Origin of the sequence: Neoaquamicrobium sediminum, from assembly GCF_013240295.1 — a bacterium.
In the GTDB taxonomy this organism is placed as follows: Bacteria; Pseudomonadota; Alphaproteobacteria; order Rhizobiales; family Rhizobiaceae; genus Aerobium; species Aerobium sediminum.
In genome coordinates, this window is sequence record NZ_JABETK010000001.1 from 1,490,574 (window position 1) to 1,544,699 (window position 54,126).

Annotated in this window: 57 protein-coding genes, 1 tRNA gene and 7 pseudogenes (2 of these 65 running past the window's edge); 36 read left to right on the forward strand and 29 right to left on the reverse strand. The window is 63.6% G+C overall.

The genetic code is table 11. The annotated features are described in order from the left end of the window. Both HK436_RS07165 and HK436_RS07170 read right to left on the reverse strand, forming a co-directional pair. Positions 1 to 77 carry the start of a class II glutamine amidotransferase gene (locus tag HK436_RS07165; RefSeq protein ID WP_173188418.1) on the reverse strand. The gene continues 724 nt to the left of window position 1, outside the view, so the window shows 77 of its 801 coding nt (coding positions 1–77); it begins with the start codon at positions 75 to 77; the stop codon falls past the left edge of the window. After that, on the reverse strand, positions 49 to 297 hold the full coding sequence (locus HK436_RS07170) for a DUF6356 family protein (protein WP_173188420.1): 249 nt from the start codon (positions 295 to 297) through the stop codon (positions 49 to 51). Before HK436_RS07170 ends, HK436_RS07165 begins: the two co-directional genes overlap by 29 nt. Before the next feature lie 105 nt (positions 298 to 402). Between HK436_RS07170 and HK436_RS07175 the strand changes: the two genes are divergently transcribed. The 6 genes from HK436_RS07175 (at position 403) to HK436_RS07200 (ending at position 4,765) form a co-directional block, all read left to right on the forward strand. Beyond that, positions 403 to 873 (forward strand): Lrp/AsnC family transcriptional regulator, encoded by a 471-nt coding sequence (locus HK436_RS07175; protein ID WP_173188422.1) that lies wholly within the window; start codon positions 403 to 405, stop codon positions 871 to 873. A gap of 71 nt (positions 874 to 944) precedes the next feature. Continuing rightward, positions 945 to 1,424 carry a dUTP diphosphatase gene (gene dut / locus HK436_RS07180; RefSeq protein ID WP_173190007.1) on the forward strand — a complete coding sequence of 160 codons (480 nt, stop codon included), beginning with the start codon at positions 945 to 947 and terminating at the stop codon, positions 1,422 to 1,424. Beyond that, positions 1,421 to 2,092, forward strand: coding sequence for an HAD family hydrolase (locus tag HK436_RS07185; protein ID WP_173188424.1), 672 nt, complete (start codon positions 1,421 to 1,423; stop codon positions 2,090 to 2,092). Before dut ends, HK436_RS07185 begins: the two co-directional genes overlap by 4 nt. A 93-nt stretch (positions 2,093 to 2,185) precedes the next feature. Continuing rightward, positions 2,186 to 2,749 (forward strand): type 1 glutamine amidotransferase domain-containing protein, encoded by a 564-nt coding sequence (locus HK436_RS07190; protein ID WP_173188426.1) that lies wholly within the window; start codon positions 2,186 to 2,188, stop codon positions 2,747 to 2,749. Positions 2,750 to 2,954: 205 nt separating this feature from the next. Beyond that, on the forward strand, positions 2,955 to 3,761 hold the full coding sequence (locus HK436_RS07195; protein ID WP_173188428.1) for an isocitrate lyase/PEP mutase family protein: 807 nt from the start codon (positions 2,955 to 2,957) through the stop codon (positions 3,759 to 3,761). Next, a complete protein-coding gene (locus tag HK436_RS07200; RefSeq protein ID WP_173188430.1) occupies positions 3,761 to 4,765 on the forward strand; it encodes a proline racemase family protein in 1,005 nt (334 codons plus the stop codon). Before HK436_RS07195 ends, HK436_RS07200 begins: the two co-directional genes overlap by 1 nt. Here the strand turns inward: HK436_RS07200 and HK436_RS07205 are convergent. The 4 genes and pseudogenes from HK436_RS07205 to HK436_RS07220 all read right to left on the reverse strand — a co-directional run bounded on the left by HK436_RS07205 (position 4,739) and on the right by HK436_RS07220 (position 8,267). Further along, the gene (locus HK436_RS07205) at positions 4,739 to 5,593 is read right to left on the reverse strand and encodes a metal ABC transporter permease (protein WP_173188432.1); all 855 of its coding nucleotides are present in this window, start codon (positions 5,591 to 5,593) and stop codon (positions 4,739 to 4,741) included. The two genes, HK436_RS07200 and HK436_RS07205, sit on opposite strands and share 27 nt — an antisense overlap. Next, positions 5,590 to 6,450, reverse strand: a complete 861-nt coding sequence (locus HK436_RS07210; protein ID WP_173188434.1) for a metal ABC transporter permease — start codon at positions 6,448 to 6,450, stop codon at positions 5,590 to 5,592. The genes HK436_RS07205 and HK436_RS07210 overlap by 4 nt, the downstream gene beginning before the upstream one ends. Then, a pseudogene (locus HK436_RS07215) lies at positions 6,447 to 7,353 on the reverse strand (manganese/iron ABC transporter ATP-binding protein). The gene HK436_RS07210 and the pseudogene HK436_RS07215 overlap by 4 nt, the downstream one beginning before the upstream one ends. Positions 7,354 to 7,379: 26 nt before the next feature. Beyond that, a complete protein-coding gene (locus tag HK436_RS07220) occupies positions 7,380 to 8,267 on the reverse strand; it encodes a metal ABC transporter substrate-binding protein (RefSeq protein ID WP_173188436.1) in 888 nt (295 codons plus the stop codon). Positions 8,268 to 8,485: 218 nt separating this feature from the next. On the opposite strand from HK436_RS07220, the gene HK436_RS07225 reads away from it, so the two are divergent. Beyond that, positions 8,486 to 8,917 carry a Fur family transcriptional regulator gene (locus HK436_RS07225; protein ID WP_173188438.1) on the forward strand — a complete coding sequence of 144 codons (432 nt, stop codon included), beginning with the start codon at positions 8,486 to 8,488 and terminating at the stop codon, positions 8,915 to 8,917. Here HK436_RS07225 and HK436_RS07230 read toward each other — a convergent pair. Continuing rightward, positions 8,914 to 9,936: a substrate-binding domain-containing protein gene (locus tag HK436_RS07230; RefSeq protein WP_173188440.1), complete on the reverse strand. Its 1,023-nt coding sequence runs from the start codon at positions 9,934 to 9,936 to the stop codon at positions 8,914 to 8,916. The genes HK436_RS07225 and HK436_RS07230 overlap by 4 nt on opposite strands. A gap of 364 nt (positions 9,937 to 10,300) precedes the next feature. Between HK436_RS07230 and HK436_RS07235 the strand changes: the two genes are divergently transcribed. From HK436_RS07235 to HK436_RS07255, 5 genes and pseudogenes are all read left to right on the forward strand, one after another. Next, positions 10,301 to 11,656 (forward strand): ABC transporter substrate-binding protein, encoded by a 1,356-nt coding sequence (locus HK436_RS07235; protein ID WP_173188442.1) that lies wholly within the window; start codon positions 10,301 to 10,303, stop codon positions 11,654 to 11,656. Between the two features lie 145 nt (positions 11,657 to 11,801). Next, a pseudogene (locus tag HK436_RS07240) lies at positions 11,802 to 12,814 on the forward strand (carbohydrate ABC transporter permease). A 1-nt stretch (position 12,815) separates the two neighbouring features. After that, a pseudogene (locus HK436_RS07245) lies at positions 12,816 to 13,965 on the forward strand (carbohydrate ABC transporter permease). A 15-nt stretch (positions 13,966 to 13,980) separates the two neighbouring features. After that, a pseudogene (bglA, locus tag HK436_RS07250) lies at positions 13,981 to 15,647 on the forward strand (beta-galactosidase BglA). A 26-nt stretch (positions 15,648 to 15,673) separates the two neighbouring features. Next, positions 15,674 to 16,788 (forward strand): annotated as a pseudogene (locus tag HK436_RS07255) (ABC transporter ATP-binding protein). Between the two features lie 66 nt (positions 16,789 to 16,854). Here HK436_RS07255 and amaB read toward each other — a convergent pair. Both amaB and HK436_RS07265 read right to left on the reverse strand, forming a co-directional pair. Continuing rightward, positions 16,855 to 18,363 carry an L-piperidine-6-carboxylate dehydrogenase gene (gene amaB, locus HK436_RS07260; protein WP_173188444.1) on the reverse strand — a complete coding sequence of 503 codons (1,509 nt, stop codon included), beginning with the start codon at positions 18,361 to 18,363 and terminating at the stop codon, positions 16,855 to 16,857. Positions 18,364 to 18,447: 84 nt separating this feature from the next. Then, on the reverse strand, positions 18,448 to 19,626 hold the full coding sequence (locus tag HK436_RS07265) for an acyl-CoA dehydrogenase (protein WP_173190009.1): 1,179 nt from the start codon (positions 19,624 to 19,626) through the stop codon (positions 18,448 to 18,450). Between the two features lie 177 nt (positions 19,627 to 19,803). Between HK436_RS07265 and HK436_RS07270 the strand changes: the two genes are divergently transcribed. After that, entirely contained in the window at positions 19,804 to 20,718 is a 915-nt protein-coding gene (locus tag HK436_RS07270; protein WP_173188446.1) for a LysR family transcriptional regulator, read from the forward strand. Positions 20,719 to 20,734: 16 nt separating this feature from the next. Here HK436_RS07270 and HK436_RS07275 read toward each other — a convergent pair whose 3' ends face one another. After that, positions 20,735 to 21,220 carry a hypothetical protein gene (locus HK436_RS07275; RefSeq protein ID WP_173188448.1) on the reverse strand — a complete coding sequence of 162 codons (486 nt, stop codon included), beginning with the start codon at positions 21,218 to 21,220 and terminating at the stop codon, positions 20,735 to 20,737. 111 nt (positions 21,221 to 21,331) lie between these two features. Further along, positions 21,332 to 23,062: a gamma-glutamyltransferase gene (ggt, locus tag HK436_RS07280; protein ID WP_173188450.1), complete on the reverse strand. Its 1,731-nt coding sequence runs from the start codon at positions 23,060 to 23,062 to the stop codon at positions 21,332 to 21,334. A 169-nt stretch (positions 23,063 to 23,231) separates the two neighbouring features. On the opposite strand from ggt, the gene HK436_RS07285 reads away from it, so the two are divergent. Beyond that, a complete protein-coding gene (locus HK436_RS07285; protein ID WP_173188452.1) occupies positions 23,232 to 23,483 on the forward strand; it encodes a GlsB/YeaQ/YmgE family stress response membrane protein in 252 nt (83 codons plus the stop codon). Between the two features lie 428 nt (positions 23,484 to 23,911). Here HK436_RS07285 and HK436_RS07290 read toward each other — a convergent pair whose 3' ends face one another. Next, positions 23,912 to 24,469: a TetR/AcrR family transcriptional regulator gene (locus HK436_RS07290; RefSeq protein ID WP_173188454.1), complete on the reverse strand. Its 558-nt coding sequence runs from the start codon at positions 24,467 to 24,469 to the stop codon at positions 23,912 to 23,914. A 91-nt stretch (positions 24,470 to 24,560) separates the two neighbouring features. Here HK436_RS07290 and HK436_RS07295 point away from each other — a divergent pair, with 91 nt between their 5' ends. Then, positions 24,561 to 25,706, forward strand: coding sequence for an FAD-dependent monooxygenase (locus HK436_RS07295; RefSeq protein ID WP_173188456.1), 1,146 nt, complete (start codon positions 24,561 to 24,563; stop codon positions 25,704 to 25,706). Positions 25,707 to 25,725: 19 nt separating this feature from the next. Here the strand turns inward: HK436_RS07295 and HK436_RS32300 are convergent, their stop codons facing one another. From HK436_RS32300 to HK436_RS07310, 4 genes are all read right to left on the reverse strand, one after another. Further along, positions 25,726 to 25,854: a hypothetical protein gene (locus HK436_RS32300; RefSeq protein ID WP_280515582.1), complete on the reverse strand. Its 129-nt coding sequence runs from the start codon at positions 25,852 to 25,854 to the stop codon at positions 25,726 to 25,728. Positions 25,855 to 25,859: 5 nt separating this feature from the next. Beyond that, entirely contained in the window at positions 25,860 to 26,576 is a 717-nt protein-coding gene (locus HK436_RS07300; RefSeq protein WP_244648594.1) for a shikimate dehydrogenase family protein, read from the reverse strand. A 111-nt stretch (positions 26,577 to 26,687) separates the two neighbouring features. Next, complete coding sequence (locus HK436_RS07305; protein ID WP_173188459.1) at positions 26,688 to 27,377, reverse strand: GntR family transcriptional regulator; 690 nt, start codon at positions 27,375 to 27,377, stop codon at positions 26,688 to 26,690. 47 nt (positions 27,378 to 27,424) lie between these two features. Continuing rightward, a complete protein-coding gene (locus HK436_RS07310; RefSeq protein ID WP_173188461.1) occupies positions 27,425 to 28,099 on the reverse strand; it encodes a GntR family transcriptional regulator in 675 nt (224 codons plus the stop codon). 209 nt (positions 28,100 to 28,308) lie between these two features. On the opposite strand from HK436_RS07310, the gene HK436_RS07315 reads away from it, so the two are divergent. From HK436_RS07315 to sigJ, 9 genes and pseudogenes are all read left to right on the forward strand, one after another. After that, the gene (locus tag HK436_RS07315) at positions 28,309 to 29,295 is read left to right on the forward strand and encodes a sialic acid TRAP transporter substrate-binding protein SiaP (RefSeq protein ID WP_173188463.1); all 987 of its coding nucleotides are present in this window, start codon (positions 28,309 to 28,311) and stop codon (positions 29,293 to 29,295) included. 96 nt (positions 29,296 to 29,391) lie between these two features. Next, entirely contained in the window at positions 29,392 to 29,901 is a 510-nt protein-coding gene (locus HK436_RS07320; RefSeq protein ID WP_173188465.1) for a TRAP transporter small permease, read from the forward strand. After that, a complete protein-coding gene (locus HK436_RS07325; protein WP_173188467.1) occupies positions 29,898 to 31,199 on the forward strand; it encodes a TRAP transporter large permease in 1,302 nt (433 codons plus the stop codon). Before HK436_RS07320 ends, HK436_RS07325 begins: the two co-directional genes overlap by 4 nt. A gap of 6 nt (positions 31,200 to 31,205) precedes the next feature. After that, positions 31,206 to 31,640 carry a type II 3-dehydroquinate dehydratase gene (locus tag HK436_RS07330; protein ID WP_173188469.1) on the forward strand — a complete coding sequence of 145 codons (435 nt, stop codon included), beginning with the start codon at positions 31,206 to 31,208 and terminating at the stop codon, positions 31,638 to 31,640. Positions 31,641 to 31,813: 173 nt separating this feature from the next. Continuing rightward, a complete protein-coding gene (locus tag HK436_RS07335) occupies positions 31,814 to 32,725 on the forward strand; it encodes a sulfurtransferase (RefSeq protein WP_173188471.1) in 912 nt (303 codons plus the stop codon). A gap of 100 nt (positions 32,726 to 32,825) precedes the next feature. Beyond that, positions 32,826 to 34,040, forward strand: a complete 1,215-nt coding sequence (locus HK436_RS07340; RefSeq protein WP_173188473.1) for a YeeE/YedE family protein — start codon at positions 32,826 to 32,828, stop codon at positions 34,038 to 34,040. 345 nt (positions 34,041 to 34,385) lie between these two features. Then, positions 34,386 to 34,972 (forward strand): annotated as a pseudogene (locus HK436_RS07345) (DUF6969 family protein). A gap of 157 nt (positions 34,973 to 35,129) precedes the next feature. Next, complete coding sequence (locus HK436_RS07350) at positions 35,130 to 36,023, forward strand: DMT family transporter (protein WP_173188475.1); 894 nt, start codon at positions 35,130 to 35,132, stop codon at positions 36,021 to 36,023. A 120-nt stretch (positions 36,024 to 36,143) separates the two neighbouring features. Continuing rightward, on the forward strand, positions 36,144 to 37,058 hold the full coding sequence (gene sigJ, locus HK436_RS07355; RefSeq protein WP_173188477.1) for an RNA polymerase sigma factor SigJ: 915 nt from the start codon (positions 36,144 to 36,146) through the stop codon (positions 37,056 to 37,058). Between the two features lie 16 nt (positions 37,059 to 37,074). Here sigJ and HK436_RS32895 read toward each other — a convergent pair whose 3' ends face one another. The 3 genes and pseudogenes from HK436_RS32895 to HK436_RS07365 all read right to left on the reverse strand — a co-directional run bounded on the left by HK436_RS32895 (position 37,075) and on the right by HK436_RS07365 (position 38,751). Beyond that, on the reverse strand, positions 37,075 to 37,869 hold the full coding sequence (locus tag HK436_RS32895) for an RNA polymerase sigma factor (RefSeq protein WP_312860516.1): 795 nt from the start codon (positions 37,867 to 37,869) through the stop codon (positions 37,075 to 37,077). A gap of 278 nt (positions 37,870 to 38,147) precedes the next feature. After that, positions 38,148 to 38,327: pseudogene (locus HK436_RS32900) on the reverse strand (RNA polymerase subunit sigma-70); the annotation flags it as partial. Beyond that, entirely contained in the window at positions 38,320 to 38,751 is a 432-nt protein-coding gene (locus HK436_RS07365; RefSeq protein WP_312860517.1) for a YciI family protein, read from the reverse strand. The pseudogene HK436_RS32900 and the gene HK436_RS07365, both read right to left, overlap by 8 nt. A 134-nt stretch (positions 38,752 to 38,885) precedes the next feature. Here HK436_RS07365 and HK436_RS07370 point away from each other — a divergent pair, with 134 nt between their 5' ends. Beyond that, a complete protein-coding gene (locus HK436_RS07370) occupies positions 38,886 to 39,200 on the forward strand; it encodes a putative quinol monooxygenase (RefSeq protein WP_173188479.1) in 315 nt (104 codons plus the stop codon). Between the two features lie 207 nt (positions 39,201 to 39,407). After that, the gene (locus HK436_RS07375; RefSeq protein ID WP_173188481.1) at positions 39,408 to 39,803 is read left to right on the forward strand and encodes a (R)-mandelonitrile lyase; all 396 of its coding nucleotides are present in this window, start codon (positions 39,408 to 39,410) and stop codon (positions 39,801 to 39,803) included. On the opposite strand, the gene HK436_RS07380 is transcribed toward HK436_RS07375, so the two are convergent. After that, entirely contained in the window at positions 39,791 to 41,137 is a 1,347-nt protein-coding gene (locus HK436_RS07380) for an NAD(P)/FAD-dependent oxidoreductase (RefSeq protein ID WP_173188483.1), read from the reverse strand. The two genes, HK436_RS07375 and HK436_RS07380, sit on opposite strands and share 13 nt — an antisense overlap. Positions 41,138 to 41,297: 160 nt before the next feature. On the opposite strand from HK436_RS07380, the gene HK436_RS07385 reads away from it, so the two are divergent. The 5 genes from HK436_RS07385 to HK436_RS07405 are packed head-to-tail and all read left to right on the forward strand — an operon-like array spanning position 41,298 to position 45,019. Beyond that, complete coding sequence (locus tag HK436_RS07385) at positions 41,298 to 41,936, forward strand: sigma-70 family RNA polymerase sigma factor (RefSeq protein WP_173188485.1); 639 nt, start codon at positions 41,298 to 41,300, stop codon at positions 41,934 to 41,936. Next, positions 41,933 to 42,583, forward strand: coding sequence for a ChrR family anti-sigma-E factor (locus tag HK436_RS07390; RefSeq protein ID WP_173188487.1), 651 nt, complete (start codon positions 41,933 to 41,935; stop codon positions 42,581 to 42,583). Before HK436_RS07385 ends, HK436_RS07390 begins: the two co-directional genes overlap by 4 nt. A 2-nt stretch (positions 42,584 to 42,585) precedes the next feature. Further along, positions 42,586 to 43,401 carry a DUF1295 domain-containing protein gene (locus HK436_RS07395; protein WP_312860518.1) on the forward strand — a complete coding sequence of 272 codons (816 nt, stop codon included), beginning with the start codon at positions 42,586 to 42,588 and terminating at the stop codon, positions 43,399 to 43,401. Continuing rightward, positions 43,398 to 44,432, forward strand: a complete 1,035-nt coding sequence (locus tag HK436_RS07400) for an SAM-dependent methyltransferase (RefSeq protein WP_173188489.1) — start codon at positions 43,398 to 43,400, stop codon at positions 44,430 to 44,432. The genes HK436_RS07395 and HK436_RS07400 overlap by 4 nt, the downstream gene beginning before the upstream one ends. Positions 44,433 to 44,434: 2 nt before the next feature. Beyond that, a complete protein-coding gene (locus tag HK436_RS07405; RefSeq protein ID WP_173188490.1) occupies positions 44,435 to 45,019 on the forward strand; it encodes a hypothetical protein in 585 nt (194 codons plus the stop codon). Here the strand turns inward: HK436_RS07405 and HK436_RS07410 are convergent. Further along, positions 44,984 to 45,385, reverse strand: a complete 402-nt coding sequence (locus HK436_RS07410; RefSeq protein ID WP_173188491.1) for a DUF2177 family protein — start codon at positions 45,383 to 45,385, stop codon at positions 44,984 to 44,986. The genes HK436_RS07405 and HK436_RS07410 overlap by 36 nt on opposite strands. 118 nt (positions 45,386 to 45,503) lie before the next feature. On the opposite strand from HK436_RS07410, the gene HK436_RS07415 reads away from it, so the two are divergent. Further along, positions 45,504 to 45,884: a DUF2147 domain-containing protein gene (locus HK436_RS07415; RefSeq protein ID WP_244648596.1), complete on the forward strand. Its 381-nt coding sequence runs from the start codon at positions 45,504 to 45,506 to the stop codon at positions 45,882 to 45,884. A gap of 2 nt (positions 45,885 to 45,886) precedes the next feature. Then, the gene (locus HK436_RS07420) at positions 45,887 to 46,801 is read left to right on the forward strand and encodes a DUF1365 domain-containing protein (RefSeq protein WP_173188492.1); all 915 of its coding nucleotides are present in this window, start codon (positions 45,887 to 45,889) and stop codon (positions 46,799 to 46,801) included. On the opposite strand, the gene rpiB is transcribed toward HK436_RS07420, so the two are convergent. From rpiB to HK436_RS07455, 8 genes are all read right to left on the reverse strand, one after another. Continuing rightward, positions 46,720 to 47,166 carry a ribose 5-phosphate isomerase B gene (gene rpiB / locus HK436_RS07425; protein WP_173188493.1) on the reverse strand — a complete coding sequence of 149 codons (447 nt, stop codon included), beginning with the start codon at positions 47,164 to 47,166 and terminating at the stop codon, positions 46,720 to 46,722. The genes HK436_RS07420 and rpiB overlap by 82 nt on opposite strands. A 20-nt stretch (positions 47,167 to 47,186) precedes the next feature. Then, on the reverse strand, positions 47,187 to 48,467 hold the full coding sequence (locus HK436_RS07430) for a TRAP transporter large permease (protein ID WP_173188494.1): 1,281 nt from the start codon (positions 48,465 to 48,467) through the stop codon (positions 47,187 to 47,189). Between the two features lie 2 nt (positions 48,468 to 48,469). After that, the gene (locus HK436_RS07435) at positions 48,470 to 48,937 is read right to left on the reverse strand and encodes a TRAP transporter small permease (protein ID WP_173188495.1); all 468 of its coding nucleotides are present in this window, start codon (positions 48,935 to 48,937) and stop codon (positions 48,470 to 48,472) included. A gap of 86 nt (positions 48,938 to 49,023) precedes the next feature. Next, a complete protein-coding gene (locus HK436_RS32305) occupies positions 49,024 to 49,371 on the reverse strand; it encodes a type 2 periplasmic-binding domain-containing protein (protein ID WP_280515583.1) in 348 nt (115 codons plus the stop codon). Then, positions 49,346 to 50,014, reverse strand: a complete 669-nt coding sequence (locus HK436_RS32310) for a TRAP transporter substrate-binding protein (RefSeq protein WP_280515584.1) — start codon at positions 50,012 to 50,014, stop codon at positions 49,346 to 49,348. Before HK436_RS32310 ends, HK436_RS32305 begins: the two co-directional genes overlap by 26 nt. Positions 50,015 to 50,048: 34 nt before the next feature. Beyond that, positions 50,049 to 50,789 (reverse strand): FadR/GntR family transcriptional regulator, encoded by a 741-nt coding sequence (locus HK436_RS07445; protein WP_173188496.1) that lies wholly within the window; start codon positions 50,787 to 50,789, stop codon positions 50,049 to 50,051. Positions 50,790 to 51,070: 281 nt separating this feature from the next. Further along, positions 51,071 to 51,146 (reverse strand) — tRNA-Ala (locus tag HK436_RS07450). Between the two features lie 130 nt (positions 51,147 to 51,276). After that, positions 51,277 to 51,660 carry a TIGR02300 family protein gene (locus HK436_RS07455; RefSeq protein ID WP_173188497.1) on the reverse strand — a complete coding sequence of 128 codons (384 nt, stop codon included), beginning with the start codon at positions 51,658 to 51,660 and terminating at the stop codon, positions 51,277 to 51,279. Between the two features lie 298 nt (positions 51,661 to 51,958). On the opposite strand from HK436_RS07455, the gene aroA reads away from it, so the two are divergent. From aroA to HK436_RS07470, 3 genes are all read left to right on the forward strand, one after another. Beyond that, on the forward strand, positions 51,959 to 53,299 hold the full coding sequence (aroA, locus tag HK436_RS07460; RefSeq protein ID WP_173188499.1) for a 3-phosphoshikimate 1-carboxyvinyltransferase: 1,341 nt from the start codon (positions 51,959 to 51,961) through the stop codon (positions 53,297 to 53,299). Between the two features lie 96 nt (positions 53,300 to 53,395). Continuing rightward, complete coding sequence (locus HK436_RS07465; RefSeq protein ID WP_173188501.1) at positions 53,396 to 54,031, forward strand: 2-hydroxychromene-2-carboxylate isomerase; 636 nt, start codon at positions 53,396 to 53,398, stop codon at positions 54,029 to 54,031. A 41-nt stretch (positions 54,032 to 54,072) separates the two neighbouring features. Further along, positions 54,073 to 54,126 carry the 5' end (the start) of an SDR family oxidoreductase gene (locus tag HK436_RS07470; RefSeq protein ID WP_173188503.1) on the forward strand. 654 nt of this gene lie beyond the right edge of the window, so the window shows 54 of its 708 coding nt (coding positions 1–54); the start codon lies at positions 54,073 to 54,075; its stop codon lies beyond the right edge, outside the window.

Here is a 54,126-nt window from a genome sequence, read left to right on the forward strand (position 1 = left end):
ATCAGCGAATGGCAGGGTGCCGCTACAACGTCTTCCAGGAAGACGGGATCACCGAGATAGGCCGCCCACCGGCACATTGCTGTTGCTTCCCCTGTTGTGTGTACGCTCGTAGAGTTCGCGCACGATCCTCGACGCCGTAGTCTCGAACAGAAACGGCAAGAAAGCGTGAACGAGGGCCGCGCCGGCCGCCATGAACAGCCGCGAGGCAAACCACGCGGCAAAGGCCATATGGCCGAAATAGGTCTCGCCGACCGTTTCGGGATGGGCGGTGAAGATGCGGGCGACGCGGCTGGCCATGGACTGTTCCCCTGTAGTTCGAGCCGGTTCATGATACCGCCCACGGCCAAGGGGAAATCCCAATCTGTCCTTGTCTTGTCTTCCATCATGGGACATTGTCCCGAGATGAAGCATGATATCGATACGATTGACCGGCGCCTGCTCGCCGAACTGCAACGCGATGCGACGCTGACCGTCGACCAGCTCTCGGAGCGGCTGAACCTGTCTCGAAACGCCTGTTGGCGGCGCGTCAAGATATTGGAGGAGAAAGGCGTCATCACCGGGCGCGTGGCGCTGGTTGATGCGGACAAGCTTGGGCTGGGGCTGTCCGTCTTCGTGATCCTGCGCACCTCGCATCACGATCCGGACTGGCTGAAGCGGTTTCGCGACGCGGTCACTTCTTTCCCGGAGATCACTGGCGTCTATCGCATGTCGGGCGATCTCGATTACGTGCTGCGCGCCCGCGTGGCCGACGTGAAGGCCTATGACCGGCTCTATCAGCGCCTGATCGCCAAAGTGCCTTTGGATGATGTCTCCGCGTCATTCGTTATGGAGGAGATCAAGGACACCACGATCGTGCCTGTCGAGGTGCGGTAGCGCCGAAAAGCGCTGGAAAGGGTACTGCGTCGATTGACCAGAGCGGCATGCCCCGCCATAGCATGCGCGTCATGAAGCCCGCTCCCGACACCCGCTCCGCACCAGTCCTCGGCATCGTCCGCATGCCGCATTCGCAGGGGCTGGCGCTGCCAGCCTATGAAAGCGACGGCGCGGCCGGCATGGACTTGCGCGCCGCGGTGCCGGAAGACCGTCCGATGATATTGCTGCCGGGCCGGCGGGCGCTGGTGCCGACAGGGCTGATCTTCGAGATTCCTGCCGGCTACGAAGGACAGGTGCGGCCCCGCTCCGGCCTCGCGTTCAAGCATGGCATCACCTGCCTCAACACGCCGGGAACCATCGACAGCGACTATCGCGGCGAGGTTCAGGTGCTGCTCGTCAATCTTGGTCACGAGGACTTCGCGATCGAGCGCGGCATGCGCATCGCGCAGCTTGTCCTCGCGCCCGTCAGCCACGCGGTGATTGAGGAGCGCGATCTGGCCGAGGAGACGGCAAGGGGTGCTGGCGGTTTCGGCTCGACGGGTACTAAATGAGCGCAGTTACGCACACGCCGCCGGGCCTCGTCATCTTCGATTGCGACGGCGTTCTGGTGAACACAGAGGAGCGGGCCAACCGGGTGCTCGCCGAATGGTTCTGCGCGGCGGGACATGACGTCACCTACGAATACTGCCGGCGCGTCTATTCAGGTCGCAGCATGAAGAGCGTGCAGGAAGAGATCGAAGCCGGCGACTATCGGCTGGGCTTCGATCTCACCGAACGGTGGTATGGCTCGCTTGACGAGATTTTCGGCGCCGGCGTCGACGCCATCCCCCATATCGAGCACGTGGTAGATACGCTTCGCGCACGCAACGTACCCTGGTGCGTAGCCTCGTCCGCCAGGCTCGAGAAGATGCATCTGACGCTCGGCTCCACGGGTCTGCTTCCCCATTTCGGGCACGCGCTTTACAGCTCGACCATGGTGGAGCGCGGCAAGCCGTTTCCCGATCTCTTTCTCCATGCTGCACGTGAGATGGGCTTCGAGCCTGCAAGCTGCGTGGTGATCGAAGACAGCGTGCCGGGCACCCAGGCGGGTGTCGCGGCGGGCATGCGTGTCTTCTCCTATCATGCCGACCCGATGTCGGATCGCGAGGCGCTTGCTGCAGCCGGCGGCTTACCATTCGACGACATGCGCGAACTGCCGCGCCTGCTCGGTCTCGCCTGACCGTTTCGGCAACGCGCAAGTGGCCAAAAAATCTTGAACGATTGATAGCGTCGCGCGTTCTTCAAGCGGAGCGGGGGATAACTGGAGGCGAGAATGCCAACTATCCCTGAATCACGCATCATGATCCTTGCAACCAACGGTTTCGAGCAGTCGGAACTTGAGGTGCCGCTGGAAAAACTGCGGAACGCCGGCGCAACGGTCGATGTCGTTTCTATCGAGAACGGCGAGATTACCGGCTGGGAAAAGAAAGACTGGGGTTCGGCCGTCAAGGTCGACCGGACCCTGAGCGACGCTCGGGTTGAAGACTATGACGCGCTGGTGCTGCCGGGCGGACAGATCAACCCTGACGTGCTGCGCACCGAAAAGGCGGCAGTAGGGTTCATTCGCGATTTTCATGCGACCGGAAAGCCTGTCGCGGCGATCTGCCATGCACCGTGGCTGCTGATTGAAGCCGGTCTGGTGAACGGGCTGAGAGCCACATCCTACCACTCGATCCGGACCGACATGGAAAATGCCGGCGCGCGCTGGGAAGATTCCCAGACGGTGCGTGACGGCAATGTGATAACCGCCCGCAAGCCTGACGATCTGGAAGCGTTTACGGCGGCCATCGTGGAAGCAGTGGAAACCGGTTCCGGGCAGCGCGCGGCGGCAGAATGACGAGGTTCGGCCGCTGAGTAGCGGATCAGTCTCGCGGCCGGGCAAGGCGGCGCTGGCGCCCTTACGGGCTGCCGCGCCGCTTTCTTTTCGTTCCCCAAGCGCAAACGCCCATGTCAGGATGGTGCCGCTGGCCCAATTGCGAGCCTTTGCTGACGCGTCGTCGGCGACCTAACGTGGCCCTCGCGGCAAGCCAGCGGAGGATCTCGTGAGCAAGGCGGAAGAATTCAGACGGCTGCACGACGGCCCGGGCGCCTTCGTCATCCCAAACCCATGGGATATAGGCACAGCCAAGCTGCTGGCCGATATGGGCTTCAAGGCGCTCGCCACCACGAGCGCGGGCTACGCGTTCTCGCGCGGCCTGCCCGATGGCGGCGTCGACTTCGAAACGATGCTCGCACATTGTCGCGAACTGGTGGAAGCCGTCGACTTGCCGGTCTCTGCAGACCTCGAGAAAGGCAAGGGCGACAGCCCGGAAGATGCCGCGGAAACGATCAGGCGCGCTGCGTCCACGGGACTGGCCGGATGTTCGATCGAGGATTCCACCGGCGACCCGGACAGGCCGATCTTCGAATTCTCGCATGCCGTGGAACGCGTCGCGGCGGCCGTTGAAGCGGCCCGCGCGCTTGGGCACGAGTTCGTCTTCACCGCGCGTGCGGAGAATTTTCTCTGGGGCCGCCCCGATCTCGACGACACGATCCGCCGGCTGCAGGCATTCGAGAAGGCCGGCGCCGATGTGCTCTACGCTCCCGGCCTCTCAGACATCGCCGGCGTGAAAACCGTCTGCACAAGCGTCGGCAAGCCGGTTAACGTTCTGGCGGTGCCGGGTTTTTCCGTCGCCAGCCTGTCGGAAGCAGGTGCCCGGCGCGTCTCGGTCGGTTCCAAGCTTACAACGGTAGCCTTTGGCGCCGTCGAGGCCGCGGCGAAAGAGATGCTCGAAGACGGCACCTTCGAATATGCACGTCACGCAATGTCGTTCGCCAAGCTTCAGGCGATGTTCTCGAAAGGGCGCTGATGCCGGGCAGCTTGCGCGTTGTCGACATGCATACCGGCGGCGAGCCGTTGCGGATCGTTACCGACGGCTATCCGCCGCTGCCGAAAGGCACGATCCTCGAAAAGCGCGCCTTCGTGCGCGACAATCTCGATCATCTGCGCCGCCTCCTGATGTTCGAGCCTCGCGGGCACTTCGATATGTATGGGGCGCTGCTTGTCGAACCAGACCTGCCGGACGCCGACCTCGCGGTGCTGTTCATGCACAATGAGGGCTATTCGACGATGTGCGGCCACGCCATCCTGGCGCTGGGCCGCTATGCGATTGACCAGGGGCTGGTCGCGAAGACCGAGCCCGTGACCGTGGTCAATATCGAATGCCCCTGCGGACTAGTGAGGGCCGAGGTGGAAGTCGACAACGGCCGCGCCGGCGCTGTCTCGTTCGAAAGCGTACCGTCCTTCCTCTTCGCATCGGACTGCCAGGTCGAAGTATCCGGTTATGGCACCATCCGGTTCGACATCGCCTATGGCGGCGCGTTCTACGCCTTGGCCGACTGCCGGCAGTTCGGGCTTGAATTCGGCCGCGATTCCGTTCGTGAATTCGCCGATGCCGCTGCGGCGCTCACCGAAAGCGCGAAGGCCGCCGTGCCGCTTTCACATCCGGACCATGGAGACCTCGCGTTCCTCTACGGCTCGATCCTGACGGATGGCGGCGATGGATCGGGCGGGCACCCGACGAAAAATGTCTGCGTCTTCGCCGACAGCCAGGTCGACCGGTCGCCGACGGGTTCCGGCGTCACGGCGCGACTTGCCGCGATGCACGCCAAGGGAGAAGCGGCGGTGGGCGAGACGCGCACTTTCGAAAGCATCGTCGGCTCGCGCTTTGAGGGAACCGTCGCCCGGTCGACCAAGGCCGGGCACATGGATGCCGTGACCGTGCGCGTGTCCGGCCGTGCCTTCTACAGCGGACGCGCTGAATTCGTCGTCGAGGATGACGATCCGCTAGGCGCCGGCTTCATCGTGCGCTGATCGCGGGCTGGCGGGAGCAGCACGCATCTGCGACCAGGCGAAGGCTGCGACGAAGACCAGCGTCATCAAGACCACGATGGTCGGCGCGGGCGCGCTGTCAATGAAGAACGACAGATAGACGCCCAGGAACGCGCAGCCGACCGCGACCGAAACGGCAACCGCCAGCATGGCCTCGAACCGGCGGGTCACGAGAAACGCAATCGCGCCCGGCGCTATCAGCATGGCGATAGCCAGGATGATGCCGACTGCCTTGAGCGCGCCGACAATGGTCAACGACAGGACGGCCAGAAGCCCATAGTGGTAGAACCGCACCGGGAGGCCGATAGCGCGGGCGTGCTGGGCGTCGAACGCGTGCAGAAGCAGGTCGCGGCGCAGCAGGCCGACGAAGCCGAGCGCTATCAGCGCGATGACGCCTGTTTCGGCAACATCGCCCCAGGTCACGCCCAGGATGTTGCCGAACAGCACATGCAGCAGGTGCAGTTCGCTCTCGATCATCGAAAACATGACGATGCCGAGGCCGAACATTCCGGAGAACACGACACCCATGACGGTGTCCTCCTTGACGCGGCTGTTTTCCCTCAGGAAACCGACTGCGAGCGCGCAGAACATGCCCGCGCCGAAGGCACCGATTGCTAGCGGCAAACCGGCAACATAGGCCAGCACGACGCCCGGCAGCACCGCGTGGCTGATAGCATCGCCCATCAGCGACCAGCCCTTGAGGATCAGGAAAGATGACAGCAGCCCCATCGGTGCTGCCACCAGGATCGCAATCACAAAGGCCTGCTGCATGAACGGGAACTGGAAAGGCAGAAGCAGCGTATCGATCATCGCACAGCCTCGATCGCGGCCCTTGCCTGCCTGCGGGCCGCAAGCAGCCCATGCTTCGGCGCGAAGAAAAACGCAGCGAGGAAAATCAGCGTCTGCAGCACCACGATGATGCCGCCCGTCGCGCCGTCGATGAAGTAGCTCGCATAGGCGCCGACGAAGCTCGTCAGCGAACCGATCGCGACACTTGTGACGATCAGGCGTGGAAAGCGGTCGGTCAAAAGATACGCCGTCGCGCCCGGCGTCACGACCATTGCGATGACGAGGAAGGCACCGACCGTCTGCAGCGCAGCGACCGTACAGGCCGAGAGCAGCGTGAAGAACAAGACGCGCAGCAGCCCGGGCCGCAGACCGATCGACCTTGCATGGTTCTCGTCGAAGAAGGTGACCATCAGGTCCTTCCATTTGGCGACGAGAATCGCCAGCGAGACGCCGGCGATGATGACGAGCTGCAGCGTGTCAGCCGGCGTCACCGCAAGGATGTTGCCGAGCACGATGGTCTGGATGTTCACCGAAGCCGGCGACAGCGACACCATGAAGAGGCCGATGCCGAAGAAGGAGGTGAAGATAAGCCCGATTACTGCATCCTCGCGCAGTCGTGTCTGGGTGGTCAGGAACAGCATGGCACAGGCGGCAAGCCCACCGGAAAAGAATGCGCCCACGGCGAAGGGCAGCCCCAGCATATAGGCGCCCGCCACACCGGGAACGATGGCATGCGAGAGCGCGTCGCCGATCAGCGACCAGCCCTTCAGCATCAGATAGGCCGACAGAAAGGCGCATACGGCGCCGACCAGCGCCGACACCCACATGGCGTTGACCATGTAGCCGTATGAAAACGGCTGAAAGAGCAGTTCGCTCATTGGGGGTCATCCCCGCGTGCGGCGGCATTGTCCTCCGCGTCGGCAGGGCCACTGCTCGACTGCGCCTTGTCGCCGTAAAGCACGAAGGGCCGCTCGTCGTCGGTCAACACCGTCAATTCGCGCCCGTCCTCGTCGTCGTGCAGCACCGGACCGCCGAGGACGAAATGGCGCAGGACGCCGCCGAAAGCTGCCTCCAGATTGGGCCGAGTGAAGACTTCGTTCGTCGGGCCGGCGGCCAGAATGGTGCGGTTGAGCAGCACCGCGCGGTCGCAGAATTCGGGGACCGAGCCGAGATTGTGTGTCGAGACCAGCATCACGCGGCCCTCGTCGCGCAGAGAGCGCAAAAGGGCGATGATCGCCTCCTCGGTGGTGACATCGACACCGGTGAACGGCTCGTCGAGCAGGATCACCTGCCCCTCCTGCGCCAGCGCGCGCCAGGAAGACGCGTTTCTTCTGGCCACCGGAAAGCTCTCCGATCTGGCGCTTGCGGAAGCCGGACATGCCGACACGCTCCAGCGCTTCGTCGACCATGCGCCGGTCGTTCGCCGAAGCGATGCGCAGAAAGTTCATGTGGCCGTAGCGGCCCATCATCACAACGTCCTCGACAAGGATCGGGAAGTTCCAGTCGACCTCCTCGGCCTGCGGGACATAGGCGACGACGTTGCGGCGCAGGGCACGGCCGGCCGGCTCGCCCATGATCGAGACGGAACCGGCGGCCAGCGGCACAAAACCCATGATCGCCTTGAACAGCGTCGACTTGCCGCTGCCGTTGACGCCGACGAGTGCCGTGATGGTGCCGCGCGGGATCGAGAAGCCGGCATCGACCAGCGCCGCCTGGCCGTTGCGGTAGGTGACCGTTACATTCCTGACGTCGAGGCCGGCGCTTGACGCACCGGCCTGCATGGACAGCGACTTTTCCGCCGCGACATTCATTGAGAAAGGCCTTCGGCTATCGTTTCCGTGGTGACCCGCAGAAGATCGAGATAGGTGGGGACCGGTCCATCGGCATCGCTCAGGGAATCGACGTAGAGAACCCCGCCATAGCTGGCGCCCGTTTCGCGCGCCACCTGCTGGGCCGGGTTCGGCGAGACCGTGCTCTCGCTGAAGATAGCGGGAATGCCGTTCTCGCGCATCTGGTCGATCACCTTGCGGATCTGCTGCGGCGTGCCCTGCGCATCCGCATTGATAGGCCAGAGGTAAAGTTCCTTCAGGCCGAAGTCGCGCGCAAGATAGGAAAATGCGCCTTCGCTGGTCACCAGCCAGCGACGCTCTTCGGGAATGGTCGAAAGCCTCTCGCGGATCGGTTGCACCATGGCTTCGATCTCGGCCGAATAGGCAGCCGCATTGGCCGCATAAATCTCGGCGTTGGCCGGATCGTGCTCGGCGAAGGCGGCACGGATATTCTCGACATAGGTCAGAACGTCGCTCGGCGACATCCAGGCATGCGGGTTCGGCTTGCCGCTATATGGGCCTTCCGTGATGCCTATCGGCTCGACGCCTTCGCTGACCACCACGCCGGGCACGTCGCGCAGGTTCTGGAAAAAGCGCTCGAACCAGAGTTCGAGGTTGAGGCCGTTCCAGAGGATCAGGTCGGCGTCCTGGGCGCGCAGCATGTCGCCTGGCGTCGGCTGGTATTCGTGAATTTCGGCGTTCGGCCGGGTGATCGATTCGACGTCGGCAGCCTCGCCGGCAACGTTGCTGGCAATATCGGCGATGACGGTGAACGTGGTGACGACCTTCAACCTTTCCTCCTGCGCTGCGGCAGGCAGCACGGCGAGGCACAAGGCGAGGGCGGCTAGAGCGGATCTGGCGAACATGAAGGCTCCGGAATCGGCAGGATAGTACGCGGACTATCAGCACATAGCGCGCTTTCGCACTTGCGTCAATGCAATTGCAAATCGTTTGCAAATAGAAGCTCTGTCCTCGGCTTCCAAACCAGGACGCCATGCGGAATGGCGACCTGCGCCTTGCCACGGAACTCGCACCACAGCGATCATTCTTTGCAACGATTGCCCAAAAGAAGCATATTCGCCCCATGAACCAGACCGTGATTCCGAAGCCTGATTACGAGGCGGCATTGCGAGAGGCCGGCGTGCGCATCACCCGGCCTCGCCGGGTCATACTCGGCATTCTTTCCGACGCGGGCGATCATCCCGACGCGATGGAAATCTTCCGTCGCGCGGTTGCGATCGACAGCAGCATATCGCTGTCGACCGTCTATCGGACGATGAAGCTGCTGGAGGGCATCGGCGCCATCCACCGCCACGCCTTCGAGGGCGGACCATCGCGTTTCGAACCTGCCGTGGGCGATCATCACGACCATCTGATCGACATCGAGACCGGCGACGTGATCGAGTTCCAGTCAGACCGCATCGAGGAGCTTCAGCAGGAAATCGCGCGCGAGCTGGGCTACGAGATCGTCCACCACAGGCTCGAGCTCTACGGGCGCAAACGTCGCCGGCGTTAGGTCCGGGCCTGCGCGACCGAGCCGCGCACGACGAGATCGACCGGCCACACCTCGCCCCGCGCGCCCTCTTCGAGGCCGCCTATGCGCGCTGCCAGACGCTCGGCGATGCGCTGGCCGGCGGACCGGATCGAAGATCGCGTGGTTGCCAGCGGCACCGGGAAGTTTTCGGGGCGCAGAAAGGGAAACACGTCGTCATGCGCGACAAGCGAAACGTCGCCCGGCACGCTGAGCCCCGCATCGCGCAACGCCCGGATGATGCCCAGCGTCATCAGCATGCTCGAGCACATGATCGCCGTCGGGCGCTCCTTTGCGGCAAGGATTTCACGGGCGGCGGAATAGCCGTTTTCCTCCGTCATCGGCAGTGCCCGGATGCGTGAAGGGGGCAATTCGACCCCGCTTGCCACCATCGCCCGTCGTGCGCCGCGCTCTCGGTGGATGGCGAAGGTCTGGTCAGGATTGCCGTTGATCAGCGCGATGCGGCGGTGGCCGAGCTGCACCAGCAAACGCGCCGCTTCATAAAACGCGGCCTCATTGTCGATATCCAGAAATGGGTAGTCGAAGTCGAGCCCCTCCGAACGGCCGTGCACGATGAACGGAATGCCCAGCTCGTTGAGCAACCTGATGCGACTGTCTTTCGGGCGCGGCGAGGAAATGTAGACCGCATCGACCTGGCGATTTGCGACGATGCGGCGGTAGGTGGTTTCCTCATCTTCCATGGTCGAAGGTGACAGCGCGAGGTCGAGCTCATGCGTACGTGCATAGTCGCCGAGGCCCGAAAGAAACTCGACGAAATGCGGATCGATCTCCACGCTGGCGCCCGTGGGCATGACATAGCCGATCATGCCCGCCTTGCCCGTCGCCAGGCGCCTTGCGCTCGGGTTGGGGCGATAGCCGTGCCGCTTGGCGGCGTCGACGACCCGTCTGCGCGTTTCCTCGGCAACCTCGGGATAGCCGTTGAGCGCCCGGCTTACCGTCGTCTGCGACAGATCCAGCATACTGGATAACTGCTTGAGGTTCACATTCCTGCTCCACTGCCGACGCCAACACTTCGTGCCATTTCATCCAAATCGCTTTGAATGATCGAGCTAAATTCGGTGTCGATATCGCTTTCTTCCCATGAATATTAGGGCTGACCGTTCCCGCTGGCAAAGCGGAAATTCGTACCGCATTGCCGCAAACCTATGCTGCAGCGCGCCATTGCGGGCACATTAAATCGATTAGGTCGCTGCCCCTATTGACTTTGCGTCAATTCGGTGTCGAAGATGCGAGTAGTCAAAGCGCTTTGGATTTCGTGTCGGAGCAACCGGCGAAACAACGCGCTGGCCGTGTGCGCAATGGAGGTTGCGTGCATCGAATGATGTCGATTTCGAACGGGAGGAAATCATGAGGAAATCCCTGCTGGCAGGCGCAGCGCTTGCCACCATAGCCATGTATGCGGCCCCGGCCGCAGCCGAGCTCAAATTCGCGCCGGGCGAGGACAGCCGTTTCACCTGGTCGGACTACGAAACCTTGCAGCAGACCGACCTGTCTGGCCAGACGCTGACAGTTTTCGGACCCTGGCGCGGCGCCGACGAAGACCTAATCCAGTCGATCCTCGAATATTTCCGAGAAGCGACGGGTGCCACCGTCAACTATTCGTCGTCAGAGAACTACGAACAGCAGATCGTCATCGACACGCAGGCGGGCAGCCCGCCCAATATCGCGATCCTGCCGCAGCCGGGCCTTATCCAGGACCTTGCATCGAAGGGCCTGCTCACGCCCCTCGGCGAAGACACTGCCGCCTGGGTCGCCCAGAACTACGGGGCCGGCGAATCCTGGGTCGATCTCGGCACCTATGCCGACGATAAGGGCGATGAACAGTTCTTCGCCTTCCCCTACAAGGCCGACGTGAAATCGCTCGTCTGGTATTCGCCGGACAATTTCGAGGACGCCGGCTACGAAGTGCCGGAGACCATGGAAGAGTTGCTGGCGCTGCAGGACCAGATCGTCGAGGATGGCGGTGTGCCGTGGTGCATCGGCCTGGGTTCGGGCGGCGCGACCGGATGGCCAGCGACCGACTGGGTCGAGGACATCATGCTGCGCATCCACGAACCGTCCGTCTACGACCAGTGGGTGAAGAACGAGATTCCCTTCAACGACCCACAGGTCGTGGAGGCGCTGGAGATCTTCGCCTCCATCGCCACCAACAACGATTACGTCAACGGTGGCGCTGCCGCGGTCGCCGCGACCGACTTCCGCGACAGCCCGAAGGGACTCTTCGACATTCCGCCGAAGTGCTACATGCACCATCAGGCGTCGTTCATCCCGTCCTTCTTCCCCGAAGGCACCGAAATGGGCATCGACGCGGACTTCTTCTACATGCCGCCCTATGCGGAGAAGGATCTCGGCAAGCCGGTTCTCGGCGCCGGCACGCTGGCGATGATCACCAAGGATTCGGATGCCTCGCGGGCCTTCATCGAGTTCCTGAAGATGCCGCTCACGCATGAACTGTGGATGGCCCAGTCCGGCTTCGTGACCCCGCACAAGGGCGTCAATGTCGATGCCTATGCGAATGAAGAGTTGAAGCGTCAGGGGCAGATCCTGGCAGACGCCACGACCTTCCGCTTCGACGGATCGGACCTGATGCCCGGACGCATCGGCGCAGGATCGTTCTGGACCGGCATGGTCGAACTCGTCGGCGGCAAGCCGGCCGAGCAGGTCGCCACCGAAATCCAGACGAGCTGGGACGCCATCAAATAGGGCGGGGCTCCTCCCCGAAACATACGGTCCGGGTCGCGCGCGGCCCGGACCGGCAGGCAAGTCGACATCTTCGGCTAAATCTATCGCACCGAGGTCGGCGTGGGACGCTTCCCGCGCAAGCCCCGGCCAGCAGTGGGAGGATACGATGACGGGCCAGATCATCTCTGCGATTCTGACTGTCGTTCTGGGCGTTTCGGGTTGCGTCGTCTATTTCTGGGGCGCCAACCGACTGCTGGACATGATCTTTCCGGCGCACGGCGTTTCGAGCCAGTCGGCCATCGACAATCTGCGACGCCAAGGGTTGATCCGGCCGTGGCTGTTCCTCGGGCCCGCCCTCCTGATCCTCACGATTTATCTCATCTACCCCGTGATCGAGACGGCGCGCCTCTCGTTCCTCGATCGCGGCGGTCAGAATTTTGTCGGCACCGCCAATTACGAATGGGCGCTGGGCGACAGGGAATTCCGCCAGGCGATCTTCAACAATTTCCTCTGGCTCGCCGTTGTGCCGGCGGCCTGCACCTTCTTCGGCCTCGTCATCGCCGTGCTAACCGACCGCATCTGGTGGGGCAACATCGCCAAGATGTTCGTCTTCATGCCGCTGGCCATCTCGTTCGTGGGCGCCAGCGTGATCTGGAAGTTCATCTATGAGTACCGCGGCGACGGCCAGACGCAGATCGGCGTGCTCAACGCCATCGTGCAATGGTTCGGCGGAGAACCGCAGGTATGGATTTCGCTGCCCTTCTGGAACAACTTCTTTCTGATGGTGATCCTCATCTGGATCCAGACGGGCTTTGCCATGGTGATCCTGTCGGCCGCGCTGCGCGGTATCCCCGACGAGACGATTGAGGCTGCGACCATCGACGGCGCCAATGGCTTCCAGATCTTCTGGAAGATCATGGTGCCGCAGATCTGGGGCACGATCGCGGTGGTGTGGACCACCATCACCATCCTGGTCCTCAAGGTCTTCGACATCGTGCTGACCATGACAAACGGGCAGTGGAACACCCAGGTTCTCGCCAATCTGATGTTCGACTGGATGTTCGCGGCGGCGGCGATTTCGGCCGCGGCGCGACCATCGCGATCATCATCATGCTCGCCGTCATACCGATCATGATCTGGAACATCCGCAACGCCACGCGCGAGACGGGAGGACACTGACATGGCTGCGACCGGCAAAAGCTTTGCCCAGCGCTGGGGCGTTCATATCGCCGTGCTGCTGATCGTCATCGTCTGGACCGTCCCGACGCTCGGCATCCTGGTGTCGTCGCTGCGCGACAAGGACCAGATCGCCGTTTCCGGCTGGTGGACCGCGCTGACCACCTCGTCGCAGACGGGGCAAGGCCGCACCGACGCCGCCGACGCCCAGGTCGAGCAGGGCGGGCGCTTTGTGATCTCCGGCAACCTGCTGGAGGACGGAACCGCACTGCGCATCACGGCCTTCGGTACGCGCATCCAGGAGCCGACCGCGCATCAGGCCGGCACAGTGGCCGAACTGGAAGATGGCGTCACGCTGCAGGTGAACGAGGACGGCAGCTATGTCTATTCCTCGCCCGTAGCCTTCGAGGGTCGCCGCGGCGAGCGCGTCTTCTTCGAGGCGTCGACGCCGCCGCGCTTCACCACGGAAAACTACGAGACGGTGCTGTTTTCGGAGGGCATCGGCCGATCGTTCATCAACTCGCTGACCGTGACGATTCCGGCCACCATCATCCCGATCCTGATCGCGGCGTTCGCAGCCTACGCGCGCCTGGATGCGTTTTCCCGGCCGCGCGATCCTGATCGCCGTCGTCATCGGCCTGCTGGTCGTCCCCCTGCAGATGTCGCTGATACCGCTGCTCAAGCTCTATAATGGCGTCGGCGCCTTCTTCGGCGTGCCGGCCAAGACCTATCTCGGCATCTGGCTTGCGCACACGGGCTTCGGCCTGCCGTTCGCGATCTACCTGCTGCGCAGCTATATCGCCGGCCTTCCGCGCGAGATCATGGAATCGGCGCGTATCGACGGAGCGAGCGACTTCGAAATTTTTGTCAAGATCGTGCTGCCGCTCTCCTTCCCCGTGCTCGCCTCCTTTGCGATCTTCCAGTTCCTGTGGGTCTGGAACGACCTGCTGGTGGCCATGGTGTTCCTGGGCTCAGGCTCGAGCCAGCTCGTGCTGACCGGAAAGCTCAATGCGCTGCTCGGTTCACGCGGCGGCGATTGGGAAATTCTCACGACATCGGCCTTCGTCACCATAATCGTGCCGCTTATCGTGTTTTTCTCGTTGCAACGCTATTTCGTCCGCGGGCTGCTCGCGGGCTCCGTCAAGGGTGGTTGATCGATGCAGGCTGCAATGCATATCCAGAACAGGGAAGGCGCGGAACCGGCGGTGGAACCGGACCGCGACTGGTGGCGGGGGCGGTCATCTACCAGATCTACCCGCGCTCCTTCCAGGATTCCGACGGCGACGGCATCGGCGACCTGCGCGGCATCCTGACCCGGCTGCCGCACATCGCCAGCCTCGGCGCGGACGCGGTCTGGATTTCGCCTTTCTTCCGCTCGCCGATGGCGGATTTCGGCTACGACGTCTCCGACTATCGCGACGTCGAGCCGATGTTCGGCACGCTGGACGATTTCGACGCGGTGGTCGCCGAGGCGCACCGGCTCGGGCTCAAGGTGATGATCGACCTCGTCCTGTCCCATACGTCGGATGCGCATCCCTGGTTCCGCGAAAGCCGGGGCTCGCGCGACAACCCGAAGTCTGACTGGTACGTATGGGCGGACGCAAAGCCCGACGGCACGCCGCCCAACAACTGGCTGTCGATCTTCGGCGGGTCCGCCTGGGCGTGGGATGCGCGGCGTCAGCAATATTACATGCACAACTTCCTGGCCGAGCAGCCGGATCTCAACTTCCACAACAGCGAGGTCCAGGACGCACTGCTCGACGTCACCCGCTTCTGGCTCGAGCGTGGCGTCGACGGCTTCCGGCTCGATACGATCAACTTCTACTTCCACAGCCAGGGGCTCGAGGACAATCCGGCACTGGCGCCGGAATCGCGTGACTATTCAACGGCGCCGGCGGTCAATCCCTACAACTGGCAGGACCACGTCTACGACAAGAGCAGGCCGGAAAACGTAGCGTTTCTTACCCGATTCCGCGCGCTGCTCGACGAGTATCCGGCGGCGGCGGCAGTCGGCGAGGTAGGGGACGCGCAACGCGGCCTGCAGATCGTGGCGGACTACACGGCCGGCAGCGACCGCGTGCATATGTGCTACTCGTTCGACTTCCTGTCGCCCGACAAGATCAGCGCAGAGCGGGTGCGCACCGTGCTGGAGGAATTCGACCGTGTCGCCAGCGACGGCTGGTCGTGCTGGGCCTTTTCCAACCACGACGTGATGCGGCATGCATCGCGCTGGGCGGCCAGCGAATGGGATCGCACTGCCTATCTTAAGGTGATCTCGGCGCTGTTGATGAGCCTGCGCGGTTCGGTCTGCATCTATCAGGGTGAGGAACTCGGCCTACCGGAAGCGGACCTGGCCTTCGAGGATCTTCGGGACCCCTACGGCATCCGCTTCTGGCCGGAATTCAAGGGGCGGGACGGCTGCCGTACGCCGATGGTGTGGGATTCGCACCAGCCCAATGCCGGATTCTCGCCGGCCCGGCCCTGGCTTCCGGTGCCGGCCGAGCATCTGACCATGGCGGTCAACACGCAGGCCGACGACGATAACTCGCTGCTCGAACATTATCGCCGCATGCTCGCCTTCCGCGCGGCCCATCCGGCGCTGATCAAGGGCTCAATCACCTTCAACGATGCGCAGGGCGACGTGGTGGTCTTCACCCGCCGTCACGGCAACGAACAGATCCTGTGCGCCTTCAACCTCGGCGGCAACGACGCCGCGCTGGAACTGGGCGACGGCGTTTCACCGGTCTCGATACCGGGGCATGGCTTTTCGGGCACAAGCGCGGGTGGAACGATCAGGCTCAGCGCTTATGGCGCGTGGTTCGGACGGATCGCCTGAACGAACGGAATCGGGAGGAGGAAAACATGGCCAATCTGCTGCTCAGGGACGTGAAGAAAGCCTACGGCAACCTCGAAATCCTGCATGGCATCGATCTCGACATCAAATCGGGGAGTTCATCGTCTTCGTCGGCCCGTCCGGCTGCGGGAAGTCGACACTGCTGCGCACGATCGCCGGACTCGAGGACATAACAGGGGGCGAGCTGCAGATCGACGGAGACGTCGTCAACGACGTGCCGCCGTCCAAGCGCGGCATCGCCATGGTGTTCCAGTCCTATGCGCTCTATCCCCACATGACGGTCTACGACAACATGGCTTTCGGCATGAAGATCGCGAAGGCCAGCAAGGCCGAGATCGACGAGCGCGTGAAGCAGGCGGCGGAAATCCTGCAGCTCACCAAATATCTCGACCGATTGCCCAAGGCGCTCTCCGGCGGCCAGCGGCAGCGCGTTGCTATCGGTCGCGCCATCTGCCGCAACCCAAAAGTGTTCCTGTTCGATGAGCCGCTGTCGAACCTCGACGCCGCACTGCGCGTCGCCACCCGCATAGAGATCGCCAAGCTCAAGGAGCAGATGGCCAACACGACGATGATCTACGTCACCCATGACCAGGTCGAGGCGATGACGCTCGCCGACAGGATCGTGGTGCTCAAGGACGGTTATGTCGAGCAGGTCGGCTCGCCGATGGAACTCTATCGCCACCCCGGCAATCTGTTCGTTGCCCAGTTCATCGGTTCGCCGTCGATGAACATCGTGCCGGCGACGATCGAGCGGGCGGGCGGGCCCACCGCCGTCCGGCTCGCCGACGGGACGGTCGCGCACGTGCCCACCCAGACGCCGGACTCGGCCGCCGGCACACAGGCCAGCTTCGGCGTGCGACCGGAAGACCTGCGCGTGGCAACGGACGCGGATGGCAGCGTGCTGTTCGAAGGGCGCATCGACTATATCGAGCAGCTCGGCGAGGTGCAGCTTCTCTATGTCGATCTGGGTCGCGAAGGCGAGCCGCTGGTCGCCAAGCTGCCCGGCAATGCCGAGATCAAGCGCGGCTCGACCGTGCGGCTGACGGCAGACGCCGGCGACCTGCACATCTTCGACAGCGATGGCCGCTCGTTCGCGCGGGAACGCTTGGCCAGCGCGGCCTGAGCAGCCTGACCTGATTGAAAGAAAAAGGGCGGCACAGGTGCCGCCCTTTTCGTTGAGACGATCGCGTCAGATGTCGAACGAGACGCCCTGCGCCAGCGGAAGCACGGTCGAGTAATTCACCGTGTTTGTGGCGCGGCGCATGTAGCCCTTCCACGCGTCCGATCCGGATTCGCGGCCGCCGCCGGTTTCCTTCTCGCCGCCGAATGCACCGCCGATCTCCGCACCCGAGGTGCCGATATTGACGTTGGCAATGCCGCAATCGGAGCCGTCGGCCGACAGGAAGCGCTCGGCCTCGCGCATATCCAGGGTGAAGATCGACGAGGAAAGCCCTGCACCCACTGCATTGTGGTCGGCAATTGCCGCGTCGAAGTCGGAATATTTCATCACGTAGAGGATCGGCGCGAAGGTTTCTTCCGTGACCGGCGAAACCTGCTTCGGCATCTCGACCAGCGCCGGGCGCACATAGAAGGCGGTGTCGTGGGCCGTCTCGATGCGCGCTCCGCCGGTGATCTCGCCGCCCGCGGCCTTTGCCTTTTCAAGTGCCGACTGCATGCCCTTGTAGGCAGCGGCGTCGATCAGCGGACCGACCAGCGCGCCGGTCTCGAGCGGGTTGCCGACCGAAACGCTTTCGTAGGCCTTCCTGAGACGCGGCACGAGGTCGTCATAGACGCTCTCGTGTACGAACAGCCGCCGCAGCGTCGTGCAGCGCTGGCCGGCCGTGCCCATGGCGCCGAAGGCGATGGCGCGCAGCGCCATGTCGAGATCGGCGGACGGGCAGACGATGCCGGCATTGTTGCCGCCGAGTTCGAGGATGGCGCGCGCGAAACGCTTCGCCAGCCGCGGGCCGACCTCGGCGCCCATACGGGTCGAGCCGGTGGCGGAGACGAGCGGAACCTTCGGATGGTCGACAAGCACCTCGCCGATGGCGCGGTCGCCGATCAGCACCTGCAGCAGCCCCTCCGGCGCATCACCGAAGCGCGACGCGGCGCGCGCGAAAATCGCCTGGCAGGCGAGCGCGGTCAGCGGCGTCTTTTCGGACGGCTTCCAGACGACCGAATTTCCGCACACCAGCGCCAGCGCAGCATTCCAAGACCACACGGCGACCGGGAAATTGAATGCCGAGATCACGCCGACGACGCCGAGCGGGTGCCAGGTCTCCATCATCCGGTGGCCGGGGCGCTCGGAGGCAATGGTCAGGCCATAGAGCTGGCGCGACAGACCGACAGCGAAATCGCAGATGTCGATCATCTCCTGAACCTCGCCCAGACCCTCGGACGGAATCTTTCCCGCCTCGATGGAAACGAGACGGCCGAGGTCGTCTTTGGAAGCGCGCAGTTCCTCGCCCAGCAGGCGCACGAGTTCGCCACGGCGCGGGGCCGGCACATTGCGCCACTGGCGGAATGCCTCGTCGGCCGCATCGATCGCCTTTGCCGCGTCCTGCGCCGAGATCGGCGCCAGGTCGGCGACCTTGCCGCCCGTCAACGGGCTGTAGGACGGCATCGATCCGCCGGCCAGCACAGCCTTGTCCACGCCGAGGCGTTCGAGAAGCGCCGTCGTTTCCTTTGCGATATCCATGATGTTCAAAGACCCTTTTCAAGCTTGCGGGTCCGCGCAGGCGCGGACCTTCATTTCATTACGATCATGCCTTGGACGGCTGCCTTAGAAGAATGCCTGCAGACCCGTTTGCGCACGGCCCAGGATGAGGGCGTGAACGTCGTGCGTGCCCTCATAGGTGTTGACCGTCTCCAGGTTCTGCGCGTGGCGCATGACGTGATATTCGATCTGGATGCCGTTGCCGCCGTGCATGTCGCGCGCCTGCCTGGCGATGTCCAGCGCCTTGCCGCAATTGTTGCGCTTGACGATGGAGATCATCTCCGGTGCGAACCTGCCCTCGTCCATCAGGCGGCCGACGCGCAGGGAGCCCTGAAGGCCAAGCGCGATTTCCGTCTGCATGTCGGCGAGCTTCTTCTGGAAGAGCTGGGTCTGCGCCAGCGGCCTGTTGAACTGCTTGCGATCGAGGCCGTACTGGCGGGCGCGGAACCAGCAATCCTCGGCCGCGCCCATGGCGCCCCAGGAGATGCCGTAGCGAGCGCGGTTCAGGCAGCCGAACGGTCCCTTGAGGCCGGAGACGTTCGGCAGGAGCGCGTCCTCGCCGACCTCTACGTCCTCCATGACGATCTCGCCGGTGATCGACGCGCGCAGCGACAGCTTGCCGCCGATCTTCGGCGCAGAGAGCCCCTTCATGCCCTTTTCGAGCACGAAGCCGCGAATCTGGTTGTCATGCGCAGCCGACTTCGCCCACACCACGAACACGTCGGCGATCGGTGCGTTGGAGATCCACATCTTGGAGCCCTTGAGGCGATAGCCGCCGTCGGTCTTCACCGCGCGCGTCTTCATGCCGCCTGGATCGGAACCGGCATCCGGCTCGGTCAGACCGAAGCAGCCGATCCACTCGCCCGAGGCGAGCTTGGGCAGATATTTCTTGCGCTGCTCTTCCGAGCCATAGGCATAGATCGGATGCATCACCAGCGACGACTGGACGCTCATCATCGAGCGATAGCCCGAATCGATACGCTCCACCTCGCGCGCCACAAGGCCATAGGACACGTAGCCTGCGCCCGAGCCGCCATATTCCTCGGGGATCGTCACGCCCAGCAGGCCGGCCTGCCCCATCTCGGAGAAGATGGCCGGATCGGTCTTTTCCTCCAGATAGGCTTCTTCGACACGCGGCAGCAGCCTGTCGGAAGCGAACCCGGCCGCAGCGTCGCGGATCATGCGCTCGTCTTCGGTCAGCTGATCGTCGAGCAGGAAGGGATCGGACCACGAGAACGACGCCATCTTTTCGTCCTTGTGCGGAGAGGTCTGTGCGGAAATGTTCATGCCTGTCCTCTTTGAACGGCGAATTGAATACGGAAGCGGTCGCGGCAGCAGAGCATGCCACGACCGGACGTTCCAGCCTTTGATATATTATGAGCCGCGTATTATGCAGGCAAAACGCTTTTTGGTCGATCAAACATGTCGAATCCGCATATTTGGAGCACGCCCCGGCGGCTCCAGCCCTCCATCAGCCTGCTGGCCGCCTTCGAGGCCGTCTGCCGCACCGGTTCGACGGCTGCGGCCGCGCGCGAGCTGTCGCTGACCCAGGGCGCCGTCAGCCGCATGGTCAAGACGCTGGAGGAACAGCTCGAGGTCACGCTGTTCAAGCGCGAGCGCAAGCGTCTCAAGCCGACCGACGCGGCCAAGGCCTATGCGCATGACGTGCGCAAGGCGCTGGACCTGATCGCGCGCTCGACGCTCGGGCTGCGCGCCAATCCCGGCGGCGGCACGCTGTCGCTGGCGATCCTGCCGACCTTCGGCACACGCTGGCTGGCCCCGCGCCTGCCGCATTTCCTCGCCGCGCACCCCGGCGTCACCATCAATCTCGGCACGCGCCTGCAACGGTTCGACTTCGCCCAAAGCACGTTCGACGCCGCAATCCATTTCGGCGACCCCGACTGGCCGGAGACCGAGCACGTCAAGCTGTTCGACGAGCGCATGATCGCCTGCTGCGCGCCGGACTTCCACAAGCGTCATCCGCTGGACGAGGCGCGCGACCTTCTGACTGCGCCGCTTCTGCTGCTCGAAACGCGGCCGAGAGCATGGACGAGCTGGTTCGAGGCGCATGGCTGTGGCGCGCAGCCGGCGCGCGGCATGATGTTCGACCAGTTCGCAACGATGATCCAGGCCGCCATTCACAGCATGGGCGTGGCGCTGCTACCGGCGTTCCTCGCATCGGGCGAGATCGAGGCAGGCCGGCTCGTTCCCGCTTATGGCGAGGCGATCTCGGGTGTCGGCGCCTATTACCTGATCTGGCCGCAGAGCGGCGCGCAGCATCCACCGCTGCGCTCGTTCCGGGCCTGGCTGGAAACGGAGACGGCGGACCTGCAATAATCGCAAGGCCGCCAGGTCAGAGCCGGAACGTCCAGAACAGGCAGGCCAGCGTCGCGGCGATGAAGACGACGAAGAAGATCGTGCGCAGCAGCACGTTTCGGCGCAGTTCGTTCATCAGCAGGTGGGCGGCGATGATCGCGCCGGCAAAGAGGAACTGCCAGTCGAGCAGGGCCCAGAGCGCGGCCCGGTCACCAAAGGCGAAGCGGGCGACGAGCACGCCGACGATCGTCGCCAGCAGCACCAGCGTTGCCGCATAGGTTGGCGTCGCACCATTGGTGTGGACGAAGCCGGCGGCACGCAGCGGCAGGATCATCATCAACACCGAAGCGAAGGCGTAAATAGCTGCAAGCGGCACGAAGGTCGCCGCGTTAGCGAGGTTGTCGAGCCGGGCAAGGCCGAGCGCGCCGAAGGCATAGCCCTTCTGCTCGACGGCGAAGCTGAGCGCGGCCAGCGCCGCGGTCAGCACGGTGACGAGCAGGAAAGATGCGACGGTTCTGTTCATGGCGCGCTCCAGCGATAATCAGCGAAATCTATCCTCTCGGGGAGCTATACCAGAATCGCCGCCGCGATAAGCTTGGCCGTCCGCTGGGCGAGGCAGCGGACAGCCAGCCTGTTATCGGCCCATCACTTGTCCCTCGCGGCGCTTGTCGGCAGCGCCGATCAGCTCACCGTTTTCCAGCTTGATGACGTGGAGGCCGGAATTGAGGTTGGCAATCGAGACCTCATGACCGAGCGCGGTCAGGGCGTCCGCCGTCTGCTGGGCGCCGTCGCCCTCTTCCACACGCGTCGTACCGTTCAGGTTGACGACATGCGGCAGGTCCACCGCTTCCTGCGGGTCCATGTTCCAGTCGAGCAGAGCAACGAGCGACAGCGCGACGTAGTTGATGATGTTGGCGCCACCCGGGCTGCCGGTGAGCAGGACAGGCTGCTCATCGCGGAACACGATCGTCGGCGCCATGGAAGAGCGTGGTCGTTTGCCCGCTTCGACACGATTGGCGACCGGCTTGCCATCTGCCTCCGGCGCGAAGGAGAAGTCGGTCAGCTCATTGTTGAGCAGGAAGCCATTGGTCATGACCCGGCTGCCGAAGCCGCTTTCGATCGTCGTCGTCATGGAGATCGCGTTGCCGTCGCCATCAACGATGACGAAGTGCGAGGTGCCGTGGCGCGGTCGCTCCACGTCGGGGGCATAGAGCTTCGTCTCGTCCCAGGGCGGATCGCCGGCCTCGGCCTTACCCATGGATGCCGCCGGATCGATCAGCGCTGCACGCTCGGCGAGATAGGCGCGGTCAAGAAGCCCCTTCGGCATGTCGACGAAATCGCTGTCGGCCATGTACATGCCGCGATCGGCAAAAGCCAGGCGCGAGGCCTCGGCAAAGAGATGGCGCGCCTCGACGCCTTCACCCATTGCCGGCAGGTCGAAGGCCTCGAGCATGGCCAGCATCTGGCCGACAGTGAGACCGCCCGAACTCGGCGGGCCCATGCCGCAGACCTCGTTCTGGCGATAGTCGACGCAGACCGGCTCGCGCTCGATCACCTCGTAGCGCGCGAAATCCTCCATGGTCAGCAGACCGGGATTCGTCTCGGTCCGCACGGCTGCGACGATGTCGCGAGCGATCTGGCCCGTATAGAACGGTGCCGCGCCCTGCTCGGCGACAAGCCTGAGGGTGCGCGCATAGGCAGGGTTTTCAAGCGTGGCGCCCTCGGCCAGCGGCGTGCCTCCGGCATCGAAGAAGTAGCTGCGTGTCGTCTCGAAGGTGTCGAGCCCCGGTGCCTGCGGGATCGCGTCGGCAAGCCGCTGCGAGACCGTGAACCCCTGCTCCGCGGTATCGATCGCCGGCTGCAGCAGGCCGGCCCAGGGCAGCCGCCCGAACTTGCCGTGCAGCGTTTCCATCAGCTTCGGCGTTCCCGGCACGCCTGCCGAGCGACCGCCGACCACGGCGGCGATGAATTCCATCGTTTCGCCGTCCTCACCCAGCCAGTACTTCTCGTCGGCGGCGAGCGGGGCGGTTTCGCGCGCGTCATAAGTGGTCAATTCGTTGAGTGCGGCATCCCAGTAAAGCGCGAAGGCGCCGCCGCCGAGGCCGGAGCTCTGCGGCTCAACCAGACCCAGCATCGCCTGGACCGCGACCGCGGCATCCGCAGCGGTGCCGCCCGCCTCGAGCACGGCATAGCCGGCACGTGTTGCTAGCGGATGGGCACTCGCGACCATGAATTCCTTGGCCCGCACGGAAACGCGCTCGGCCAGTTTCGTCGTGGCTTCGGGCTGGGGCGCTTCCTGGGCGATTGCTGCCGGCATTGCCACCGCCAGCGCCAGGACCAATGTGTAACCGCGTAACGAACGCATGAATTCCACCTCCTCGATTGCCCTTCCCGCAGGGGAAAGCTAGCAACCGCCGGCAGGCCTGAACAGGGTCGCTACACAGTTCGACAATGGTCCAGACCTGATCGGTCTTGCCAACGCGCGCGGAAGATGAATCATTGCGATGTCGGGGCGGCAACGAAGGAGACTTCATATGGAAGACGCAAGCGTGGGCTGGATTGCGGCCATCATCATAGGCGGGCTGGCGGGCTGGATCGCATCCAGCGTCATGAAGAGCGATACCGGCCTCTTCCTCAACATTATTCTGGGCATCGTCGGCGCGGCGGTGGCAAGCTTCCTGTTCGGGCTGCTCGGCGTATCGTTCGGCGGCTGGCTCGGCTATCTAGTCGCCGGGTTCGTTGGCGCCTGCATCCTCATCTGGGGCGCACGCGCCGTTCGAAGCTGAGGCGTTCAGGCGCACGCCTAGCGGCTGTCAGGGCCAGGCAGCGAATGACGGAGCACCGGTTGAAGCCGGTGCCCGCGGCGGCAGGGTGAAATCGACCTTATCTGCCTGACACGGCGTTCCACGGCCCGCACAACTTCTTCGGCGGACGACCGGTAGTCGAGCCCGGTGGATCCTTCACCCAGAGCTGGTGGTTCGGCAGCGTGGTGATACCCGCGCCGCCGAAGCCGGACCGGTCCCGGATATCGCATAGCCGATCCGGACGGAGGTCCGTTCCTGTGCCGACGTGTCCTTGAGAAGTTGGTGGTCGCGACGGCTCGATTTATTCCCGGCCTGTCCTTCCCGCAGGCTGTGGAAGATCCCGGGGAATAGACATTTTCGCCGGAGTCTTGGACTTTTGACGTAATGCGCTGCGGCTGACCGTCGGGTTCTTACGGCAATTCGTCGAAGAGGTAGCGCTGCACCGTGCCGCCGATCATCGCGATGGCGACCTCAGGCGCGACATCGCCATCGGACAGGCCAATGACATAGCGCGCATAGGCAAGGCCAAGGATCTGCGTCGCGATCAGGCTGGCGCGCTCGCACACGCGGGCCGGACCGGCTACGCGGGCGACCATCATGCCGACCTGCTCGGCCAGGACCCCGCGAATGCGTGACGCGGCTTCCTCGTTCGTTGCCGCCGTCCTGATCAGCACTCGCAAGAGATCGTCCTGGGCGTCACCTTCCCAGCGCCTGAAGAAATGTTCGACGAGCGCATGGCCTATGCGGTCCCTGGCGACGCCCGAAAGATCGGGAAAGGCAAGGTCGATCGAAACCGCCTCGGCAAAGAGTTGTTCCTTGCCGCCGAAATAACGGTTGATGAGCGCGGGGTTCACGCCGGCTTCGGCCGCGATCTCCCGCACCGTGGTGCGCTCGAAACCGCGTTCCGAAAACGCCTTTCTCGCTGACGCGACCAACCGCTCGCGTGTTGCCTGCGCATCTCTCGCCATCGCCGACGGATTCCTTTGTAAACGCTTGTTGACTTTGTGGGCGCCGCACCGTAAGTAAACAAACGTTTACAACATCGATCGGAGGATCGCAATGTCCAGCCTGACCACTCAAGTCCTTATCGTCGGTGCCGGCCCTGCCGGACTGGCAACCGCTATCGGGCTCGCCGAACGCAATGTCGACTTCATCATCGTCGACGCCTTGCCGGAGGCGCAGAACACCTCGCGCGCTGCCGTCATCCACGCCGCAACGCTCGAAAGCCTGAAGCGGTTGAAGGTTGCAGACCGGCTGGTCACCCAGGGCATCAAGGTGCCGCATTTCAGGGTCAGGGACCGCGACTCGATCCTGCTTCATGTGGATTTTTCAGTCCTGCCGGGTCCGACACCGTATGCGCTCATGATCCCCCAGGACGAGAGCGAGCAGATCCTGATCGAGCGGCTCGCCGAACTCGGCCATGCGGTGCGCCGGCCGGTCAAGCTCGCGGGTTTCGAGAAGACCGCCAATGGCATTCGGGCGACGTGCGAAGGCGCCGACGGGCAGTTCCTGGTCGAGGCGCGCTACCTGATCGGCGCCGACGGCGAGAGGAGCACGGTGCGTGCCGGCGCGGGGATCGATTTTCCCGGCGACACGTACGGCTCCTTCCTTCTCGCCGACGTCCGCATGGACTGGCCGATTGCCAAGGACGAAGTGACCTTGTTCTTCTCCGAGGCCGGTACGCTCGTGGTGGCCCCGATGTCGCGGGATCGCTACCGGGTGGTGGCGCAACTGCCGGACGCGCCTTCGGTGCCGACGCTGGAGGACGTGCAAAAGGTCATCGACGCCAGAGGCCCGCGAAGCGGCGCCCGGATTCGCGAGGTGCTGTGGGGGTCCCGCTTCCAGGTGCACCACAAGCTCGCGCAAAGTTTTCGCGACGGTTCCGTTCTGCTCGGCGGCGACGCAGCCCACGTCCACAGCCCGGCAGGTGGGCAGGGCATGAATCTTGGCCTTCGCGATGCCGAGGCGCTGAGTCTTGCCGTGACCGAAGCGCTGCGTACGGGATCGGACGCTTCGTTGGACGGCTACGCCCTGGAGCGGCGAAAGGCGGCAGCGGAGGTTCTTGAAATGACCGACCGCCTGACGAAAGTGGCCACGCTCGCCAATCCGGTCTCGCGCTGGTTCCGCAATCGCTTGATCGCTACGGCGGCAGCACTTCCCCTTGTCAGGCTTTTTGCCGCAAGGACACTCGCCGGCTTCAATTGAGGCCGGCTTCGCACGGAACTCAGCCTTCGACGGCTTCGCGGTGCAGATCGAGAAGTGCACTGCGAAGCGCCGGCGCGTCGACCTCGCGCCCGGTGAAATGGCGAAAGGCCTGGACGCCCTGATGGAAAAAGAGCTCCCACCCGCTCATTACCGTCAGGCCTGCCGCGCCGGCACCTTGGAGGAACTGGTATCGACGGGCGTATAAACCGCGTCGAACGCCCATGCCGGGCCTTGCATTGCATCCGCTGGAAACGGTGAACCCGGGTGGCCTGCCATGCCGATCGGCGTGCAGTTGATGAGGCCGTCAGAACCATCCGCCGCCGCCGCGATCGACTCCGCCACGCTCGTCTGCATGGGAACGCCGGTCGCGGCCAGCGCCGCCGCCAGCGCGCGCGCGCGCGAAGCGTCCATGTCGTAGATGCGCAGTTCGCGGGCGCCAAGGCGCGCAAGCGCGAACGCGATGGCCTTGCCGACACCGCCCGCACCCGCCATCGCGACGGCGCCCGGCGATACATCGCCGAAAGACGCCCGGAACGCGGCGGCGAAGCCGGAAAAGTCCGTATTGTGCCCCTGCGGCAAACCATCGCCGAACAGCACCGTGTTGCAGGCGCCGATGCTGGCCGTCAGCGGGTCAGGCACCTCCAGCCGCGGCACGACCGTCTCCTTGTAGGGATAGGTGATGTTGATGCCGCGGTAGCCTTCGCGTGCGCAACGGTCGAAGACGGCGTCGAAATCCATACCTATGTCGGCGGGGATCAGCCGGTCGTAGGTCACATTGAGATCGCAGAGCCTGCCGGCGAGCACATGCAGCCGGGGCGATTGGGAGCGGGCTATGTGATCGCCGATGAGGCCGAGCCGTATGGCGGCCATGGTTGATGCTCTGGAACCGGGTTGATCGAACGCCAAAGCGTACTCGCAGCGCGGCGGTCACGCAACACACAAAATCCGATATGTCTGGTGTTTTGTGTTTTATATGGTGATCTATGAGGCGATCGTGCCGGTGGCAAGCGCGTGCTCGACGCCACCTTCCACATGCCGCACGAGCACCTCGCGCGCCTTTGCAGCATCTCTTTCCAATGCGGCATCGTGCATGATGCGATGTTCTTCCGCCGCAATGTCGCCTCGGAACGACAAGGCAATCATCTGGTAACGCAGATATTTGTCGAACACACCGGCATGGGTCTCCATCAGCACGACGGAGCCGCAGGCGGAAATGAGCGCCTGGTGAAATTCCCAGTCGTACCGCTTCCACAGCTCCGTTTCGCTGAAGTCGCCGGCGCGCATGCAGCGCTCCAGCGTGGCGAGCTTGTGATGCGCCGCAACGACGCGACCTTCCCAGTCCATATCGCCAGCAGCGAACGACTGTTCCAGCGCATGGCCTTCGAGGAGAAGGCGCAGTGCAGCGATCTCCCGCAGGTTTTCGGCGGAAACGGGCGCCACCTCGAAACCGCGCTGGCCTTCGGCCACGACGAGGCTTTCCGAGGAGAGTCGGTTCAGGATCTCGCGCAACGTACTGATACTGGCGCCATAGGCGTCGCGCAGGCGCTCCAGCTTCAACTTCTGCCCGGGTGCCAGTCGGCCGAAGACAATGTCGGATCGAATCCGACGATAGGCATTTTCTCCGATAGTCGGCGCGGGTTCGTTAGCGTGCGGGGCGGCTTCTGGGTTCATACGATCGTCTTAATGTCGGATGAACTCGCCTGCAATGGCGCAGCGGATCAGGCCGGCAGCAAGCCGTTGCGAACCGTGTGCTCGACGCATGCCCGTATGTGCCTCGCCAGAATGGCCATCGCGGTGTCATGATCGCGTTTGAGCGCGCAGTCGAGAAGCTGACGGTGCTCGGCCGAAGCTTCCTCGCCACGATAGATGACGGCGATGATCTGATAGCGCAGGTAGTGATCGAAGATCTGTCGGTGCGCCGACATCAGTTCGTTCGAACCGCAAGCCGAAATCAAGGCCGCGTGGAACTCGCGATCGTAGCGTTTCCAGTCCTCGGTGACCGACCGGGCGCCACCCGCCATCTGGGCTTCCATACGCGCCAGCTTGTGATGGGCGGCCAGAACCGCGCCCTCCCATTCCACATCGCCGCGCAGGAAGGATTCCTTGAGCGCATGGCCCTCCAGCAGTTCGCGCATCGCCGCCACGTCGCGAAAATGCTGTTGCGACACCGACGCGACGGCGAAGCCGCGCTGGCCTTCGGCAAGCACCAGCCGCTCTGACGCCAGTCGGTTGAGGATTTCGCGCAGCGTGCTCACGCTTGCCTGATAGGTTTCCCGCAGGCGCTCCAGCCGGAGCCTCGCCCCCGGTGCAAGGCCGCCGAAAATGATGTCGTGGCGGATATGGCGATAGGCTGCTTCGCCCGCGGTATCCAGTGCGGAGGTCAGTTCGGACATGATGCGCTTCCCGGTCGAGGCGTTCATCGCAGCTTCGCGAGCGGCCCGCAAGACGTCGACCTGCAATATCACTTCGAATGATGGAAACAGAAATATAGGAGATTTTTGATAACGCCTATTGATCGAAGGTCTGTCTAGTGGCAAGAGTCTCTTCATGACGGGCAGTGCCACGCTGGCCGTTGCCAACCGAATGGCCAGGGAGGACTGCCATGATCGATTTCACAAGACGAGCGCTGCTCGCGGCGGGCGCCGCACTCGCGCTTGCCGGCTCCACCGTCGCCGCGACCGCGCAGGACAAGGTCGCGTTGCGCTTTTCCGCCGTATTCTCCGAGCAGGACATCCGTGCGGAGATGATGAAGAAGTTCGCCGAGCAGATCGGTGAAGAGTTCGACTATCAGGGCTATTATGGCGGCACCCTGTTCAAGCAGGGTACGGAACTCGTCGCTCTGCAGCGCGGGAACCTCGAGATGGGCAATATCGCTCCGCAGGACATTTCCAACCAGATCCCAGCGTGGTCGGTGCTTACCTCCGCCTATCTCTTCCGCGATGCAAACCACCTGCGTACGTTCTTTGCCAGCGAACCCGGCCAGGAAATGAAGCAGATGGTCGAGGACCAGCTTGGCGTGAAAGTTCTGGGCCCGACGTATTTCGGCGCGCGCCAGGTGGGGCTGCGGGTGGACAAGAAGATCAACACGCCGGCTGACATGGCCGGGATCAAGCTGCGCATGCCCGGTGGCGATGCGTGGCAGTTCCTCGGCCAGGCGCTTGGAGCAAACCCGACGCCGATGGCCTATGCCGAGGTCTATACCGGCCTGCAGACCGGTGCGATCGACGGGCAGGACAACCCGCTGCCCAACGTGCAGAACATGAAGTTCTACGAGGTCATGTCGCAGATCGTCATGACATCGCATCTCGTCGGCTACGATCTCCTGACCATTTCGCTCGACGCATGGAACAAGCTCAGCTCTGAGCAGCAGGAGAAGGTCCAGGCCGCGGCCGATGCCGCGATCGAGTGGAGCACCGGCGAGCATCTCAAGCGCGAGGAGGAGCTGGCTTCGTTCTTCAAGGAGCAGGGGCTGGAAATCTACACTCCCGACCTGGAAGCCTTCCGTAGCAACGCGCAGAAGATGTATCTTGAATCCGAACTGGCCAAGGACTGGCCGGAGGGCATGGTCGATCGCATCAACGCGCTCTGATCCAGGGCCGATTTTTGCAACCCGGGCCGCCCGACAGGGCGGGCCGGGAATTTCTTCCCGCGGCGCCGGACCGCGGATACCGGCTCGGAGGTCGCCATGCGGTTCGCTCGCATCGGGCAGTTTCTCTATCGACGCGCGGAAAACCTGCTGGCGCTGATGCTGGCGGTCATGTTCCTCGCCTTCATGGCGCAGGTGATCTTCCGCTACTTCCTCAACTTTCCGATCGGCTGGACGTCGGAACTCACCGTCATCATGTGGCTGTGGCTGGTGTTGTGGGGCGCGGCGTTCGTGCTGGGCGAGGATGAGGAAATCCGTTTCGACCTCGTCTACGGCTCGGTCAACCCCGCCGTGCGGCGCGTGATGACGATCCTGTTCGCCGTAGCGCTCGTCGTCATCTACGCGCTCTCCTTTCCCGCGGTCTACGACTACGTGACCTTCATGAAAGTCCAGTCAACCGCGTACCTCAAGATCCGCTTCGACTACCTGTTTTCGATCTATCTGCTGTTCGCGGCCGCTGCGATCCTTCGCTATGGCTGGCTGGTGTGGAGCGCCATGCGTGGTGACATCGCCGGCCGCGACGCGGAACATACGGGTTCCGGCCTATGAGTTTCACCGATCCGTTCACGCTTTGCCTGATTGCTATCATCGGCCTTAGCCTGCTTGGCCTGCCGATCGGCCACGCCATGATCGCCGGCTCTATCGTCTATCTCTACCTGGCCGGCCTCGACATGGGCACGGCGGCGGAGCAGCTGCTCAACGGCATGTATACGAGCTACATCCTGCTCGCGGTGCCGCTGTTCATCCTCTCCGCCGAGATCATGAACAGCGGTTCGATGACCGAACGTCTGCTGGGCTTCTGCAACGCGCTGGTCGGGCGATTCCGGGGCGGTCTCGCCCAGGTCAACGTCGTCCAGTCGATCATCTTCGCCGGAATGTCCGGCTCGGCCATCGCCGATGCCGCCGGCGTGGGCAAGATGATGCAGAAGATGATGACCGATGGCGGTCGTTATCCGGCGAGCTTCGCCGCCGCGCTGACCGCCGCGACCGCCGTCATCGGGCCGATCATTCCGCCCTCGATCCCGGTCGTGCTCTACGCGCTCGTGTCTGACGCGTCGATCGGCTACCTGTTTCTCGGCGGCATGGTGCCCGGGCTGCTGATGGGCCTGATGCAGATGGGGCTGGTGGTGCATATAGCCCGCAAGCGCAACTTTCCGGTCGAGGAGCCGGTGCCGCTGCGCGAGATTCCCGGCATCACGCTGCGCGCCCTTCCGGCGTTGATGATGCCGGTGGTGCTGCTTGGCGGCATCTATTCCGGCATCACCACACCGACGGAGGCGGCCGCTATTGCGGCGGCCTATGCGTTCCTCGTTTCGGCATTGCTTTACCGCACCGTGACCTGGCGCGGCACATACAAGACGCTGCTGTCGAGCGCCCGCACGACCGCGTCGATCGGCATGCTGATCGCCGGCGCGCTGGTCTTCAACTATGTCGTGACGGTCGAGAACATCCCGCGGACGCTGAGCGTGTTCCTGCAGGGCTTCGACCTGTCGCCGACGACGTTCCTGATCATCGTCAACATCCTGCTGCTGGCACTCGGCTGCCTTCTCGAAGGCACGACGATCATCCTCATCGTCATCCCGGTGCTGATCCCTACCGCGCAGGCCCTCGGCGTCGACCTCGTGCATTTCGGCATCGTCTGCGTAGTCAACATCATGATCGGGCTGATCACGCCGCCCTACGGCCTGCTCCTGTTCATCATGACCAATATCGGACAGGTGTCACTGCGCGCACTGGTGCGCGACATCCTGCCGTTCCTCTATGCGATGCTGGCCTCGCTGGCGCTCATCACATTCTTCCCCGACCTCGTTCTCTTCCTGCCCCGTCTGCTGGGCTACCAGGGCTGATCCTTCATGACTGCACCGATCTACGTTCTCAACGGCCCCAACCTCAATCGCCTCGGCACGCGTGAGCCGGCAATCTATGGCAGCACGACGCTGAGCGAGGTCGAGGCGATGTGCCGCTCGGCAGCCGGCGAAATGCCGGTCGAGTTCCGGCAGTCGAACCGTGAGTACGAGATCGTCGACTGGGTTCACGAGGCGATCGACCGGCCTGCCGCCGGCATCGTCATCAACCCGGCCGCCTTCACCTTCACATCCATCGCCATTCTGGACGCGCTGAAGATGTTCCCACGGCCGATCATCGAGCTGCACATATCCAACATCCACCGCCGGGAAGACATCTACCAGCATTCGCTGGTTTCGAAGATCGCCACGGCTGTCATCGCCGGGCTTGGCCCCAAAGGCTATGCGACTGCTATGCGGGCGATGAAGGACCTGATCGGATAAGCGAATGCTGGCCTTCGCAGAATCATGTTTCGCTAAAATTCCCAGATGAGGAATGATATTCTAGCGCTGCCGTGCTTGCTCGCGCAGTCGTGCGCTGACTCAACACGCTCCGAAGTCTAAAACCCATTCAGGATCCCGGATCGATTTCGGGAAATGATACGGAGTTCGATCACATGCGCATCGCTTCATTGGCATTCACGCTTTCGATTCTCGCCGCCCCGGCGCTCGCGGCGGATGCCGGTCCGCTGGTTGACGCCGATTGGGTCAAGGCGAACGCCGGCAAGGAAAACGTCGTCATCCTCGACATTCGCGATAAGGTCGCCGAAACGGAACTGGGAGACACGCCCTATATCGAGGGCGCGGTGGTTGCTCCCTACGCAAGTGCGGGCTGGCGTACCGAGATCGACGGGGTCCCAGGCAAGCTGCCGCCGCTGGACCAGATCACCAAGCTGATCGGCGACCTCGGCATCGACAATGACGACCATGTCGTCATCGTGCCATGGGGCACCGATTCCTCCGAATTCGGCGGCGCGACCCGCATCTACTGGACATTCAAATATCTCGGCCACGACGATGTCTCCATTCTCGACGGCGGCTGGCGGCAGTACGATGCGGCCGGCGGCGCGCGCACTGCGGAAGCGGTCACGCCCGAACCGGCCACCTTCACCGCGGACCCGCAGGAAGACCTGCTTGCCACCACCGAGGAGGTTGTCGCGGCGCTGGAAGCCGGGACGAAGCTCGTCGACGGCCGTCCCGCGGAACAGTTCACGGGCAAGTCGAAAAGCCCGGTCGTGCGCGCCAACGGCACGATCCCCGGCTCCGTGAACATCCAGCATTCCGACCTCTACAGCGCGGACTATGCGAGCTTCGCGCGTCCCGAGACGGTGAAGGCGCTGAGCGAAGCTGTCGGCCTGGCGACTGACGAGGAAAACATCGCGTTCTGCAACACCGGCCACTGGGCATCCGTCGCTTGGTTCGGGCTTTCCGAGGTGCTGGGCAACAAGAACACCAGCATGTACGATGGATCGATGGCCGAGTGGACCGCCGATCCGGCGCGCCCGGTCGAGAACAAGTCCGGCAGCTAGGTCGAAAACGCTCCTCAGCCGCCACCTGGATGGCGACACAAGTGTCCGGAATTTTCCGGACACTTGCAGTTTGGGAACGCCGCACCGCGGCGGACTGTGAATGACAGACGTGACCATCGGCCGCCCGGCCGCCCTTCCCGCCCCGATAATCGATCGCGCACCGGCCCTGGTCGCCGGCGGCGCCCTGCTGGTCGGCTTCCTGGCGATAACGCAACTGATCGATCTGAGGCAGGCGGCACTCTTTATGGTCGGCGGACTGCTCGGCGCCGCGCTCTATCACGGCTCCTTCGGCTTCACCGGCGGCTGGCGCCGGATGGTCGTCGAGCGGCGGGGACGCGGCATCCGCGCGCAGATGCTGATGATCGGCGTCGCCGCGGTGGCGATGATCCCGCTGATCGCCGCCGGTAATCTCGGCGACCAGGCACTGGTCGGCGCGATGGGCCCGGTTGGCGTGTCGGTGATCGTCGGGGCAACGATGTTCGGGCTTGGCATGCAGCTCGGCGGCGGCTGCGGGTCGGGCACGCTGTTCACGGTCGGCGGTGGCTCCTCACGCATGCTGGTGACGCTGGTCTTCTTCATCATCGGTGCGCTCGTGGGTACCGCGCATCTACCATGGTGGCTGACGCTGCCGTCGCTGGGTACGATCGACATCGGCCGCGAACTCGGGACCGGCACGGCGGTTCTGGCGGCTCTTGTCGGCCTTGGGCTCGTCGCGTTGGTGACGGCCCTGATCGAACGCCGCGCTCATGGAAACATCGAAACGGAACCGGTTCCGAGCCGGGCCGGCTGGAACTGGCTGACCTACGGTCCATGGCCGCTGGTGGGTGCGGGGCTTCTGCTCGCTCTGCTCAATATCGCCACCCTGCTGCTTGCCGGCCATCCATGGTCTGTCACCTTCGGCTTCGGGCTGTGGGGCGCCAAGGCCGCGCAGGCCGTGGGCGTGCCGGTCGAGACCTGGGAATTCTGGAACTGGCCGGGGCCGCAGACGGCGCTTCAGTCGAGCGTTCTCGCCGACGTCACCTCGGTGATGAATTTCGGTATCGTCCTCGGGGCAGCGCTGGCGGCGAGCCTCGCCGGCAGGTTCGCACCCAAGGCCAAGATCCCGCTCGGCTCGTTCCTGGCTGCAGTGGTGGGCGGCCTGCTGATGGGCTACGGGGCGCGGCTTTCCTTCGGCTGCAATATCGGCGCGCTGTTCTCCGGCATCGCGTCCGGCAGCCTGCATGGCTGGCTGTGGTTTGCCTGCGCCTTTGTTGGGTCGCTGGCAGGTGTCTGGGCGCGGCCGCTGTTCGGCCTCGATGGGTTCTCCAGGAAATGAGTACGTCCCGTAATACGTTGCTCTTCGGCGCCGCGCTGACCGTGGCCACCGCCGCCGTCGCAGTCGACCATTACACGCATCCCGTTCCGCGCGCGCAGCCGGGAGCCGCTTCCGGGGCCGGTGGCGGTTCGCCATGTGCGGCTGCAGCTCCTTGCGCTGCAGGCTCGCCCTGTGCCGCCGGCGGGCCGCGTGCCGCACCTCCTCCGCCCCCGGCACCAGTGCCGGCCTCGCCTTGCGCACCCGCGGCGCCCAAGCTCGCACCACCCCCGCCGCCGGCTCCCATGCCCTCCGGCGAGAAGAAGCTCGCGCCGCCCCCTCCTCCTCTTCCGAGGCCGGCAGAGGACAATGGCTGAGGACGGCAAGGCGCTCGCGCTGCGCGAGATCGCGCTCTGCGAGACCGTGCTCGCCAAGGGCGGGCTCAACGTGCTGTCCGAGACCTTTCGCGGCGTCGCCGACATCACGGCATGGGAGCATTATCCACCGGGCGACGTGTTCGACCCGGCGAGTGGCGCCCAGTGGTATTATCACTGCCATACGGCGGACGCGGGTGAGACAGAGCACGGACACTTCCACTGCTTCGTACGCCCGCAGGGGCCCGAAGGCCCGATCCACCATCTTGCCGCTGTTGGCGTCGATGCCTACGGCCGCATGCTTCGCCTTTTCACAGTGAACCAGTGGGTTGTCGGCGACGACTGGCTCGACGCGGAAGCGACGGTCGCGCTCCTGCCGCGCTTCGATATACAGATGCCGCAGCCTTCTTACCTCGTGAACCGCTGGCTGACCGCAATCTTCACCGCCTATGAGGCTGAAATCGCCGAGCTGATCCATAAGCGCGACCGCGCGCTTGCCTCCATCGGCCGCCCGAGGGCGTCGAAGCGAGGCAGGACAGGGCGCTGGAAGTCGTCTCCGAACTGGTCATCCCGCCGCGATAGTTGGCGGACAACTACGCGAGGCTGGGGCAAGCTTGTCAGGAGCTTTTGTCATCCGTTGGAATTTGGCCTTTTCGCGACGCCCGGTTTCAAGCAATCTAACAACTCAACCTGAAGGTATGCCCGTCGACGTCTTTCCCCGATCCGAAAGCCCAGTTCGATGCCGCTCTATGAACTTGCCGCACTGGGGGCGGCGACATGCTGGGCCCTCACCGGCATCATTTCGGCGGGACCCGCCAACCATCTCGGCGCGCTGGCATTCAACAGGGCGCGACAGGTCTTCGTTACCGGGCTGCTTGCGCTCTACGTGTTGGCTTCCGGTACGTGGCGGGAGCTCGATGCGGGTGCTGTCGGTCCGTTACTGCTGTCCGGGTTCATTGGCATCTTCATCGGCGACACGCTGCTGTTCGCCACGCTCAACCGCGTCGGCCCGCGCCGCTCCGGCATCCTCTTCGCCCTAAACGCGCCGCTGGCTGCCATCCTCGGGTGGCTCGTGCTCGGCGAGGAGCTGCCGGGCATCGCCGTCTTCGGCATCGCATTGACGATCGCGGGCGTGCTGCTCGCCATCCTGTTCGGCAAGCGTCGGTCGCAGCTTCATCAATGGGAGGCGGTCAAGGGGCCGCTCTGGATCGGCGTGGCGCTCGGACTGCTGGCTGCCACCGGGCAAGCCGTCGGCTCCATCATTGCCCGGCCGATCATGGCAAGCGGCGTCGATCCGTTTGCCGCATCGATGCTGCGCGTCGGCATCGCCGCACTCTGCCTGACGGTCCTCATCCAGCTTCCCATCCCGGCTGTGAAACCGAAGGGGGCGCTCACCCTCAGCATCGCGGCGCAAACCGCGCTGACGGGCATCCTGGCGCTGGCGATCGGGATGACACTGCTGCTCTATGCGCTTTCGGGCGGCAAGGTCGGCATCGTATCCACGCTCTCTGCGACGTCGCCGGTCATCATCCTGCCCATGCTGTGGCTGCGCACCGGCGAGCGGCCTGCGGCAGGCGCCTGGGCAGGCGCGGCGCTCGTTGTTGTCGGCATGGCGCTGCTGTTCCTCCGCTAGATCCGTCGATGCCCACGATCTTCCGGGCTGACGACGGAAAAAATGCGACCGCGTCACAATACCTGCCTATGGATCGTCAACCGGAGATAAGCCACCCTTTCACGAGGAGGACCCTCGGTCATGTCGAAGAGTAACCCTTCCAGCGCAGCGCGCGACAGCGATGCGCATATCCGCTTCTTCGAAGAGGCCAGGCCACGACTTCTCGGTATCGCTTATCGCATCCTGGGTACGCGCGCCGAGGCCGAAGACGCCGTGCAGGACACGTTTCTGCGCTGGCAAGCCACCGATGTAGACAGCATCGAATCACCCGGCGCGTGGCTCACGACAGCATGCACGCGACGATCGATCGACATGCTGCGCGCTGCCTACCGCAGCCGGGTCGACTATGTCGGCAACTGGCTGCCGGAGCCGATTCACGCGATCATCGACAGCGACGCGGAGGCGCAAATGGAACTCTCATCATCCCTTTCCACCGCGTTCCTGCTCATGCTGGAGCGACTGACGCCGCGCGAGCGCGCCGCCTATCTGCTGCACGAAATCTTCGACATGTCCCACGGAGACGTCGCCGCATCCCTGGACATGACCGAGCCGGCCTGCCGCAAGCTCGTCTCGCGGGCGAAAGCACGCATCGGCGAAGATCATGTGCGCTTCACGCCGACGCAGGAACGTCAGGAGGAACTGCTTGCTGCCTTCGAGGAGGCGATCCGGTCGGGTCAGCCGGGCCAGCTCACCGCGATGCTGGCAAGCGATGTCCGGCTGACGGCCGACGGCGGCGGAAAGGTCGCGACGGTGACCGACGTGCTGGAAGGCAGCGCCGTCACGGCCTTCCTGACGGAACGGCTCAGTGGCTGGTGGCAAAACTATGAATGGAGCTTCGCCGATCTCAACGGATCGCGCGGTCTGGTGCTGCGTGATGGAGGGACGATCGTCGCCGCAGTCTCGTTTGCCTATGATGCGGCAGGCCGCATCGCCGAGATCTTCGTCGTGCGCAATCCGGACAAGCTTGCCGCACTCGATGAAGTGACGATGCACTAAGAGGCTAACAGATTGGCTATGTCCTTTCTGGCGTCCCGGGCAGGCGGGCGATCCGGCGTTGCAGGAAGTCTCTTGCGGCTTCGTCCGTCGCCAGCCCAAGCGCTGCGGTCAGCGCCTCCCTTGCTTCCAGGTTCCGGCCTGCTTCAGCCAGGAGCGTGCCACGTGCCGCCCAGTAGGGCTGGTAATCGACGAGCCTTGGATCTGCACCGATCTTCTGGATTTCGTCCAGCACTTCCTTCGCGCCATATATGCGCGCGCGCGCCACGAGGCGGTTCAGCGCAACGACCGGCGTCGGCGCCAGCGCGAAGAGCACATCGTAAAGCGCGACGATGTCGGACCAGTTGTCCAGACCGAGCAATCGGCGCGCCACATGCGCGGACTGGATTGCAGCTTCGATCTGAAAGCGGCCGCTACCCTCCATTCGGTTGGCGTCCTTCATAAGCGCTTCAGCCTGCCGAATCTGTGACAGGTTCCACAAGGCGGTGTCCTGATCGTCGAGCGGAACATAAGACCCGTCAGGTGCGGAGCGCGCACTGCGCCGGGCATCCAGAAACAGCATCAGGGCAAGCAGTCCCTTGACCTCCGGTTCGTCGGGAATGAGTTCCGCCATGACCTGCCCCAGCCAGATGGCCTCTTCGGAAAGCCTCCCCGCAGACCCTTCGCCGGCCTCAGCCCAATCTCTGGAATAGGCCGCGTAAACGGCCTGCAGCACCGCATCGAGGCGATCGGGCAAATCGGCACGCTCAGGAATGGCGAAGGGAATGCCGGACTGTTTGATGCGGGCTTTTGCCCGCACGAGCCTTTGGCCCATCGTCGCCGGGGAACCAGGAACGCCGCCGCGATGGCTTCAGCGGTGAAGCCGAGGATAACCTGCAGGATCAGCGGCGTACGGATGGCCGGTTCGATCTCGGGATGGGCGCAGGCAAACATAAGGGCAACGCGCCGGTCGGGTATTTCCCGCGATGTCTGCAGGTCGGCGTCCAGCTCTTCGGAGATGAGCTTGAGATGCTCCTGGAAGCGTTCGTTTGTTCCCCTGCGCCGCGACGAGTCGATCAGCCGCCTGCGGGCGACCGCAAGCAGCCACCCTTCCGGATTGCGCGGAACGCCTTGCGCCGGCCATTGCCGCAGCGCGGCTGCAAAGGCCTCCGCCAGCGCGTCCTCGGCGCTGGCGACGTCTCGCGTGATGGATGAAAGCAGGGCCACGAGACGGCCGTAGCTTTCGCGTGCCGCCCGGTCGGCGGCACGCCGGCTCTGGTCGAGGCTACTCATCTCCAAGATCGATGATCTGCCGCACCTCGATGGTTCCCCAGGTCGCTGCGGGGCAGCGCGCGGCCCATTTGATGGCCTCGTCCATGTTTTCGGCCCTGATGATGTAATAGCCGCCAAGCTGTTCGCGCGTTTCGGCATAGGGGCCGTCCTGCACCTTCATCTCGCCGCGGTCGACATGCACCGTGCATGCCGTGTTGGTGCGGGCCAGCGGCGCAGTCGCCACGAAGGCATTCGCCTTCCGAAGCGCCTCCCTGTAGGCGTGGAGCTGGTCCATGAAGCCCTTCATGTCTTCCGGCGGTATGTTCGAACCAGCGACCTCGTCGGCATAAAGCATCAGCATGTAGTTCATCTCGTTTCCTTCCGTGTTGGTCCGGCGAACCTGCTCGCCGTAACCATGTCGCGCCGCCGTCGCGGATTTCGACACTCTCTTCGCGCGTACGCGAAAAACAAATCGTCCCGGCCGGGCGTCACAAACCGCTCGTCTCGAACGTCACGAGGATATGGGCGAGATGCCCGATCACAAGCGGCCGACGGCCGCACCGTTTCGAGGAGTTGATCATGAACAGGAAAGCACTTTACATCAGGCACAAGGCGCAACCCGGCAAGCGCGACGAGGTCAAGCGCATCTGGGAGAAATATGCCCGCGCCTATATCGACAACGCCGACGGGCAGATCGCCTATGTCTATGGTTTCGACGACAACGACCCGGACGCGATCGTGGCCTACCAGCTCTATACCGGCGAGGCCGGTTCCGACGATTTCGTCAACCAGCCCTGGTTCAAGGATTACGAGGAGGAAACAGCCGCACTGCTGGCCGGCCCGTCGGAATTCCGCACCATCACGCCGCAATGGATCAAGGGCGACGAAGCCTGATGAAGCTGATGCCTGGAACCCGGCAGGATCGTCTGCCGGGTTCCAGCTTGCAGGCTGACAGGCAGGTCGAGAAGCGGAGGCCAGCTTTTTGTTGCAAGCTGGCTTGTCCGTCCTACGTTAGATGATGGGCATGAGGCCAGGCTCGCAGAGGCTGCGCCATACGCCCCATTGCAACCGGGTCACCGACCTCCAGGCAGGAGCATCACGTTGAAAATCGTCCGCAACAGCGACCAGCCGTCGGCCAAGGGACCGGCTGAATATTTCACCGGTTCCGTGCGCATAGACAGCCAGTTCGCCGCTCCTGAACCGGCGCGTGCGGCGGCAGCAGTCGTCACTTTCGAGCCGGGCGCAAGAACCGCCTGGCATACGCATCCCCTGGGACAGCGCCTGCTGATCGTTTCGGGCGAGGGATGGGTCCAGAAGAAGGGCGAGGCAAAACAGCTCGTGCAGGCCGGCGATACCGTCTGGTTCGAGCCGGACGAGAAGCACTGGCACGGCGCGACCGATACCAAGGCCATGGTTCACATTGCCATTCAGGAAGCCCGGGACGGTTCTCCGGTCAACTGGATGGAGCAGGTGTCGGACGACGACTACCTTGGCTGAGGCGGCCGCGTGGCGGCGTGAACGTCAATGCGGTCAGATTCGCCGGCCACTGTCCACGGGCGCTTGACGCCACCTAGGCTTTCGCCAACGGCAAGGCCCGCCTGAATCGCGTCCTCATGGAAGCCGGAACCGAAATACGAACCGCAGAACCACGTGTTCGCCCGCCCCTGCAGCGACCATAGCTGGCGCTGCGCGTCCAGCGTTGCCGCGTTGAAGAGCGGATGACGGTAGACGCCCTGCCAGAAGATCTTGTCGTCGGCTGGCCTGAGCAGCGGGCTCAGCGTGACGAACAGGGGTGTCTTGTCCGGGATATCCTGCAAGCGGTTCATCCAGTAGGTCACGCAAGGCTTGCCGCGCGCTTCGCCCGCCGCTGCTGACTGAGACAGATAGTTCCAGCTCGACCAGACGCGCCGCCGGCGTGGCATCAGCCTTTCGTCGCCGTGGAGAACGGTTTCGTTCAGCCCATAGGCAAAGGTGCCAAGCAGCTCAGTTTCCTGATCGGTGGGATCGCCAAGCAGGCGCAGCGCCTGGTCGGCGTGAGACCCGATAACCACATGGTCGAACCATTCGGGTTCGGCAGTCGATGTGGAGACCTGCACGACACCGTTGACGCGCCGGATTTCCGTGACGGGCGCGTTGGTGCGGATGCGATCACGAAAGGGTGCTACCAGCCTTTCGACATAGGCTCGGCTGCCGCCATCCACGGTGCGCCACACGGGCCGGCGAAAGAACTTCAGCAGCCCGTGGTTCTCGCAGAACCGGACAAACGAGACCGCCGGATAGCTTCCTATCTCGATGGCAGGCGTGGACCAGATCGCCGCAGCCATCGGGTAAAGGTGGTCCTCGCGGAAGGCGGTCCCGAAACCGGCCCCGTCGAGATATTCGTCAAGGCTGGCAGACGGGTCGAGGCCTCTGATCCCGGCCGGCGCCTCGCGGTAGAAGCGCACCAGGTCGCGCAGCATCGACCAGAAGCGTGGGCTCGCGATGTTCTTGTGCTGTGCGAACAAGCCGGCCAGGTTGGTGCCCGAATATTCGAGCGCGCCCTGATCCATCGAGACCGCGAACGACATGTCCGAACGCTTCGTCGGCACGTCCAGATGCCGGAAAAGTGCGGTGAGGTTCGGGTAAGTCGGCTCATTATAGACGATGAAGCCGGTGTCGACCGAAACGTCACCCACATCGACGGTATGGCAATGGCCGCCAACGCGGTTGTCAGCCTCGAAGACGGTCACGTGATGCCGTTGCGAAAGAAGCCACGCCGCGGAGAGAGCAGCTATGCCTGAACCGACCACCGCGATCTTGAGTGGACGTTCGGACTGGGGAAAATGACGCATCGGTCTCCTAGGCGTCGCGATCAAGCGACTGTCGATTTGGGTCTGCTCTTCGGTTACGTTCTACGAACGATCACGGGCGCCGGATCACCGGCAGAACGGTTTAATGCGATGGTTCGGTGTCGACGTGATCCGCTTTTGAATGATCGGCGTAGAAGGGTGCATGCATGAGGCCCACAATCACATCGGCGAAAAGCCAGGCTGGAGTGTTGCCACTCACAGGCGGCTGTCCGTCGTGAACTCGGAGGAAATTCCGCCGGCACCGGCGGCGGCCGAGTTCGTCGAGATGTTGTTGTCCGTCGCGACCCGTAAGGATCGGCAGGCCTTTGCCGCACTGTTTCGCCATTTCGGTCCGCGGCTGAAAACCTTCTTCATGCGTGGCGCCATGTCGGCCGGGTTGGCCGAAGACCTCGTACAGGAGACGATGCTCACCGTCTGGCGCAAGGCATCCTATTTCGACCCGGCCCGTGCCGGGGTGGCAACATGGATATTCACGATCGCGCGCAATCGCAGGATCGATCACCTGCGCCGGCAACGCGATCCTGCCAGCCTGCCGTTCGATCCTCCCGAAATGCCTCCATCGCAGGAGGAGGTTTTTGTCGTCGCCGAAAGAGACACGCGCATTCGCAGTGCGCTCGCCGGTCTTTCGGAGGAACAGCAGACGATCCTTCGCATGGCCTATTTCAGCGAGAAATCGCAGAGCGAAATCGCCGAGGAACTGGGGATTCCTCTCGGCACCGTGAAATCGAGAACGCGGCTGGCCATGAACCGCCTGCGCACTCTTCTGGAAGACGAAAAATGAGTTCCAACCATCACGCCAAGGACGAAACGCTGATGCGTTTTGCAGCGGGCACGCTGGCCGCAGGGCCGTCGCTTGTCGTCGAAGCACATCTGGCCGGTTGTTCGACCTGTCGGGCGCGCATAGCAGAATACGAGGCCGTGGGTGGCTCTTTCCTCGAAGACATCGAGCCGACCCAGCTCTCGGAAACAGCCCTCGCCGACACGCTCGCGATGATCGACCAGGAAGACGAGATGCCAGCGCCGGTATCGGCGCAGAAGCCCGTCGAAATCGACGGCATACGTCTGCCGGATGCACTGCGCGGCTGCGACATCGGGCGGTGGCGCTGGGCGGGCCCCGGCGTGCGGATGAGCCGCGTCGGCGTGCCTCACGACCCGGAGGCCAACCTCATCCTTCTCAAGGTCGGTCCCGGTCGCGCGCTGCCGGACCACGGTCATGTGGGCACCGAGTTCACCTATATCGTATCAGGCTCCTACACCGACAGGTTCGGGCAGTTCCGGCCGGGCGATCTCGCTGAAATGGACGAGGATGTCGAGCATCAGCCGATCGTCGACCAGGGTGCGGACTGCATCTGCCTTGCCGCGATGGAAGGCCGGATGCGCTTCAACAGCGTCATCGGCCGGATGCTGCAGCCGATATTCGGGATCTAGAGGTGGGGCCGGTTCTGCTCCTTCTGTTGGTGGCCATCTTCCTGTCACTGGCGATGACGGGGGCGTGGTTGGCAGTGAGCCGTGGTGCAAAATCCGGCTGGGTGGACGCGACCTGGTCGTTCGCCATCGGCGCGGCGGGCATAGCGGCAGCACTTGTTCCCGTCGAGGGTTGGGAAGGCGATTGGCAACGGCGCATCATCGTTGCAACGGCTGCCGGCCTGTGGTCGCTGCGGCTCGGCCTGCACATCGTTAGCCGCACCGTGAACGGCGGCGAGGACCCGCGCTATGCCGCGCTCAAGCGGGAGTGGGGCGGGCAGTGGCGCCGACAGATGCTCCATTTCCTGCAGATGCAGGCTGCCGCCGCCCTTCTTCTTGCCTGCACGATCTTTTTGGCCGCGCGCAACCCGATGCCAGGCCTGCAATGGAGCGATCTTGCCGGTATCGTCGTGCTTGCGATCGCCGTTGCCGGCGAGGGCATCGCCGATGCGCAGCTCTCACGGTTCAAGAAACGCGACGCCAACGCGGGCAAGATATGCGACGCCGGCCTTTGGGGCCTGTCGCGGCATCCAAACTATTTCTTCCAGTGGCTCGGCTGGACTGGCTACGCCCTGATAGGAATCGGCCCCTATGGTGATTGGGCATGGGGTTGGGCTGCGCTCGTCGGGCCGGCCTTCATGTACTGGCTGCTGGTACACGTATCCGGCATTCCACCGCTGGAAGAGCATATGAGACGCTCGCGCGGCGAAGCCTATGAAGCCTATGCCCGCCGGGTGAGCGCATTCTGGCCATTTCCGAAACAAAGGGAGGTCTCGACATGAATCTCGCCGTTGCAGCGATTTCCGCTGCAGAGCGTCTACCGCTGCCCGACAAGGCACTGCGGTTCGGAATCGACCGGCTTGTTGGGCGAACCGAGCAGAAGCTTGCGAGCGGCGACGACAATGTCGATGCCGATTTCGCACGGGCGATGGATGGCTGGCCGATTGCTGTCAACACCACCGAAGCCAACGACCAGCATTACGAGCTGCCGCCTGCCTTCTTCGAGATCGTGCTCGGACCGCGCCGCAAATATTCATGCTGCCTTTATCCGGACAAGGATACGATGCTGGAGGAAGCGGAACTGCTTGCGCTGGACGAAACCTGCAGGCACGCGATGCTGGAGGATGGCCAGACGATCCTCGAGCTCGGTTGCGGGTGGGGATCGCTGTCCCTCTTCATGGCCGAACGGTTCCCCGGGTCGCGCATCCTGTCCGTCTCCAACTCAGCCCCGCAGCGCCGCCACATCGAAGCCGAGATCGCGAAACGCGGGCTCACAAACCTCGTTGTCGTGACCGCCGACATGAACGCGTTTTCGCATGAAGGCCGTTTCGACCGCATCGTCTCGGTGGAGATGTTCGAGCACATGTCTAACTGGCGGCTGCTGCTGGAACGCGCGCGCGGCTGGCTGCATGACGACGGACGGATGTTCATCCATGTCTTCTCGCACCGGAACAGCCCCTACCGCTTCGATCATGCCGATCCCGCGGACTGGATTGCCCAGTACTTTTTCACCGGCGGGGTCATGCCCAGCCACGGCTTGATGCGTGAATTCTCAGAGTGGTTCAGCGTCGAGCAGGACTGGCGATGGAACGGCAGGCATTACGAACGAACTGCGCTCGACTGGCTCAGGAACTTCGACGCCAACGAAGCTGAAATCCGCTCCATCTTCGCCGAACGATACGGCCGTGACGCGCCGCTGTGGATGCGCCGCTGGCGGATGTTCTTTCTCGCGACCGCTGGCCTGTTCGGCTACGCAGATGGCGAGCCGTGGGGCGTCAGCCATTACCTGCTGCGCCCGGCAGTCAGGGCCTGACGATGAGGGCGATCGACCTCGTGCGCTCGTATGCGGCGCACCCCGATCCCCTCGTCGCGTCCGCCAATTTCATAGCCCTGCTGGTAGCATCGAACCAGCCGTTTTATCCGCTTTACGTCTACTGGCTCGCCACGGCGAATATCGAGCCGGTCTGGTACACGTTTCTGTCGACGCCGTTCTTTCTGGCCGTTCCGGCGCTGTCGCGCTGGAATACCGTGGCAGGGCGCGCGCTGCTGCCATTGGCCGGCATCGGCAACACGATCCTGTGTGCGCAGCTCTTCGGCGTGCAGTCCGCGGTGGAGATCTTCCTCATCCCCTGCGCGGTGCTGGCGATACTCCTGTTCCGCCCGGCCGAAAGGACGATCGGGTTCGCCATCGCCGGCATCGCCTTTATGGCTTTCCTGCTTCTCGGCAGCCGATACGGAACGCCGCTGGTCGCCTATGACGTCGAAGAATATGCCGCGCTCGTGCGCCTCAACGCGTCGAGTGCCGGTCTGCTGACAGTCTGCGCTGCGCTGATCTTCTCGAATGTCCTTGCCGCTGCTGAAAGGTCAGCCGAGCCGGTCGGAGACGATAAACCCGGCTGACGCGCCGACCGCGGTCACGAACATGCCCCACGGAATGTCTGCCAGAGTGAGGGTCAGCGGCCAGTCGCGCAAAGTGGCCTGGTTTGTGAGGTCGTAGGTCGCGTAGGCGACCAGCCCCAGCACCGCTCCATTGAGCGCCGCCTTGGCAACACCGCCCCCTTCCAGCGCCGGTACGACCGCGAAAAAGACGATACCGCCGATATAGATCAGGTAGAACACGATCGCCGGAACCAGCCTGAACTGTGGCGCGAGCATCTCTCCAAGCAGCGGCCGGTAGAGCGTATCGGCCATCGTGTAGAGCCAGATCGCATCGACGATCAGGAACGCGATTGCGGCGGCGAGATATGCAATGAGGATTGTCTTCATGGTCGTGCCTTTTGCGGGACTGTCTCTCCTACGGCGCTAATGTCCTTTCGGATCACCGGCAGTGAACCGAAACGGGTGTTCGAACGTATCTTTGGAAGAAAAACCGAGGACGAAGGCGATGAAGCAGCCGGCATTCTGTGTATTTGCGACTATGCTTTTCATGGCGAATCCTGCCGTAGCACAGGATGCGGCCGATCCCAGCGGTGTCTGGCTTCGTGACGACGGCAACGCCCGCGTCCAGATTGCCCCCTGCGGTGCGGACATCTGCGCAACGAACCTGTGGATCGGCGACACCAGCAAGGGGGAAGAGCCCGGCGACAAGCTGGTGATGTCCCTGGAGCCCCAGTCGGCGGATACGCTTGCCGGCACGGCCTACGATCCCAAGCGGGATCGCAGCTACTCGATCACGCTCAAGGTGGCCGAGCGCGCGCTCGTCACACGTGGATGCATCCTGGGTGGCGTTCTGTGCCGGGATGTCGGCTGGACGGCTGCGGACTAGAGATGACCCGCGAGCGCATCACGACAACCGATGCGAACGGAGCGCCGCCGGAAGCCGCCGGAACGCTCTACCCCGGCAGGGTCATGCACCAGCGCCTGAGACCGTTCGGGCACCGCTTCAGCTATCCCGTCTTCTCCCTGCTTATGGACATCGACAGGCTCGTAGAGCTGGGCCGCATGTCGCGCCTGCTTGGCGTCAACCGGGCGGGTCTTGCATCGTTTCAGGAGCGCGATCATGTCGAAAACGACGGTGAAACCCTTCGACAATTCGTAGACAGGTTACTGGCAAATGCTGGCCTGGCCGCGCCCGCAGCGAGGGTACTTCTGCTGTGCTTCCCACGCATTCTCGGCTACGTCTTCAATCCGATCTCCGTCTATTTCGCCTATGACGACACCGGCAGGCTGATCGCGCTCATATACGCGGTGCGCAACACGTTCGGTGGGCGTCACGCTTATGTCGCACCTGTGCTGGCCGGCGAGGAAAGCGCGGCCGGCATTCGTCAGGAACGCGGCAAGGCATTCCACGTCTCGCCCTTCATCGGCATGAACGCGCGCTATCATTTCCGCGTGCTGCCGCCCGGCAAGACGGTGCGTCTGCGCATTCACGAGACGGAAGACAACGCGCCTCTACTGGCCGCGACCTTCAACGGCGACGCGCTCCCGCTGGACGATGCGCATCTTGCCCGCTGCCTGGCGCGCTTTCCGTTCATGACGCTGAAGGTGGTTGGCGCGATCCATTGGCAGGCGCTCAAACTCTGGCTGAAGGGCGCGCCGTTTCACAAGAGCCCCCGGCCATACCGGCCAGACAATCGCCGCAGGGTACTCGTTGAGCGCGATTACCGCTCGCCGTCCATTTCGGCGAGCTTCCTCACGCGCCGGCGGAAATCCTCATCCGTAGAGAATTCCGCTTCCAGATAGGCGGTCACGAGATCCTTGGCGAGCCAGGCGCCCACGATCTGCGCCCCGATGCACATCACATTGACGTCGTCATGCTCCACCGACTGATGAGCGGAATGCACGTCGTGGCAGACCGCAGCGCGGATGCCCTTGACCTTGTTCGCGGCAATCGAGGCGCCGACCCCCGTGCCGCAGACCATAAGCCCACGTTCAGCCTTGCCGTCGAGGATAGACGAGGTCACCACCTTGGCTATGTCGGGAAAGTCGACGGGATCGGGCGTGTAGGACCCCGCATCGTGCACCTCATGTCCGAGCGACCGTATATGGTCCATGATGGTGGCCTTGAGCGGAAAGCCGGCGTGGTCTGAACCTATGACGATGCGCATGGATGAACTCCGAGGGGTCTTTACTGGGCTATCATACGTGGGAGCCACAAGGTGAAATCCTTTGCGAAGGTAAGGATCATCAACGTGGTCAGCAGCGGGATGTAGAAAGGCAACAGCGCCTTGAGCAATTGCCGGATCGATACTTTCGCGATGTCGGCCACCAGAAACAGCGACAGACCCATGGGAGGCGTCAGCAGGCCCAGCATCAGGTTGAAGATCGTGACGATGCCGAGCTGGACCGGGTCGACGCCGGCCAGGACAAGCGGCGGCGCAATGATGGGGACGAGCAACAATGTCGCCGTCGTCGTGGAATCCAGGAACATGCCGGCCACGAAGAAGACGAGGTTGGCGATGATCAGCAGCATGATCGGGTCGCGCGACAGGCCCAGCAGCGCTGCAGCAAAGGTCTGGGGAACCTGCTCCACGGCCAGGATCCAGCCGAACAGGGCGGCGGCGGCCACGATGATCAGTATCGCCGAAGAACTGCGGGCCGTCAGGATGGCGGAATTCCAGAGATGCGCCAGGGTCAGCTCGCGATAGAGAACCGCGCTTATGATGACCACATAGACCGCGGTTATCGCAGCAGCTTCGGTGGGGGTGAAGGCGCCGAACGTCATGCCTGCGATCATCAGCGCGGGCGCAATGATCGCCGGGATAGCCGGCAGGAAATCGCGCACGACCTCGCCGATGGTCGGCCAGCGATCCGCGCGGGGATGCTTTTCGCGCGTGGCGATGACAAGCACCGTCGTCATCAGCAGCACGGTGCACAGGATGGCCGGCATGATGCCGGCGACCAGCAACTGAACGATCGAAACGCTCGTGACCGAACCGTAGACGATCAAGGGAATCGACGGCGGAAAGATAGGCCCGATGGTTGCCGATGCGCCCGTGACCGCGCCGGCAAAGGCGGCGCTGAATCCACGCTTGCGCATGGCCTCGATCTCGATGCGCCCGAGCCCTCCAATATCCGCCAGAGCGGCACCCGACATGCCGGAAAAGATGAGGCTGCCGAAAACATTCACCTGCGCCAGCCCACCGGGCACCCGTCCGACCAGAGTATAGGCGAACCGGAATATGCGGTCGGTGATGCCCGACAGGTTCATCAGATTGCCGACGAATATGAAGAGCGGCACGGCCACGAGAGGAAAGGAATCGAGCGCGTAGGTAATGCGCTGGGCCAGAAGCCCGAGCGGCAAACCTTCAATCAGCACATACGCGATCGATGGTAGCAGGATCGCATACACTACCGGAAAGCCCAGCATGAAGAGGGCCAGAAAAGCGACAATGACGGCGAAGCCCATGATTACAGCACCACGTTCTTGTCCGCCTGCGGCGGCTTGCGCAGATGAAGGAGGTGAACGACCGCCGCGCCTGCGAAGCCAAGAAGGGTCGCGCCGAGAAACAGCCAGAACGGAATACCGAGCGTCGGCGTTGCGTTGTTCAGGTTCCGGGAGATGTTGCTGGCAGTGACGTATGCGATGAAGGCGGTTGCAGCGATGGCGCCGATCGAGATCAGGACGTTGAGCACCCGCCTCGGCCGGTCCGGAAGAGCGGCCTTGAACTCACCCATGACGATGTTCTCGCCCTTCTGCACGACCAGCGGATAGGCACAGAAAATCAGGCAGATCAGCAGGAAACGCGTGAACTCTTCCGCGCCGATGAAGGGCTGGACGAAAACACCGCGCATGATGACCTGCGCGGTCGGAACGAGCACCAGACCCGCCAGGATCATCACGACCAGCGCGGTCATGATGCGTTCGACGATGCGCATTCTTCCTCCCTGCCCGCCGCCTTCGCGGGTTCGTTTTCATGAGACTGAACGGCCGGGGCGGAAAACCCCGGCCGGCTCTCGGTGCGTTATTCGACCGCCTGGATCTGCTCGATCAGCGGCGTGAAGCTCGGAAAGTCCTGGGCGATCTGCTTGTTGACGCTTTCGCGGAAGGCGGTGAGGTCGAGCCCGTCGGCTTCGGTGATGAAGGTCATGCCGCGGCCCTTGAGCTCTTCGACCAGCTTTGCCTCCCCTTCCTGGGCCATCTGCAGAGACTTCGTCGCCTCGTCGTCAAGCACCTTGGTGATCGCCGCGCGCTGGTCTTCGCCCAACCCCTGCCAGACCTCCTCGTTGACGAACACCGCCAGCACGGCGCGCATGTGTCCGGTCATCGAGACATGCGACTGCACCTCATTGAGGTTGTTGGCCGCGATCATGGTGAGCGGATTTTCCTGACCCACACCACCCGCCGGTCATGAGCGCGGTCGGCAGTTCCGCCACCTCGACCGGGGTCGGGATCGCGCCGAAGCCCTTCACCATGGACACCCACAATTCGAGCGGCACGGCGCGGAAGGGCTTGCCGGACAGGTCGGCCGGCGTCTTCACGGGGAAGTTGGACGAAATCTGGCGGTCGCCGCGATAGATGCGGCCGATGATGCGTACGCCCTGTGCGACCAGCTTCTCGTTGATGGCCTGAAGGGCCGGTGAGGTTGCAGGATCGGTCGCGGCGAGTGCGTGGGCGCCATCGCGGTAGATGAAAGGCGCGTTGAACACGGCAACCTCAGGCACGAGGCGCGCCAGAGAGGCAAAGTCGTGATGGCCGATCGAGATGGAACCCATGCGGATACCATCGACCATTTCGGCGACGCCGCCGAGCTGGCTCGCAGGATAAACGGTCACTGTGACATCGCCATCTGTCGCCGAAGCGATGCCTTCGGCCGCCTGGGCAGCGTAGATCGTCTGGATGTCGCCTTCGGCGCCCACGTGGGCATAACGCAGTTCGGCGGCAACGGCCGCTCCCGTCATGGCAAGTGCTATGGCCGCGCCGGTGAATGCGCGCGTGATTGTCCTATGCAGCATATCGAAATCCTCCCTTGATTTTCAGGCTTCGTGCTTAGGTCTGCGGCCTCCGGGTGAAGGCCGAGATCAGGCTGCGGCGACGAAACTCGTCGCCGATGGCGAAGTGGTCGCGCAGCTTGCGATCGGCTGCGTCCGCGTCGCGCTCCACAATCGACAGAAAAACCTCCCGGTGCGCCTCGACGAGATAGTCTACAATGCCGGGCTCCGAGACAGTCACCTCGCGACGCTGAACGTGGCTGCGCCGAAGGAGCTCGCCGATCGCCCCGTAAAGCGTGACCAGCGCCTCGCTACGGCTTGCCTCGACGATCGCCTGGTGAAAGGCAAAATCGGCAGCACCGCCGTCCATCGGGTCATGCAGGGTATCCATGAGTTGCGTGAGCCTGGAGCCGATGTGCTTGAGGTCCGTCTCGGTGGCCCGCTCGCAGGCCAGGCGAATCGCCTGGCATTCGATCGCGATACGCGCCTGCATTACGTCGTCGAGAATGTCGGGCTGCTGGGCGAGGCTGAAGGTGAAGAAGTCCGACAGCACGTTGATGTCCGCCTGGCGCACATAGGCGCCCTTTCCGTGCCGGATATCCAGAAAGCCCAGCATCGACAGCGAGCGCAGCGCCTCGCGCAGAACCGGCCTAGACACGCCCAGCCGCAGCGAAAGCTCGCGCTCACCCAACAGCCGCTCACCGGGCTTCAGCGAACCGTCAACCAGCGCATCGCGGAAAAAGGCGAATACCTTTTCCGCGCCCGACAGGTCGTCATTTTCGGCAAGCACCGTCGACATCGGCCGGCTCTCCTCCCAAGTGGCCTTACAGTGGTCTGACCACTGATTCCCGAATCCGAACCGGCTGTCAAGCGCGCTCGCAACGCGGCCCGGTCGGATCGGCTCGGATCGGATCAACAGAGACGGAAAAGTCAGATACCTGCGGCAGTCACCGCGAGAAGTGCTCCAGCGCAGTTTTCATCTACCGCCGCATGCGGTCGAACTCGAATGCCCCCGGCCTGGACCGGCAAAAAGCCACCAGCCGACACAAGAGGCATATAAAACAGATCGTTTGGGGAAATTGGTGGAGCCAAGCGGGATCGAACCGCTGACCTCCTGCATGCCATGCAGGCGCTCTCCCAGCTGAGCTATGGCCCCACACCGACCCGGAAGGCCGGAGCCGTCTCCGGCTCTATCCCGGCGCGCATGGGAGGCGCGCCGGTTTTCGATGGCGGCTTCTAAACCCGCCCGCAGACAATATCAAGCCTCGCAAGAGGCCTTTTTAAAGTCAGCTTTCGTCGTCGTCGTCGCCGACGCTGATGATGCCGGAAACGTCGTCCTCGTCTTCCTCCTCATCGGCCAGGAAAGCGTCGTCATCGTCGTCGCCGAGATCCACGTCCTCTTCGTCCTCGATCGAGACGTCGTCGCTGTCGCCCTTCGCCTCGTCGTCGGCATCCTCGAGCGACACGATTTCCGCGCCGGATTCTTCTGCGTCGAGTTCCTTTTCCTCGACCTCGTCGTCATCGCTGACCGAGGAGGAGCCGCTGTCGAAATAGGACAGCGGGTAGCTCTGGCCCGTATAGGGAGAGACGATCGGGTCCTTGTTCAGGTCGTAAAATTTACGGCCCGTTTCCGGGCAAATGCGTTTGGTGCCGAGATCGGGTTTAGCCACGTCTTGCCTCTTGTTCTGCTTGCTTTCAGGTCGCCGTCGTTGGAGCCGCGGCCAAAAGGGCGGCACACTTCGGCGACAGCCCCTTCCTCGAAAAAAGTGGGGTCCCCATAACTGCAAGTTGGCGTGCTGTCAAAGCCTATGTCAACAGGCTTTGCACGGCGGCGTTGCGTGTAACCCCCATTGCTGAAAAACCCTTTTCAGGCAAGGGCTGCCGGCAGGGGATGACCGGCTCCGAGGCTCATGGTAGAGACCGGCCCAAACTGGAACGCCCCGGCACGGGGCCGCAAGGATCGTCAGCATGAACAGCCTCGCCTCCCCAAGCTCCGCAACCGCGTCGAGGTCGGAAACGCTTTCCGGCAGTGTGCGGGTCCCGGGCGACAAGTCGATTTCGCACCGATCGTTCATGTTCGGCGGGCTGGCGGCAGGCGAGACGCGCATCACAGGCCTGCTTGAGGGCGAGGATGTATTGCGCACCGGCGAGGCGATGAAGGCGATGGGCGCGCGCATCGAGAAAGCTGACGACGAATGGATCATCCAGGGGGTCGGCAATGGCTGCCTGCTGGAGCCGGTCGCACCGCTCGATTTCGGCAATGCCGGCACCGGAGCGCGCCTGACCATGGGGCTTGTCGGCACCTACGACATGGCGACGACGTTCGTCGGCGACGCGTCCCTTTCCAAGCGACCGATGGGGCGTGTCCTCGATCCGCTGCGCGAAATGGGCGTGCAGGTGGTTTCCGCCGCCGATGGCGGGCGCCTGCCGCTGACGCTGCGCGGCCCCAAACGGGCCGCACCGATCAGCTACCGGGTGCCCATGGCTTCCGCGCAGGTGAAGTCGGCTGTGCTGCTCGCCGCGCTGAACACGCCGGGCATCACCACCGTGATCGAACCGATCATGACCCGCGACCACACCGAGAAGATGCTTGCGGGCTTCGGCGCCGAACTGGAAGTCGAAACCGACGCCGAAGGCGTGCGCCATATACGCATCCAGGGCGAGGGCCGGCTTTCCGGCCAGACGATTGCCGTGCCGGGCGACCCGTCGTCGGCTGCTTTCCCGCTGGTTGCGGCGCTGATTGTGCCCGGTTCGGATGTCACGATAGAGAACGTGCTGATGAACCCGACGCGCACCGGGCTGATCGACACGCTCATGAAAATGGGCGGCAACATCGAGGTGATCAACAGGCGCGATGCCGGCGGCGAGGAGGTCGCCGACCTGCGGGTGCGCCACAGCGATCTGAGCGGCGTGACGGTGCCGCCAGCACGCGCGCCATTCATGATCGACGAATATCCCGTGCTTGCCGTGGCGGCCAGCTTCGCCGAGGGCGAGACGGTGATGGACGGGCTCGACGAGCTCCGCGTCAAGGAAAGCGACCGCCTTGCCGCCGTCGCGCGCGGGCTCGAGGCGAACGGCGTCGACTGCACGGAGGGCGAAGCGTCGCTCACCGTGCGCGGGCGCCCCGGCGGCAAGGGACTCGGCGGCGGGACGGTCGAGACCCATCTCGACCACCGCATCGCCATGAGCTTCCTGGTCATGGGACTTGCTGCCGAAAAGCCGGTCACGGTCGACGACCGCGGCATGGTGGCCACCAGCTTTCCCGAATTCTTCGACCTGATGAAGGGGCTTGGGGCGCAGATCGACTAGCTGCAGTATCTCGCGGCGGTGCTGTGCCAACGGCACGGCGTTTCCCTTGTCCGGCTCGCGTGTTAGCCAATGTCAGGTTCGGCAAGGGAGGAGCACGTGCGACAGATCGACTTCTATTTCGACATCATTTCCCCTTTCGCGCATGTGGCGCTCGCACGGTTCGGCGAATTGCCGGCAGATGTGGAGGTAAAGCCGAAGCCGATCCTGCTTGGGCCGTTGCTCGCCCATTGGGGACAGCGTGGCCCCGCAGAAATCGCGCCGAAGCGGCTGCACACCTATCGCGTCTCGTGCTTCCTCGGCGAAAAATACGGACTGGCAATGCGCTTCCCGCAGCGCCACCCGTTCAATCCCCTGGCAGCCATGCGGCTGCTGGCAGGTGCGGACGCAGACCTTGCAACGGTGCGCAAAGCCTTCGACTTCGTCTTCTCGGACGGCCGCGCACCGGATAATGAAAGCGATCTGGCGGCCTTCGCCGCGTGTACCGGCGTCGACCCGGCCTTGGCCGGCAAACAGAACGCCAAGGACCGATTGCGCGCACTGACCGACGAGGCGATCGCCCGCGGCGTCTTCGGCGTGCCGACCTTCGCGGTGGATGACGAACTGTTCTGGGGTGTCGACGCCTTCGACATGCTGCTTGCCTGGCTGGAGGAACCCGAAATATTCACGCGCGCGCCCTATGCCGGGCTGGATCAGATCGAGACCGGCATCGTCCGCAAGGCGGCGACCGGCTGACTGCCGGCAACTCTACTGAGAATCGAAAAAAGGAGAGAACAATGGCTGGCGACAACAAGGTTGCGATGGTGGTCGGCGGCGGCTCCGGCATGGGG

What these genes read in the sequence shown, in the direction of transcription:
- HK436_RS32310 (WP_280515584.1), bottom strand. Translation starts at nt 50,014, where the DNA reads ATGCTGCATAGGACAATCACGCGCGCATTCACCGGCGCGGCCATAGCA.
- HK436_RS07265 (WP_173190009.1), bottom strand. Translation starts at nt 19,626, where the DNA reads ATGGCGTCGTTCTCGTGGTCCGATCCCTTCCTGCTCGACGATCAGCTG.
- HK436_RS07220 (WP_173188436.1), bottom strand. Translation starts at nt 8,267, where the DNA reads ATGTTCGCCAGATCCGCTCTAGCCGCCCTCGCCTTGTGCCTCGCCGTG.
- HK436_RS07305 (WP_173188459.1), bottom strand. Translation starts at nt 27,377, where the DNA reads ATGAACCCAGAAGCCGCCCCGCACGCTAACGAACCCGCGCCGACTATC.
- HK436_RS07270 (WP_173188446.1), top strand. Translation starts at nt 19,804, where the DNA reads ATGTCGAATCCGCATATTTGGAGCACGCCCCGGCGGCTCCAGCCCTCC.
- HK436_RS32895 (WP_312860516.1), bottom strand. Translation starts at nt 37,869, where the DNA reads ATGGGCCAAAGGCTCGTGCGGGCAAAAGCCCGCATCAAACAGTCCGGC.
- HK436_RS32300 (WP_280515582.1), bottom strand. Translation starts at nt 25,854, where the DNA reads ATGAGCGGGTGGGAGCTCTTTTTCCATCAGGGCGTCCAGGCCTTTCGC.
- HK436_RS07385 (WP_173188485.1), top strand. Translation starts at nt 41,298, where the DNA reads ATGCATGAGGCCCACAATCACATCGGCGAAAAGCCAGGCTGGAGTGTT.
- HK436_RS07190 (WP_173188426.1), top strand. Translation starts at nt 2,186, where the DNA reads ATGCCAACTATCCCTGAATCACGCATCATGATCCTTGCAACCAACGGT.
- HK436_RS07210 (WP_173188434.1), bottom strand. Translation starts at nt 6,450, where the DNA reads ATGAGCGAACTGCTCTTTCAGCCGTTTTCATACGGCTACATGGTCAAC.
- HK436_RS07335 (WP_173188471.1), top strand. Translation starts at nt 31,814, where the DNA reads ATGCGCATCGCTTCATTGGCATTCACGCTTTCGATTCTCGCCGCCCCG.
- HK436_RS07420 (WP_173188492.1), top strand. Translation starts at nt 45,887, where the DNA reads ATGACCCGCGAGCGCATCACGACAACCGATGCGAACGGAGCGCCGCCG.
- HK436_RS07205 (WP_173188432.1), bottom strand. Translation starts at nt 5,593, where the DNA reads ATGATCGATACGCTGCTTCTGCCTTTCCAGTTCCCGTTCATGCAGCAG.
- HK436_RS07380 (WP_173188483.1), bottom strand. Translation starts at nt 41,137, where the DNA reads ATGCGTCATTTTCCCCAGTCCGAACGTCCACTCAAGATCGCGGTGGTC.
- HK436_RS07235 (WP_173188442.1), top strand. Translation starts at nt 10,301, where the DNA reads ATGAGGAAATCCCTGCTGGCAGGCGCAGCGCTTGCCACCATAGCCATG.
- HK436_RS07325 (WP_173188467.1), top strand. Translation starts at nt 29,898, where the DNA reads ATGAGTTTCACCGATCCGTTCACGCTTTGCCTGATTGCTATCATCGGC.
- aroA (WP_173188499.1), top strand. Translation starts at nt 51,959, where the DNA reads ATGAACAGCCTCGCCTCCCCAAGCTCCGCAACCGCGTCGAGGTCGGAA.
- HK436_RS07200 (WP_173188430.1), top strand. Translation starts at nt 3,761, where the DNA reads ATGCCGGGCAGCTTGCGCGTTGTCGACATGCATACCGGCGGCGAGCCG.
- HK436_RS07430 (WP_173188494.1), bottom strand. Translation starts at nt 48,467, where the DNA reads ATGGGCTTCGCCGTCATTGTCGCTTTTCTGGCCCTCTTCATGCTGGGC.
- HK436_RS07225 (WP_173188438.1), top strand. Translation starts at nt 8,486, where the DNA reads ATGAACCAGACCGTGATTCCGAAGCCTGATTACGAGGCGGCATTGCGA.
- HK436_RS07405 (WP_173188490.1), top strand. Translation starts at nt 44,435, where the DNA reads ATGAGGGCGATCGACCTCGTGCGCTCGTATGCGGCGCACCCCGATCCC.
- HK436_RS07445 (WP_173188496.1), bottom strand. Translation starts at nt 50,789, where the DNA reads ATGTCGACGGTGCTTGCCGAAAATGACGACCTGTCGGGCGCGGAAAAG.
- dut (WP_173190007.1), top strand. Translation starts at nt 945, where the DNA reads ATGAAGCCCGCTCCCGACACCCGCTCCGCACCAGTCCTCGGCATCGTC.
- HK436_RS07315 (WP_173188463.1), top strand. Translation starts at nt 28,309, where the DNA reads ATGATCGATTTCACAAGACGAGCGCTGCTCGCGGCGGGCGCCGCACTC.
- HK436_RS07400 (WP_173188489.1), top strand. Translation starts at nt 43,398, where the DNA reads ATGAATCTCGCCGTTGCAGCGATTTCCGCTGCAGAGCGTCTACCGCTG.
- amaB (WP_173188444.1), bottom strand. Translation starts at nt 18,363, where the DNA reads ATGGATATCGCAAAGGAAACGACGGCGCTTCTCGAACGCCTCGGCGTG.
- HK436_RS07370 (WP_173188479.1), top strand. Translation starts at nt 38,886, where the DNA reads ATGAACAGGAAAGCACTTTACATCAGGCACAAGGCGCAACCCGGCAAG.
- rpiB (WP_173188493.1), bottom strand. Translation starts at nt 47,166, where the DNA reads ATGCGCATCGTCATAGGTTCAGACCACGCCGGCTTTCCGCTCAAGGCC.
- HK436_RS07320 (WP_173188465.1), top strand. Translation starts at nt 29,392, where the DNA reads ATGCGGTTCGCTCGCATCGGGCAGTTTCTCTATCGACGCGCGGAAAAC.
- sigJ (WP_173188477.1), top strand. Translation starts at nt 36,144, where the DNA reads ATGTCGAAGAGTAACCCTTCCAGCGCAGCGCGCGACAGCGATGCGCAT.
- HK436_RS07350 (WP_173188475.1), top strand. Translation starts at nt 35,130, where the DNA reads ATGCCGCTCTATGAACTTGCCGCACTGGGGGCGGCGACATGCTGGGCC.
- HK436_RS07290 (WP_173188454.1), bottom strand. Translation starts at nt 24,469, where the DNA reads ATGGCGAGAGATGCGCAGGCAACACGCGAGCGGTTGGTCGCGTCAGCG.
- HK436_RS07410 (WP_173188491.1), bottom strand. Translation starts at nt 45,385, where the DNA reads ATGAAGACAATCCTCATTGCATATCTCGCCGCCGCAATCGCGTTCCTG.
- HK436_RS07285 (WP_173188452.1), top strand. Translation starts at nt 23,232, where the DNA reads ATGGAAGACGCAAGCGTGGGCTGGATTGCGGCCATCATCATAGGCGGG.
- HK436_RS07275 (WP_173188448.1), bottom strand. Translation starts at nt 21,220, where the DNA reads ATGAACAGAACCGTCGCATCTTTCCTGCTCGTCACCGTGCTGACCGCG.
- HK436_RS07300 (WP_244648594.1), bottom strand. Translation starts at nt 26,576, where the DNA reads ATGGCCGCCATACGGCTCGGCCTCATCGGCGATCACATAGCCCGCTCC.
- HK436_RS07175 (WP_173188422.1), top strand. Translation starts at nt 403, where the DNA reads ATGAAGCATGATATCGATACGATTGACCGGCGCCTGCTCGCCGAACTG.
- HK436_RS07340 (WP_173188473.1), top strand. Translation starts at nt 32,826, where the DNA reads ATGACAGACGTGACCATCGGCCGCCCGGCCGCCCTTCCCGCCCCGATA.
- HK436_RS07170 (WP_173188420.1), bottom strand. Translation starts at nt 297, where the DNA reads ATGGCCAGCCGCGTCGCCCGCATCTTCACCGCCCATCCCGAAACGGTC.
- HK436_RS07185 (WP_173188424.1), top strand. Translation starts at nt 1,421, where the DNA reads ATGAGCGCAGTTACGCACACGCCGCCGGGCCTCGTCATCTTCGATTGC.
- HK436_RS07295 (WP_173188456.1), top strand. Translation starts at nt 24,561, where the DNA reads ATGTCCAGCCTGACCACTCAAGTCCTTATCGTCGGTGCCGGCCCTGCC.
- HK436_RS32305 (WP_280515583.1), bottom strand. Translation starts at nt 49,371, where the DNA reads ATGATCGCGGCCAACAACCTCAATGAGGTGCAGTCGCATGTCTCGATG.
- HK436_RS07390 (WP_173188487.1), top strand. Translation starts at nt 41,933, where the DNA reads ATGAGTTCCAACCATCACGCCAAGGACGAAACGCTGATGCGTTTTGCA.
- ggt (WP_173188450.1), bottom strand. Translation starts at nt 23,062, where the DNA reads ATGCGTTCGTTACGCGGTTACACATTGGTCCTGGCGCTGGCGGTGGCA.
- HK436_RS07310 (WP_173188461.1), bottom strand. Translation starts at nt 28,099, where the DNA reads ATGTCCGAACTGACCTCCGCACTGGATACCGCGGGCGAAGCAGCCTAT.
- HK436_RS07415 (WP_244648596.1), top strand. Translation starts at nt 45,504, where the DNA reads ATGAAGCAGCCGGCATTCTGTGTATTTGCGACTATGCTTTTCATGGCG.
- HK436_RS07435 (WP_173188495.1), bottom strand. Translation starts at nt 48,937, where the DNA reads ATGCGCATCGTCGAACGCATCATGACCGCGCTGGTCGTGATGATCCTG.
- HK436_RS07330 (WP_173188469.1), top strand. Translation starts at nt 31,206, where the DNA reads ATGACTGCACCGATCTACGTTCTCAACGGCCCCAACCTCAATCGCCTC.